The sequence below is a fragment of the Bacillus sp. OV166 genome, assembly GCF_900177675.1.
Lineage (GTDB): Bacteria > Bacillota > Bacilli > Bacillales > Cytobacillaceae > Neobacillus.
Genome location: NZ_FXWM01000001.1, coordinates 5,689,974 through 5,747,644, shown reverse-complemented (window position 1 = coordinate 5,747,644; position 57,671 = coordinate 5,689,974). Strand labels below are relative to the sequence as shown.

48 protein-coding genes (1 of these 48 only partly in view) are annotated in these 57,671 nt (G+C 38.0%); 36 read left to right on the top strand and 12 right to left on the bottom strand.

From position 1 onward, the window contains the following. Positions 1 to 391: the end of a glycosyltransferase family 2 protein gene (locus CCK98_RS28330; RefSeq protein ID WP_179195952.1), read on the top strand. It extends 581 nt beyond the left edge of the window; only the last 391 of its 972 coding nucleotides appear in the window; its start codon lies beyond the left edge, outside the window; its stop codon occupies positions 389 to 391. 857 nt (positions 392 to 1,248) lie between these two features. On the opposite strand, the gene CCK98_RS28315 is transcribed toward CCK98_RS28330, so the two are convergent. The 5 genes from CCK98_RS28315 to CCK98_RS28295 form a co-directional block, all read right to left on the bottom strand. Next, on the bottom strand, positions 1,249 to 1,440 hold the full coding sequence (locus tag CCK98_RS28315; RefSeq protein ID WP_088089648.1) for a hypothetical protein: 192 nt from the start codon (positions 1,438 to 1,440) through the stop codon (positions 1,249 to 1,251). A 70-nt stretch (positions 1,441 to 1,510) separates the two neighbouring features. Continuing rightward, positions 1,511 to 1,762: a hypothetical protein gene (locus CCK98_RS28310; protein WP_088089647.1), complete on the bottom strand. Its 252-nt coding sequence runs from the start codon at positions 1,760 to 1,762 to the stop codon at positions 1,511 to 1,513. A 169-nt stretch (positions 1,763 to 1,931) separates the two neighbouring features. Continuing rightward, the gene (locus CCK98_RS28305; RefSeq protein WP_088089646.1) at positions 1,932 to 3,452 is read right to left on the bottom strand and encodes a DUF6056 family protein; all 1,521 of its coding nucleotides are present in this window, start codon (positions 3,450 to 3,452) and stop codon (positions 1,932 to 1,934) included. Positions 3,453 to 3,501: 49 nt separating this feature from the next. Further along, positions 3,502 to 3,909, bottom strand: a complete 408-nt coding sequence (locus CCK98_RS28300) for a GtrA family protein (RefSeq protein ID WP_088089645.1) — start codon at positions 3,907 to 3,909, stop codon at positions 3,502 to 3,504. A gap of 9 nt (positions 3,910 to 3,918) precedes the next feature. Then, positions 3,919 to 4,854 carry a glycosyltransferase family 2 protein gene (locus CCK98_RS28295; protein ID WP_088089644.1) on the bottom strand — a complete coding sequence of 312 codons (936 nt, stop codon included), beginning with the start codon at positions 4,852 to 4,854 and terminating at the stop codon, positions 3,919 to 3,921. A gap of 362 nt (positions 4,855 to 5,216) precedes the next feature. Between CCK98_RS28295 and CCK98_RS28290 the strand changes: the two genes are divergently transcribed. From CCK98_RS28290 to CCK98_RS28230, 13 genes are all read left to right on the top strand, one after another. Then, a complete protein-coding gene (locus CCK98_RS28290) occupies positions 5,217 to 8,177 on the top strand; it encodes a PA14 domain-containing protein (RefSeq protein WP_088089643.1) in 2,961 nt (986 codons plus the stop codon). A 241-nt stretch (positions 8,178 to 8,418) separates the two neighbouring features. Then, complete coding sequence (locus CCK98_RS28285; RefSeq protein ID WP_088089642.1) at positions 8,419 to 9,132, top strand: 2-C-methyl-D-erythritol 4-phosphate cytidylyltransferase; 714 nt, start codon at positions 8,419 to 8,421, stop codon at positions 9,130 to 9,132. Then, complete coding sequence (locus tag CCK98_RS28280) at positions 9,129 to 10,154, top strand: ribitol-5-phosphate dehydrogenase (protein ID WP_088089641.1); 1,026 nt, start codon at positions 9,129 to 9,131, stop codon at positions 10,152 to 10,154. The genes CCK98_RS28285 and CCK98_RS28280 overlap by 4 nt, the downstream gene beginning before the upstream one ends. Positions 10,155 to 10,176: 22 nt before the next feature. Further along, entirely contained in the window at positions 10,177 to 11,343 is a 1,167-nt protein-coding gene (locus CCK98_RS28275; RefSeq protein ID WP_179195951.1) for a CDP-glycerol glycerophosphotransferase family protein, read from the top strand. Positions 11,344 to 11,373: 30 nt separating this feature from the next. Continuing rightward, positions 11,374 to 12,570, top strand: coding sequence for a CDP-glycerol glycerophosphotransferase family protein (locus tag CCK98_RS28270; RefSeq protein ID WP_088089639.1), 1,197 nt, complete (start codon positions 11,374 to 11,376; stop codon positions 12,568 to 12,570). 126 nt (positions 12,571 to 12,696) lie between these two features. Continuing rightward, entirely contained in the window at positions 12,697 to 15,003 is a 2,307-nt protein-coding gene (locus CCK98_RS28265) for a CDP-glycerol glycerophosphotransferase family protein (RefSeq protein ID WP_088089638.1), read from the top strand. A 168-nt stretch (positions 15,004 to 15,171) separates the two neighbouring features. Further along, the gene (tagD, locus tag CCK98_RS28260; RefSeq protein ID WP_088089637.1) at positions 15,172 to 15,570 is read left to right on the top strand and encodes a glycerol-3-phosphate cytidylyltransferase; all 399 of its coding nucleotides are present in this window, start codon (positions 15,172 to 15,174) and stop codon (positions 15,568 to 15,570) included. Beyond that, positions 15,563 to 16,765 carry a CDP-glycerol glycerophosphotransferase family protein gene (locus CCK98_RS28255; RefSeq protein WP_088089636.1) on the top strand — a complete coding sequence of 401 codons (1,203 nt, stop codon included), beginning with the start codon at positions 15,563 to 15,565 and terminating at the stop codon, positions 16,763 to 16,765. Before tagD ends, CCK98_RS28255 begins: the two co-directional genes overlap by 8 nt. 136 nt (positions 16,766 to 16,901) lie before the next feature. Beyond that, the gene (locus CCK98_RS28250; protein WP_246869604.1) at positions 16,902 to 17,705 is read left to right on the top strand and encodes an ABC transporter permease; all 804 of its coding nucleotides are present in this window, start codon (positions 16,902 to 16,904) and stop codon (positions 17,703 to 17,705) included. 16 nt (positions 17,706 to 17,721) lie between these two features. Beyond that, on the top strand, positions 17,722 to 18,531 hold the full coding sequence (tagH, locus tag CCK98_RS28245; RefSeq protein ID WP_088089635.1) for a teichoic acids export ABC transporter ATP-binding subunit TagH: 810 nt from the start codon (positions 17,722 to 17,724) through the stop codon (positions 18,529 to 18,531). An 86-nt stretch (positions 18,532 to 18,617) separates the two neighbouring features. Continuing rightward, the gene (locus CCK98_RS28240; protein WP_088089634.1) at positions 18,618 to 19,349 is read left to right on the top strand and encodes a WecB/TagA/CpsF family glycosyltransferase; all 732 of its coding nucleotides are present in this window, start codon (positions 18,618 to 18,620) and stop codon (positions 19,347 to 19,349) included. 235 nt (positions 19,350 to 19,584) lie between these two features. After that, entirely contained in the window at positions 19,585 to 20,634 is a 1,050-nt protein-coding gene (locus CCK98_RS28235) for a glycosyltransferase family 4 protein (protein WP_088089633.1), read from the top strand. A gap of 182 nt (positions 20,635 to 20,816) precedes the next feature. Next, positions 20,817 to 21,677: an acyltransferase gene (locus CCK98_RS28230; RefSeq protein WP_088089632.1), complete on the top strand. Its 861-nt coding sequence runs from the start codon at positions 20,817 to 20,819 to the stop codon at positions 21,675 to 21,677. Between the two features lie 255 nt (positions 21,678 to 21,932). Here the strand turns inward: CCK98_RS28230 and CCK98_RS28225 are convergent, their stop codons facing one another. Beyond that, positions 21,933 to 22,943, bottom strand: coding sequence for an LCP family protein (locus CCK98_RS28225; protein ID WP_088089631.1), 1,011 nt, complete (start codon positions 22,941 to 22,943; stop codon positions 21,933 to 21,935). A 146-nt stretch (positions 22,944 to 23,089) separates the two neighbouring features. Beyond that, positions 23,090 to 23,722: a YigZ family protein gene (locus CCK98_RS28220; protein WP_088089630.1), complete on the bottom strand. Its 633-nt coding sequence runs from the start codon at positions 23,720 to 23,722 to the stop codon at positions 23,090 to 23,092. 328 nt (positions 23,723 to 24,050) lie between these two features. Here CCK98_RS28220 and CCK98_RS28215 point away from each other — a divergent pair, with 328 nt between their 5' ends. The 3 genes from CCK98_RS28215 to CCK98_RS28205 all read left to right on the top strand — a co-directional run bounded on the left by CCK98_RS28215 (position 24,051) and on the right by CCK98_RS28205 (position 26,940). Next, positions 24,051 to 25,193 carry a sensor histidine kinase gene (locus tag CCK98_RS28215; RefSeq protein ID WP_088089629.1) on the top strand — a complete coding sequence of 381 codons (1,143 nt, stop codon included), beginning with the start codon at positions 24,051 to 24,053 and terminating at the stop codon, positions 25,191 to 25,193. Between the two features lie 77 nt (positions 25,194 to 25,270). After that, positions 25,271 to 25,954 (top strand): response regulator transcription factor, encoded by a 684-nt coding sequence (locus CCK98_RS28210; protein ID WP_179196042.1) that lies wholly within the window; start codon positions 25,271 to 25,273, stop codon positions 25,952 to 25,954. Between the two features lie 137 nt (positions 25,955 to 26,091). Continuing rightward, on the top strand, positions 26,092 to 26,940 hold the full coding sequence (locus CCK98_RS28205; RefSeq protein WP_088089627.1) for a DegV family protein: 849 nt from the start codon (positions 26,092 to 26,094) through the stop codon (positions 26,938 to 26,940). 214 nt (positions 26,941 to 27,154) lie between these two features. On the opposite strand, the gene CCK98_RS35675 is transcribed toward CCK98_RS28205, so the two are convergent. Further along, positions 27,155 to 27,430: a hypothetical protein gene (locus CCK98_RS35675; RefSeq protein WP_179195677.1), complete on the bottom strand. Its 276-nt coding sequence runs from the start codon at positions 27,428 to 27,430 to the stop codon at positions 27,155 to 27,157. On the opposite strand from CCK98_RS35675, the gene CCK98_RS28200 reads away from it, so the two are divergent. Continuing rightward, a complete protein-coding gene (locus CCK98_RS28200) occupies positions 27,312 to 28,799 on the top strand; it encodes a DEAD/DEAH box helicase (RefSeq protein ID WP_088089626.1) in 1,488 nt (495 codons plus the stop codon). The two genes, CCK98_RS35675 and CCK98_RS28200, sit on opposite strands and share 119 nt — an antisense overlap. 20 nt (positions 28,800 to 28,819) lie before the next feature. After that, positions 28,820 to 29,536, top strand: a complete 717-nt coding sequence (locus tag CCK98_RS28195; RefSeq protein ID WP_088089625.1) for a ComF family protein — start codon at positions 28,820 to 28,822, stop codon at positions 29,534 to 29,536. A 103-nt stretch (positions 29,537 to 29,639) separates the two neighbouring features. On the opposite strand, the gene CCK98_RS28190 is transcribed toward CCK98_RS28195, so the two are convergent. Next, a complete protein-coding gene (locus tag CCK98_RS28190; RefSeq protein ID WP_088089624.1) occupies positions 29,640 to 30,122 on the bottom strand; it encodes a spore coat protein in 483 nt (160 codons plus the stop codon). 274 nt (positions 30,123 to 30,396) lie between these two features. Between CCK98_RS28190 and hpf the strand changes: the two genes are divergently transcribed. Further along, positions 30,397 to 30,945: a ribosome hibernation-promoting factor, HPF/YfiA family gene (gene hpf / locus CCK98_RS28185; protein WP_088089623.1), complete on the top strand. Its 549-nt coding sequence runs from the start codon at positions 30,397 to 30,399 to the stop codon at positions 30,943 to 30,945. Between the two features lie 539 nt (positions 30,946 to 31,484). Here the strand turns inward: hpf and secA are convergent. Further along, positions 31,485 to 33,998: a preprotein translocase subunit SecA gene (gene secA / locus CCK98_RS28180; protein ID WP_088089622.1), complete on the bottom strand. Its 2,514-nt coding sequence runs from the start codon at positions 33,996 to 33,998 to the stop codon at positions 31,485 to 31,487. Between the two features lie 539 nt (positions 33,999 to 34,537). Here secA and CCK98_RS28175 point away from each other — a divergent pair. The 8 genes from CCK98_RS28175 to CCK98_RS28140 all read left to right on the top strand — a co-directional run bounded on the left by CCK98_RS28175 (position 34,538) and on the right by CCK98_RS28140 (position 45,330). Next, complete coding sequence (locus CCK98_RS28175; RefSeq protein WP_088089621.1) at positions 34,538 to 35,917, top strand: NapC/NirT family cytochrome c; 1,380 nt, start codon at positions 34,538 to 34,540, stop codon at positions 35,915 to 35,917. 29 nt (positions 35,918 to 35,946) lie between these two features. Next, complete coding sequence (locus CCK98_RS28170; protein WP_088089620.1) at positions 35,947 to 37,107, top strand: NapC/NirT family cytochrome c; 1,161 nt, start codon at positions 35,947 to 35,949, stop codon at positions 37,105 to 37,107. A gap of 115 nt (positions 37,108 to 37,222) precedes the next feature. Beyond that, a complete protein-coding gene (locus tag CCK98_RS28165) occupies positions 37,223 to 37,933 on the top strand; it encodes a lipopolysaccharide assembly protein LapB (protein WP_088089619.1) in 711 nt (236 codons plus the stop codon). Positions 37,934 to 37,949: 16 nt separating this feature from the next. After that, on the top strand, positions 37,950 to 38,912 hold the full coding sequence (locus tag CCK98_RS28160; RefSeq protein WP_088089618.1) for a 6-bladed beta-propeller: 963 nt from the start codon (positions 37,950 to 37,952) through the stop codon (positions 38,910 to 38,912). 100 nt (positions 38,913 to 39,012) lie between these two features. Further along, entirely contained in the window at positions 39,013 to 40,185 is a 1,173-nt protein-coding gene (locus CCK98_RS28155; protein ID WP_088089617.1) for a cytochrome c3 family protein, read from the top strand. A gap of 295 nt (positions 40,186 to 40,480) precedes the next feature. Continuing rightward, complete coding sequence (locus CCK98_RS28150) at positions 40,481 to 41,725, top strand: cytochrome c3 family protein (protein WP_179195950.1); 1,245 nt, start codon at positions 40,481 to 40,483, stop codon at positions 41,723 to 41,725. Positions 41,726 to 42,059: 334 nt separating this feature from the next. Then, complete coding sequence (locus tag CCK98_RS28145) at positions 42,060 to 43,247, top strand: cytochrome c3 family protein (RefSeq protein WP_179195949.1); 1,188 nt, start codon at positions 42,060 to 42,062, stop codon at positions 43,245 to 43,247. Between the two features lie 223 nt (positions 43,248 to 43,470). Continuing rightward, complete coding sequence (locus CCK98_RS28140; protein WP_179195948.1) at positions 43,471 to 45,330, top strand: cytochrome c3 family protein; 1,860 nt, start codon at positions 43,471 to 43,473, stop codon at positions 45,328 to 45,330. A gap of 37 nt (positions 45,331 to 45,367) precedes the next feature. Here the strand turns inward: CCK98_RS28140 and CCK98_RS28135 are convergent, their stop codons facing one another. Next, complete coding sequence (locus CCK98_RS28135) at positions 45,368 to 47,326, bottom strand: SEC-C metal-binding domain-containing protein (protein ID WP_088089613.1); 1,959 nt, start codon at positions 47,324 to 47,326, stop codon at positions 45,368 to 45,370. 389 nt (positions 47,327 to 47,715) lie between these two features. Here CCK98_RS28135 and prfB point away from each other — a divergent pair. Then, a protein-coding gene (prfB, locus tag CCK98_RS28130) for a peptide chain release factor 2 (protein ID WP_098931046.1) occupies positions 47,716 to 48,817 on the top strand; the annotation gives its coding sequence in 2 pieces (ribosomal slippage) (positions 47,716 to 47,787 and positions 47,789 to 48,817; 1,101 coding nt in all). A gap of 154 nt (positions 48,818 to 48,971) precedes the next feature. Here the strand turns inward: prfB and CCK98_RS28125 are convergent. Further along, on the bottom strand, positions 48,972 to 49,412 hold the full coding sequence (locus tag CCK98_RS28125; RefSeq protein ID WP_088089612.1) for a hypothetical protein: 441 nt from the start codon (positions 49,410 to 49,412) through the stop codon (positions 48,972 to 48,974). A gap of 242 nt (positions 49,413 to 49,654) precedes the next feature. Between CCK98_RS28125 and CCK98_RS28120 the strand changes: the two genes are divergently transcribed. From CCK98_RS28120 to CCK98_RS28090, 7 genes are all read left to right on the top strand, one after another. After that, positions 49,655 to 50,521 carry a YitT family protein gene (locus tag CCK98_RS28120; protein ID WP_088089611.1) on the top strand — a complete coding sequence of 289 codons (867 nt, stop codon included), beginning with the start codon at positions 49,655 to 49,657 and terminating at the stop codon, positions 50,519 to 50,521. A gap of 52 nt (positions 50,522 to 50,573) precedes the next feature. After that, positions 50,574 to 50,918, top strand: coding sequence for a cytochrome c551 (gene cccB / locus CCK98_RS28115; RefSeq protein ID WP_088089610.1), 345 nt, complete (start codon positions 50,574 to 50,576; stop codon positions 50,916 to 50,918). A 250-nt stretch (positions 50,919 to 51,168) separates the two neighbouring features. Continuing rightward, a complete protein-coding gene (ftsE, locus tag CCK98_RS28110) occupies positions 51,169 to 51,855 on the top strand; it encodes a cell division ATP-binding protein FtsE (protein ID WP_088089609.1) in 687 nt (228 codons plus the stop codon). Beyond that, complete coding sequence (gene ftsX / locus CCK98_RS28105) at positions 51,845 to 52,738, top strand: permease-like cell division protein FtsX (RefSeq protein ID WP_088089608.1); 894 nt, start codon at positions 51,845 to 51,847, stop codon at positions 52,736 to 52,738. Before ftsE ends, ftsX begins: the two co-directional genes overlap by 11 nt. A gap of 206 nt (positions 52,739 to 52,944) precedes the next feature. After that, complete coding sequence (locus tag CCK98_RS28100; protein ID WP_088089607.1) at positions 52,945 to 54,231, top strand: murein hydrolase activator EnvC; 1,287 nt, start codon at positions 52,945 to 52,947, stop codon at positions 54,229 to 54,231. A 357-nt stretch (positions 54,232 to 54,588) separates the two neighbouring features. Next, positions 54,589 to 56,043, top strand: a complete 1,455-nt coding sequence (locus CCK98_RS28095; protein ID WP_088089606.1) for a S41 family peptidase — start codon at positions 54,589 to 54,591, stop codon at positions 56,041 to 56,043. Positions 56,044 to 56,213: 170 nt separating this feature from the next. Continuing rightward, positions 56,214 to 57,407, top strand: coding sequence for a PDZ domain-containing protein (locus tag CCK98_RS28090; RefSeq protein ID WP_088089605.1), 1,194 nt, complete (start codon positions 56,214 to 56,216; stop codon positions 57,405 to 57,407). The last annotated feature ends 264 nt before the right edge of the window (positions 57,408 to 57,671 follow it).

Below are 57,671 nucleotides of genomic sequence, written 5' to 3'. Positions count from 1 at the left end.
TATTACCGTACTCGCGGATTATCATTATTACTTCGTTGTATCGCGTGGAAAAGAAAATCTGAGTGTAAAATATTTCCCTGCAAAGCAATTCTTTTTTTCCTTTAATCGTCTCATGGAATTTTTACATGAATGTAACCATGATGACTCATATAAAACAACGTTAAAGATTGCCTTCTTAAACCGATTTCTACATGCCAGCCGTTTACGTGGGCATCTATTAACATCTCGGTTAACACACGAACAAAAAATAGACTGGTTAAGTGAAACGAAAAGATTTATTGACAACCATGTGGATGACAGCTTACTTACTTCTCTAGAACCTCGGTTCCATTACTTTATGGAAGTGGCAAAAGAAAATGACATTCATAAACTGTCATCGGTCAAAATGTAGAAACCTATCCTAGAGATGTGATGAATACGAAAAATATAGAGGTGACCACCATGAGGAAAGTGAAAACAAAACGGGCAAATATAATCACTTATACTAGGCCTTCCATTAAATCTATACCAGCCAATCACTATGAAATATCTGGGCAGGAGCACATTGTTTATCCATGTATAAAAGGGTGGTTTGAGATTAGGCGAGTCGATAAAGATAATCTAAAGTCCGTAGAATTTATAAGGAGAGAAGATATCCGGTACAGTTTGGAAACTAAAATCATCATCCTAAAGGAAAAAGCCAGACGTCTAAAACAGATTAAACTTCTCACTATAAAATACCTTAAAAGAGCACTGTCTTTAGGGGGTCAGAGTATCCACAGAGTTAAAAACATCCTTTTTACGAAAGAAGTATCAAAATAAGGGGAAAACATAGACAGGCTCCCACGGTAAAAACGTGAGAGCCTGGTCGGTTTTAAGGGAAGTATTGAGAATTTCAATCTTGTTCGATGGTTAAAATTAATCCTTTCCACAGTCCTAATTCATGTGGTATATTCTATTTATATATTAAATATTATAAAAATTCTAAAATTTAAAACTATTTTTATTACCTCAAATACATTCTTTATGACTTAATGGTAAATTTTTTTATTAATATTAGGGATGTGGATAGAATGTCTGGGAGCGAAATAGTACTCATTGTTACCTCGTATTTAATTATTGGATGCATACTTATGGCTCTATTCAAGGATAGTAAATGGATATTTAAAGCAACATTTATTTTATTGTGGTTCCCTATTGGCATTTTATTAATGCTTTTTACACAGCTTAGTTTATTTCTAGAAAAGAATTAATAAGAAAGAGTATTTATCACCATTCTTCTGGTTGAAAAAGATGTACGACTGGGTCTAATGGTAATAAGGTGTCATCATCATCCATATCGTCATCAGTTTCAACATCCATATTCCATTCTGGTTTATGATACTCAACACAATCCTCGCAAAATCCATTGATTAGATGGTATGAAACATCTTCCACTCCGCAATCAGTACATCGTGCCATAATTACACCTTCTAATTCAGTTTACTTGTAATATATTTTGTCCTATAAATTCTTTATTCATACTTTAGTACTAATCATTTTTTTTAGTTTGTGAATTCTCCATTGCCCGTAGCATCCAGTCATCAGCCCTTTTTCTTATCCAGTAAAGATCTTCATTTGCTTCTAACAATTTATCCTTAAGCAGCTGGTTATTTTGTATCTTTTCATCAATAATGGATATCAAACATAGTCCCATTTCTCTTACCTTTTCGACGGAAGTATCCTGATCAACAGTTTCAAAAAACTGCTTAATTTTTAGAATGTCAAACATTTGACTACACATATCTTCCACCTCATTTTTAGGAATATGCTATAACTTATTCGAATCTTTTTATTAAATAACTATAGGTTTTAAAAGAAGTGAAAATAAAAAGGGATTACCGTTAATCGGTAATCCCTTTTGAAGTATAAATGTTGTTATTCAGTCCAGTAAATCAAAAATCGTTTTTAGTTTAGTGACCCTTTTTTATCCAATCTGTATAATTAATTATTTTCAAGTCAGTATCAGCTGGGATATGATAAAACCTTTTAAAGGTTTCATATTGGTACCCAGGGATATAAGGAGTGCTAATCCACAAAAATTGCGGATAGGGTAATCTGGTTAATTCGATCACTTTTGCATTTTTATCGACTTGCTGGTGAATATAATGAATTCTTTCGCGATGGACGGTGTTATTCATCGTAAATACATAAACGTAGCAGGTAGCAATTAAGATAGAAATCATAACAAATAATTTATTTAGCTTTTGTAAATGGACGTAATTATTAGTTGTAATATACACACTCATTTCAATGACAAACATTGCAAAAAATGTATAAGAAGCAATAAAGCATCTTGGTCCAAAAGGAGTTACGAAAATTAGTGGTCCAGCTAATACAATTGCGGATAATAGATAAAAAAGCAATTTATTAATTAAGGATTTATTTTTAATAAATAGAATAACGGTTAATAAGATACTTGCATAAAAGATAAGCGAGAAAACAGCTTCAAAACCATTCGGATAAATTTCGAAAAAACTGATATGAAAAGTATCTAATACAAGTGGTTTATAAAAGGGATATAACGTAAAAACAAAAAGTAAAATATTTTGCATGATTTTCTTGAAAATCCCAAGCTTTTCCTTGTACTTAACTATTAGAATAATGCAGAGTAATGAAATAAAAAGATTTAAAATAATATTATTTGAAAAAAGGAAGGGGTACATCTGCTCTGAATATACGTCAGAAATCTTTTGAAAAAATCCCACATCCGTTGATTTTGTGTCAATCGACCTGTATTGATCTTTCCCACTCATTATTTTTGAATAGGCCCCGTTACTAAACATAATTGCTGCACCAATAATGACAGAAATTAAATATGAAATATGTAAATAGTAAAACTTCCTGAATTTAATAAATGAAAAAATAATCACATATAAAGCCATTATTACAACGTAAATAGTTACATGCTCCACAATAAGTTGCGTAGCAATACCTAAAGGAATGACAGCTAGGGTCATCCACATTTTATATTTAGGGGGTTCTGCTTCAAAGATATTTTTTATAATCGCAAGGTAAATTAACACCAAGACAATTGATGTAATATAATTTGAAAAGCCAGCTACCCATGCATATGTCTGACTAATCATATTAACTGGGACAGAAAGAAATAATAATAAACTTAAAATATAATTTAATGCTGGATTTTCTTTTGAACGATATGCTGTAAGGATAACTAACAATGTCGAAAATAAAGCCATTAGAAATATTCTTTTCAAATAAACGCGTGTTAAAAATATCTCAATGATGTTCCCTAAATATCGACCATTATAATCTTTAAACCAATTTTTAAGGCGATCCATCCCATCTGATGTTGCCCAAGTCCAATCATCATGGGTTAAAGGCGTATTATATGCTAGATAAAAATATAAGATAAATATTGCTACAAAAAACAGACTCAGGAAACCACGATGTTTACTACCTTCAAGGCCCATTAATTACCGCACACTCCAATCATGTATGAGAGATTCAATATTATTAAACTTAGGTATTTACTTCTCTTTTTTTAAAGATAAACCATTTACTAAAAACATAATTGGCGATTAACACTACTACATTTGCCCATATTTTCGCCCATGTTCCATTGATCCCCATTCCACTTACCATTACTATCATCACTATTAAATCCATAAAAAACGATAAAAGTCGGAAACCAAAGAAAGAACCCATTTCCATTAAACGGTCTCTTAATGCTGGTGTATGACTTTCAAAAACATAACGTTTGTTTGTTATATAGGCAAATACCACTGCTGCAATCCAAGCGAATGTTGTGGCTACTCGGTAATCAAAATGTAATGGAACGGAGGAAATCCAATACACCACAATATTAACCAAAGTAGTAAAGCCGCCCATTATTAAATACATGATAATGCGATATAGATCTTTATTCATATTATCCCTTTACACTTTCTTATTATTATATTCTTCAACAAAATACAATGGACGATTCTTTGTCTCATTGAAAATACGCCCTAGATACTCTCCGATAATCCCTAAGGATATCAGCTGAATACCACCTAAAAATAGGATAACGACCATGAGAGAAGGGTATCCACTAACATCAGGACCTGAAATAATCGTTTTAATTATGATGAAAATTAAATATATAAACGTACATATCGAAATGATGAACCCCATTATCGTAGACAATCGTAAGGGGAAAGTAGTAAATGAAGTGATTCCCTCTAAAGCTAAATCCACTAGACCCGAATAATTCCACTTAGTCTCTCCTGCAGCACGAGGGGCTGCTTCATATGTAATTTCTTTCTTTTTATATCCTATCCAACTATACATTCCTTTTGTGTACCGTTGGGATTCTCTAAATTCTTTTAATGCATCCACACAACGACGGTCCAATAAACGGAAATCTCCAACATCCTGTAAAATAGGTATACGAGTTGTTTTTTGGAGCAACTCATAATACTTTTTTGAAGTGAATTTTTTTAGCCATGGTTCACCTTCTCGTTTCGTCCGTTTTGCATAGATGTCCTCGTATCCCTCTTCCCAATACTTAATCATTTCTTCAATTAATTCAGGTGGATGCTGTAAGTCTGCATCAATGATGACAACTGCATCCCCTTTAGCGTAATCAAAACCTGCGATCATCGCAGTTTCTTTACCATAATTACGTGATAAATCAACAAAAGAAATCCTAGGATCTGCTTCTCGAAGTGATTTAATCATCTTTAGAGTGTTATCTTTACTTCCGTCATTTATGAATAAGATTTCAAATTGATATTTCGATAAACTTTCCATAAGACCATAGATTCTGTCATATAACTGTGTAATTACTTCTTCTTCGTTATAGGCAGGTACTATTAGTGTTATTAACTTCATCTAATTAACCCTCCAATGCTGTTAAACAATATAATATTCTATAACAGTGAATTTATAATATCGATTACTATAATAGCGGTAATTTAAACTTGTTTGATAAACAATAACAATTTTTTGAAAAATAAATCTGTTGGATAATTAATTATTATTCAAATTATTGGATAAAAAATAAGTGGTAAATATCCCCTTTATGAATCCACTTTTTGGATGTTTCATAGGGATTTACTGCTAATTTCATATTTTATATTCACTTTTCTATTAATATCATAGATAATAACCTATATCTAGACAAAATTTTTATTTAGGGGGGCTAAAAAATCAAATTTCGACAAAAGAATACAACTTTCATCCTATTTCTGCTTGTGTTAATTGGACTATTTTCTACAACAGTCGATTCTACTAAAGCAGATGGAGGTCCTTGGAAAGCTACCTTCTACAGTAAAATCAATTTTTCAGGCCAAGTCATTTCTAAATCCTATACTAATTTAAATTTAAATTGGGGAGCTAAATCTCCTGATACTAAAATCCCGACAGATAATTTTTCTGCTGTCTTTGAAAGACAAGTAACTGTGTCGACACCAGGAAAATATAAGTTGATAGGTAAAGCTGATGATGGAATTCGGATTTATGTAGACGGGAAGAAAAGGATAGATTTCTGGAGTGACGGTGTACATTCTATTAATAACGAAATCTATTTAACCGCAGGCACTCACACACTAAGGGCTCAATATTATGAAAAAAAATGGAGCGCTGCTATAGCAGTCGATTTGGTGAAAATTTCTGAGACTATTGGATCGGATACATGGTCAGCAGAATTTTATCCTTCGGCTGATTTTTCTGGGAATCCAGTAAAGAAAGCCTATCAAAACTTAAACTTGTATTGGGCGGGCGGATCACCCACTTCAAGCATACCATCTGACCATTTTACTGCTGTTTTTAAAAAACAAGTAAAGGTAGCTAAATCTGGCAATTACAGATTAGCAGGCAAGGCAGATGATGGAGTGCGTGTCTACGTCGATGGTACCAAAAAAGTTGATAAGTGGAAGTCGGGAATTAATCCATTTAGTCAAGATGTTTATCTAACAGCTGGTAACCATACTATATTAATAGAATATCTTGAAGACAAATATAGTTCTTCTTTTGCATTTAACATTGAAGAAGTAGTGGATACAATCCCACCAGAAGAAGTCGATACAATCCCAGTTGATAAATGGAGTGCCAGATTTTATCCGTCCAGGGATTTTACAGGGACACCTATAAAGAAAGAATATAATGAATTACAATTTTCTTGGGGTGGCGGTTCACCAGATTCCAAGATCCCAACGGATAATTTCTCAGGTATTTTTGAAAGAAATTATGTTATTGATGAAACAGGGGATTATAAAATCGTAGGAACAGCCGACGATGGAGCAAGAGTTTATGTTGACGGAGTCCGTTATGTGGATAAATGGACAGATGGCGTGAATATCATCGATGCTCCTATTACGTTAAAGCCTGGTACCCATACCGTTAAAGTTGAGTATTTTGATTCAAAATATAGTGCTAAATTAAATTTGAAGCTTGAACCGACTAATCATGAGAATGAACCGATTGATCCTACAAGATGGAAAGCAACTTACTATCCCTCAAAGGATTTTACAGGTACCCCGCTAATAAAAGTTTATGATGAATTACAATTTTCTTGGGGAAATGGCTCGCCAGATCCTATGCTCCCAACTGATGGTTTCTCTGGAACCTTTGAAAAACAATATGTTGTGACGAAACCTGGAAAATATAGATTCATAGGAAAAGCAGATGATGGTGTACGAGTTTATGTAGACGGAGTACTCAATGTCGATAAATGGAAAGATGGCGTGAATATCATCGATGATCCAGTAACTCTAACGACGGGTACCCATACCATTAAGGTTGAGTATTATGATTCTAAATATAGTGCCACGATGAAATTAGATCTCATTGAGGATTTTTGGGAAGCGAAATTCTATCCAAGCAATAATTTGACAGGGACTCCTGTTCAAAAAACGTTTGATGATCTGGATTTTTATTGGAGTGGATCTCCTATAACCAATATCCCAGCAGATAATTTTTCTGCTGTTTTTGAAAAAAAGGTATATATCGCAAAATCAAGTAATTATAAACTTTCAGGTAAAGCTGATGATGGCATACGTATTTATGTTGATGGTTTACGTAAAATGGATAGCTGGAAGGACGGGGTTAATAATTATAGTTCTTCCCCCCAACAATTGCCGGAAGGGATTCACACCATTAAGGTTGAGTATTATGACAGTAAGTATAGTGCCTCATTAGTAGTGAACTTAAGTGAGGTTATTAAGAAAACCACTACTCAATATACCAATTATGATATTTCATTAGGAGAACTTCTTAATAAACAAATTGGTGTATCACAATCTGATAAAAAATATGATGCTTATGTAAGAAGTGATTTATTAAAAGTCAATGCCTCGACTCCGAATGTGGGTGTCGTCAACACAGAAAATACAAATGTTAGAGGTATACCAGTTAATGGCTGGATCCTTGGGAAGTTAGATAAAGATGAAAAAGTGACAATCTACTCCAAAACAAAGCAAAGCGATGGATATTATTGGTATAAGATTAAGTATAATGAAACATGGGTTAATCCAAGTCCAACGGATATTAGCTACTATATTAACCCTACCAATTTTGGAATTGGCACTTCAAGTTATTATCAATTTCTTATGCTTTCCGAAATGGCTGGAGCAGATGCGTACGAAGTGAATCAAAAAATATTGACCAATAAAGGAATTCTTACAGGAAAAGGACAAGTTTTTGTTAACGCAGGTGCACTGTATAACATCAATGAAATTTACTTGATTTCCCACGCGCTGCTTGAAACAGGCAATGGCAGTTCTCCGTTAGCAAAAGGGGTTAAGGTCAAGAAAAAGCTGGATAGTAATGGGAATCCTGTCATTGATCCTGCTACAGGAGAAGAAGAGATTACCGAATTAGCAAGTGATGCAGCCTCCTATGATGCGATCGTTTATAATATGTATGGGGTTGGTGCTTTTGATAAGTGTCCGCTTCATTGTGGAGCAAGAAAGGCGTTTAAAGAGGGCTGGACTACACCCGATAAAGCGATAGTGGGTGGGGCAGAATTTGTTGCCTTGAATTATATTGATAAAGGGCAGGACACGATCTATAAAATGAAATGGAATCCTGCAGCTCCAGGTACAAACCAATATGCAACTGACATTGGCTGGGCTGTGAAACAAACACCTAACATTTTTAATCTTTATAGTTTACTAGATAGCTATACTTTAGTCTTTGATGTCCCTAAATATTAAGTCCTAGAAAATGAAGTGGAAGATTTCTTCCCTTCTTTTTTTTGCAATAAAGACACGGAACTAGAATCTTACCTCGCTTGAAAATGTATTTGAAAGAGTGTATAGTTTTAATTGAGTTTTTGTCAAGAAATTTGTCGTTTTTTGTTAATTAGGATGAAGAATGGTACGGTTAATTATGTATCATTTTAATAATAAAGTTTCTTTAAATTAAGCATGTTAAGTATGATAAGGAGTGTGGACAATGATTTTTGCAGAAATTCTTGCCGGAGGAAAAGGAACAAGAATGGGTAATATTAATATGCCCAAGCAGTTTTTAACTTTAAATAGTAAACCTATCATTATACATACAATTGAAAAGTTTATCCTGAATGATCGTTTTGAGAAGATTCTAGTCGTTACACCGAAAGAATGGGTTAATCATGCTAAAGATATTATTAATAAATATATTGGAAAAGACGCAAGGATTGTTGTGCTTGAAGGTGGAAAAGATCGCAATGAATCCATCATGAGCGGCATCCGCTATATCGAAAAAAACTTTGGGATTAACGATGATGATGTGATTATTACCCATGATTCTGTAAGACCATTTCTAACTCATCGAATTATTGAAGAGAATATTGAAGCGGCCATTAAGTTTGGGGCTGTTGATACAGTGATCGAGGCGATTGATACGATTATCCAATCTGAGGATGGAGAATTTATCTCAAACATCCCTGTAAGGGATACTATGTACCAGGGACAAACGCCACAAAGCTTTAATATCAAGAAATTGGTTACTTATTATAACGCACTAACCGAGGAACAAAAAATGATTCTTACGGATGCATGTAAAATTTGCGCGCTTGCAGGTGAAAAGGTTAAGATTGTCAAGGGTGAATTATTTAATATAAAGGTAACAACCCCATATGATTTGAAGGTAGCTAATGCAATCCTACAAGAGAGGGTTTCACGATGATTAATCAAGTGTATCGCTTAGTGTCGCCACGACAGTTTGAAGTGACTTATAAAGATCGTTCCATTCAGTCCGATAAAATTGTGGTGCGTCCCACTCATCTCTCCATATGTGCGGCTGACCAAAGGTATTACACCGGCACACGTGGAAAAGAAGCAATGGCAAAGAAACTGCCAATGGCGCTGATTCATGAGGGGATTGGTAAAGTGGTTTATGATCCAAATAATGAATTTGCACCTGGTACCCGGGTCGTTATGGTACCAAATACCCCAACTGAAAATGATGAAGTCATTGCAGAAAATTACTTGCGATCGAGTAAATTTCGTTCAAGTGGTTACGACGGATTTATGCAGGACTATGTTTTTCTTCACAGGGATCGGATTGTTCCATTACCAGAAGAAATTGATCCATCGGTTGCGGCTTTTATGGAATTAATCACCATCAGTATGCATGCCTTGGTGCGCTTTGAGGCAAAAGCCCATGCTCGAAAAAATACGTTCGGGGTATGGGGAGATGGGAATTTAGGTTATATAACCACGCTGATTTTAAAGAAACGCTATCCTGATAGCAAGGTGTATATTTTTGGGAAAACAAAATATAAAATGGATCATTTTTCGTTTGTTGATGAAGCGTATCAAATTGATGAAATTCCGGATGATTTACGGATTGATCATGGATTTGAATGTGTTGGCGGGAATGGCAGCCAATCTGCGATTAATCAAATGATTGATTATATTAATCCAGAGGGATCTATTTGTATACTCGGTGTCTCTGAATATCCTGTTGAAATAAACACTAGAATGATTCTAGAAAAAGGTCTTACGATGATTGGCAGCAGTCGAAGTGGACGAACTGATTTTGTCAACACTGTAAATTTCATGGTTGAGCACCCGGAAGTAGTCGAGTATTTTGGCATGCTGATTGGAGAAGTTCACCAAATAAAGAACATCCAAGATATTATTGATGCATTTGAAAAAGACCTGACAAACTCATGGGGAAAAACCATACTCGAATGGAAAATATAAAATAAAAAAGGCAGGCATGGCGATGTATTTACTGAGAATTTTTCCAACAATTATGGTGAAGGGATTCATTCAGATGATCTTTTACCTGTCATGCCTTCTTTTTAAAGTAAATAATGAAAAGGTCACCTTTGCTTCCTATCGGGCTACGGAGATTCAGGGGAATCTCTATTATATTTATAAGGAATTACACGGAAGATATCCCAATTGGACGTGTAATTTTCTTTTTAAAAAGTATAGCAGTTCATTACTAGGCAAATTCCACTATGTCCTACATATGGTTAAAGCGAGTTATCATTTAGCTACATCCCGATATTTTATCATCGATGACTATTATTTCCCCGTTTATGTGATAAAACCTCGACAGGGAACGGATATTATTCAGCTTTGGCATGCAGCAGGTGCATTCAAGAAATTTGGTTTAAGCACCGTAGATAAAGAATTTGGTCCAAGTTCAGATTATTTAAAACATGTTAAGGTTCATTCAAATTATTCTAAAGTATTTGTGAGTTCCTCGGAAGTCATTCCTTTTTATGCTGAAGCCTTCGATATGCCATCCTCAAGGATATTCCCATTAGGTGTACCGAGAACTGATTATTTTTTTAATAAACGTGAGCAGTTAAGATTGATGGGAGAATTACAGAGTGAATTTCCTGAGATTCAGGGGAGAAAGATTATCTTATATGCTCCTACCTTTAGAGGGAAAAGTCATTATCAAGAATCATTTCACTGTCCTATCGATTTTTCAGCTATGAGGGAAACTCTCGGAGATGAATATGTACTACTGATTCATTTACATCCATATATGCGTTCGGAGATCACTATTAAGAAAGAAGATAAAGGTTTTGTCTTTCATGTAAAGGAAAAATTCAACATCGAACAATTACTAGTTCTAGCGGATATTCTTTTAACAGATTATTCATCGGTTATTTTTGATTATAGTTTATTAGTCAGGCCAATTGCTTTTATTGCTGATGACCTTGAAGAGTATATAAGGGAACGAGATTTTTATTTTCCTTTCCTGTCATTTATTCCAGGGCCGTTCTTTCATCAAACTCAAGATCTGATTGAATGGATCCAACAAGATGATTTTGATCTGAAAAAAATTGAACAATTTAGAAATCGTTTTTTTACATACTTTGATGGAAAAACAAGTAAAAGAATCGTAGATAATTTAATTAAAAAAAGCTGATGGTATAAATTTTCCAGTAGGAGATTAATAATGTTAAAAAATAAGATGGAAAACCAAGCGGAAAGTAAAGGAAACAGCTCTCAATATAGTCTTGTTTACCGTTTTTTCCGTAAAGTTATTTTTCGTTTGCTTTACCTATTTTTTTGCCTATTTCCGTTAAATAAAAAAAAAATATTATTTGCATCAGATAGCCGAACCGATTTAAGTGGTAACTTTGAATTTGTTTATCAGGCATTAAAACGAAAAAATGTAAATTACCAATACCATTTTTTTTTAAAAGAGAGTACGCGGGCTTATAAAACCTATTGGGAAATGGTTCGTTTAGCTTTTCATCTGGCAACGGCAAAATTTATTTTGTTGGATGATTTTTATCCGATGGTCTATCCATTAAAAATACGGAAAGGTGCCGATCTTATTCAGTTATGGCATGCAGTCGGTGCGTTTAAAACCTTTGGGTACAGCCGTGTAGGTCTTCCAGGTGGTCCAGACGCTCATTCTTTGAATCACCGCAATTATACGAAGGTAATCGTCAGTTCGAAGAATGTGGCAAAGCATTATGCTGAAGGTTTTGGGATTAGTGAAAATCGGGTCTTTGCAACTGGGATACCAAGAACGGATGTCTTTTTTGATCAAGCTTACCAAGTGAAGGTTAAAGAAGAATTATACAGAAAGTATCCCATTTTATCTGAAAAAAAAGTCATAATGTTTGCACCGACCTTTCGAGGGTCCGGCCAGCAGTCTGCCTATTATCCGAAGGATTATCTTCATTTAGAAAAACTTTATCATGCCTTACATGATGAGTATGTTTTTCTATTTAAAATGCATCCATTTGTAAAAGACTATTGGAAAATCCCTGAAGAATATAAAGATTTTTTCTACGACATTTCACATTATCGGGAAATTAATGATTTATTATTTATCTCAGATCTATTAATAACCGATTACTCCTCTGTTTGCTTTGAGTTTGCATTATTAAATAAACCGATGATTTTCTATTCTCCAGATGTAGAGGAATATATAGCAACACGAGATTTTTATTATAAATATGATTCATTTATCCCTGGCCCATTAGCAAGGACATTAGATGAATTAATTGAAACCATTCAAAATAAAGACTTCAAAATGGAAAAAATCGAGACATTTGTTGATTACTTTTTTGATCATACGGATGGAAAATCAAGCGATCGTGTTGTAGACCAACTCATCGTAGATGCAGATTCTAAATAGAGTGGAATTTTATCCCTATTCTTTTATTTCAATCATAAAAGAGGAAAATGATGTTAATAATAGTTAAAAAAGATGAGCGTTTCAAAAGATGGTGCTTTGTTTTTTTTACAACAGAGGAGATATTATATGAGTAAACTTCAATATATCATTCATCCTGAATTAGAAGATGTGAAGGTAAGTATAATTACCCCAGTTTTTAATGTGGAAGAATATATTACGGAGACATTGGAGTCTCTTGTCAACCAGACGTTAGATCACATTGAAATTATCATGGTTGATGATGGGTCAAGTGACCGAAGTCCAGAAATCATTGAGGAATTTGCAAATAAATACGGAAATATTGTCTTTATTAAACAAGAAAATTCAGGACCAGGGGTAGCGCGGAATAATGGTTTAGAAGTAGCAAGAGGTGAATTTATTAGTTTTGTTGATTCAGATGACCTCTTACCACTAGATGCCTTAGAAACCATGTATAATAGTGGGTTAAAAGAAAAGGCAGATATCGTTTTAGGAACTTCTTTAAGCTTCAATAGTACAGAAACATGGTTTATCGCTAGTCACGTGAATAACGGTGTATACGTTCCAGGTGAAAAGAGCCTCGTCGCCAATCCAGGGTTACTATTCTCACTGGGACCGTGCAATAAGCTTTACCATTCTAAAATCGTTAAAGGAATACGGTTTCCTGCAGATATTCATGTAACCGAGGATCAGCCATTTGTGATTGAAGCCTATATGAAGGCAAATAAAATATATACTGTTGATAAAATCATTTATAAATATCGCTCTAGGGAAGCGGAGGAGAATTTATCCTTATCACAAACTGTGCGCGTGAATTCAGTAAAGGTTTTAACCGATATTTTTAAAAGTTTACGTATTTCTGATCAATTATGGGATAAATATATTTCAAATCAACATACCCGATTTGCTTTAAAGAAAAGTTATTATACCAGAATTATTTCAGCAGACATTTGGCCTGCTATTCGAAGTGCGCTTGTAAGCAAGGACCAAAAAACTCAAGTAGAATCATTTACCATGGTTTTGGAGTGGGTGAAAACTTTAGATTATCATTTATTTAATCAGATTCCGTCATTACATAGAGTTATGACCTATGAAATTGCAGATCGGTATAAACTGGTTAGTCCAGCTGCAAAAAAACTGTATCTACAATGGTTAAAGGTTTGTTTCTCAAAACTGGATCCAGGTTCATTACATGCATTAGAGACTTCGAAAAAACAAAAAGTGTTCATGGCGGTTAAGAAAGCATGGAAAAGAAATAATCTTTCCCCGATATTTTTATATCTAGTAAAAGTTAAATTTAAAAAAATAAAAACCAAGGTGAAAACGGCCCTTGTCCGGCGGGTGGCTTTTCCATTTTTTAGCACGCTGCCTGTACAAAAGAAAATTACGATGGCGACCAACAAATTTCCGAGATTAACGGATTCATTTGAGCATATTTATGATGAATTAATTAATCAGCGCCCAGATTACAAAATTAGAGGTCATTTCAAGAAAAAGCGAAATTTCAGGGATTTCTGTAGACTATATTATGATATCGCGACTTCCCGTTATTTAATCTTAGATGATTATTATCGTCCATTATATAAGCTTCGTGTGCGCAAGCAAACGGAAGTGATTCAAACATGGCATGCAGCTGGTGCTTTTAAGAAATTTGGCCATAGTGCCGTAGGGTATCGTGAAAGTAATTCCACCCAATTTGAACGAAGTGCTCATCAAATTTATACAAAAGCAGTAGTTACAAGTAAAGAAATTATTCCTCACTATGCTGAGGCATTTGAAGTGCCGGAAGAAAATATTTACCCATTAGGATTGCCGCGAACAGATGTCTTTTTTGATAAGGAATTAATGGAATTCGTTCACCAGCGATATCTGGGAACCTATCCACAGCTTAAAAATAAAAAAGTGATTACCTATGCTCCCACGTTTAGAGGTGGTCCAGGTAAGCGGGCGAATTTTAATATTAAATTGGATTTAGTAAAAATGGCTGAAGAACTTTCAGATGAATATGTACTGATATTAAAGCTTCATCCATCTGTTACCAAAAAAGTTCAAATACCAGAGAAAGCAGCAGACTTTGTTATAAATATGAGTTCGAATGAAATAAATAATGTATTAATGAATACGGATATTTTAATTAGTGATTATTCATCTTTAGTTTTTGAATTCTCTTTATTGGAACGACCAATGATTTTCTTTGCATATGACCTTGATGAGTATCTCGAAGATCGTGGTTTTTACTATGAATACTCTGACTTTGTTCCAGGGCCAATTGTAAAAACTACTGACGAGGTTATCAAAACGGTGAAAGAAAACCAGTTTGATTTTAAAAAGATTGAAAGCTTTAAACATCGATTCTTCGATGATCTTGACGGAGAATCTGCAAAAAGATTTGTGGATATACTAATAAAACCATGATAGTAAATATCATGGTTTTATTTTTAAATAGACCGAACGTGAATCCTTTCACTAGTGTTTGAAATAAAAACTAGTGGGATATATAATGGGAAATGGATTGTTTTTCTGCAAGAGTTTTCAGGTGGTGAATAAACGCTGCAATGAAAACTCGGTGAGGAGTTGAAAAGAATGAAAAAGGTATTAACGTACGGGACTTTTGATTTGCTCCATGTTGGTCATATCAATATATTAAGAAAAGCTAAGGAATTAGGAGATTTTCTAATCGTTGGTCTATCGACAGATGAATTTAATATCGAAAAGAATAAAAAAGCCTACTATAGTTATCAGGACCGACAATTAATTCTGAAGTCGATTCGCTATGTTGACCACGTCATTCCGGAATCCTGCTGGGAACAAAAGATCCAGGACGTAATTGACCATGATATTGATGTCTTTGTAATGGGTGATGATTGGAAAGGTCATTTTGATTTTCTAAAAAGGTATTGTGAAGTGGTTTATTTGCCAAGAACTACCGGTATCTCAACCTCCAAAATTAAATCCGATTTAAATTATGTGAAAAATGATTAGAGAAATTGTCATATCCATTTATTTGGTTATATTTAAGTGTTTTTTTATAATTTGTAAGGCATTCCCATTAAAAAATAAGGTCACCTTTCTGGTTTCCTTTGGGGATAATGCCAAATATGTGTACGAGGAAATCCTTCACCAGAATATCCAACAAGAAATTGTCTTTTTATGTAAGGGTTCTTCACTTTCACTTTTTAAGAAATATCCTGCTCTTCCTGTCATTCCATTTGAAACATCATTTATCGATCTTTTGCGTTCCATCTATCACCTCGCTACTTCCAAAAAAATTATTATTGATAACTATTTTGGGGTTTTGGCTTCAACTAATTTTAAAACGGGTGTGGAATGTATCCAGCTTTGGCACGCAGCAGGTGCGATTAAAAAGTTTGGACTGGCGGATGAGTCCAATGTCAATCGTAGTAAAAGGGCTCATAAGCGATTTCTACGAGTTTACAAAAAATTTCATAAGGTTGTTGTTGGGTCAGACAAAATGGCTGATATTTTTAAACAGGTATTTGCCCTAAAGGATCAAAACATTCTTCGAACAGGAATACCGAGAACTGACTTTTTTTTTGATGAGAACAAACATAAGGCAATTATTTCTAAATTATTAGATGAGAATCCTGAATTAACATCCAAAAAGGTGATCTTGTATGCCCCAACATACAGGGAGCATCAATTAGATCAATTTGAATTAAAATTGGATTTAGAAAAAATGTATCAGGAGCTCAGTGATGAATATGTTTTGTTGCTCCGTTTTCATCCTGCGATAAAAAGTTCATTAGAAAACAATGAATTATATTCTAATTTTGTTTATGATTATTCATCCTCACGTTATGATGCTAATGAATTGTTACTTATCACTGACTTGCTGATTACAGATTATTCTTCCATACCATATGAGTTTTCATTATTAAATAAACCCATGATCTTTTTTACTTATGATATTGAACAATACAAAGTGGAAAGAGGATTGTGGGAGGATTTTGAAGAGACCGTTCCAGGTCCGATCACGAAACATACGGATGAAATCATTACGATTATTAAAGATAACTTATTTGATTATCAGAAGGTTACCAGTTTTTCTGACATTTGGAATAAATATTCAAACGGGATATCCAGCCAGAAGCTCGTAGATTACATTTTTAAAGAATCACAAAGCGACTCGTATCAAAGGGATAAGAACTCAAACTAACTACATATGTCTAATTGCGTTAGAATTTATCCTTTTTTTATGGTAAAATGTTATGGTCTTTGAGGGGGAATGATTCATTTTATGAAAAGGTCTTATCTTATATCCCCAATTAAATCGTTTAGGAAGGATCAACACGATGTCAATGTTTAAGGTCATAAGGGAACAGATTAGCAGTTTTTATCTCATCAGAAGATTATCCCTTTTTGAATTAAAAAGTGCAAATAACAGTCATTATTTAGGGATATTATGGGAATTAATCAATCCCATGATTCAAATAGGTATCTATTATTTTGTATTCGGATATGGTATCCGTGGTGGACGTGCAGTAGAGGGGATTCCGTATTTCTATTGGATGCTGGCGGGTATTTTAGTTTGGTTCTTTGTTAACCCAGCAATCTTGGACGCATCAAAGTCGATCTATACGAGGATCGCCTTAATCGCAAAAATGAGCTTTCCGATGAGTGTAATTCCAACCTATGTCATTATATCGAAATTTTATCAGCATCTCATGTTAGTTGGAGTCATTGTGGTTATCTTTCAATTTACAGGCTATCCTATATCGATATATTATTTGTCGTTACCCTATTATATGTTTGCCACCATTATTCTACTGGTAGCTATTTCATTAATTACCTCTACCTTAGCGACGATTGTACGGGATGTACAAATGATTGTCCAAGCTATTGTCAGAATGCTGCTTTATCTGACACCATTATTATGGACGCCTGAAAGACTTCCACATATCGTTCAAAGCGTAATGAAGTTTAATCCATTATACTATATTGCTGAAGGTTATCGCGCTGCTCTGTTAGGGCATAGCTGGTATTTAATTGAACACATTAAATATACCGCCTACTTTTGGGGACTAGTTTTCGTGTTGTTATTTATAGGCTCTGCACTGCACTTGAAATTTCGAAACCGATTTGTAGACTACTTGTAAAGTGGAAGTGGAAAAAATGACTAAAACAGTTATTATTGATAATGTATCAAAGAAATACAAATTGTATAATAGAACATCTGATAAGCTTCTTGACATCATTTTGCCCAATGGCTATGGTGATGATTTCTATGCGTTGCAAAATATAAGTTTCACCGCTGAACAAGGCGATGTGATTGGTTTAATAGGTGTAAATGGCTCCGGAAAATCGACTCTATCCAACATTATTGCAGGCGTAGTTCCACCTACAAATGGAAAGGTCGAAACGATTGGACAAACATCTTTAATTGCGATTGCCTCTGGGTTAAACAATAATTTAACGGGTCGAGAAAATATTGAACTGAAATGTTTAATGCTCGGTTTTAGTAAAAAAGAAATCCGGGAGCTCGAACCTGAAATTATTGATTTCTCCGAACTAGGAAGGTTTATTGATCAGCCTGTAAAAACCTATTCAAGTGGTATGAAATCAAAGCTTGGTTTTGCCATCTCCGTGACTGTGGATCCAGATATATTAATTATCGACGAGGCGCTCTCCGTTGGGGACCAAGCATTTGCAGAAAAATCCAAGAAAAAAATGTACAGCTTTAAAGAGAAAGGGAAAACCATCTTTTTTGTAAGCCATGCGATTGGCCAAATTAAAGATTTTTGCCAAAAAGCTTTATGGTTAGAATTTGGTCAAATCAAAGCATATGGGACGACTGCAGAAGTGGTTCCGCAATATGAAGCGTTTCTCAAAGAATTTAAGGCCATGTCTAAAGAGGAACAGCGAAAGTTTAGAGAAACAGCCTTAGAAAAGCAGAGCAGATTAGTTTTAAATACAGCTAGATAATAAAAAGAGGCTCAAAAATAATTGGCTAGATCCATTTTTTTGAGCCTTTTTTTATAAATATGAAAAAATACAAAAGGATAAAAACCATGCAGAACAACACCGTCGATATATTAGGTATTGATTTTATCAATAAACAATTTAATGAAGTAGCTAACATTCTAAATGAAATGATAAAAAGTAATCGCAAAGCTTTCATTGTCACAGCCAACCCGGAAATTGTCATGTACGCTCATGAACATCCCGACTATAAAAAAATCATTCAATCGGCCGACATGGTGGTTCCTGATGGTTATGGGATTATTCTGGCTTCAAAAATATTAAATACCCCGATTAAGGAGAGGGTCGCAGGTTATGATTTAATGATCCGTCTACTGGAACTTGGGAACGAGAATAAGTTGAAAATTTATCTATTGGGCGGGCGCGAAGAGACCAATCAAAAAGCTGTGGCTAAGATCAACAGTCAATTTCCACATGTTCAAATAGTGGGCAGTCATCATGGCTTTTTTGATTGGGAAAACAATCCGATCACTGCTGAGATTAAAGCCTCAAGCCCCGATTTGATTTTCGTGGCGTTAGGGTTCCCTAAACAAGAACAATGGATTGAAAGAAATCTGGCTCAATTTCCCAAAGGAGTATGTATGGGGGTTGGAGGCAGCATCGATGTTCTCGCGGGAGAGGTCCAGCGTGCTCCTCGTTTCTGGCAAAAAATGAACCTCGAATGGTTTTATCGCTTGATTTCGCAGCCGTCGAGGTGGAGGAGAATGTTAGCCATCCCCCGGTTTTTACTGGAAATCTTCCAATTAAAGTTCACCAAATAAGCGATTATTATAAAATAAATGTAACTTTTTGGAGTAACCAATCGTCTTACATGGTGTTGGATCGTTACTTATAAATCCTAGTAATGCTAGCTAAATAAGAGGGAATTTTCCGACAATTCAACAAAATATACCAAAATAAAAAATGTGTGCTATAATATGTTCGTTGTGTACTTAGAAATATGTGCCTGTTTCTAAAATTTATTAATGGGGCATTATATTCATAGGGAGGGTCTTCATGTTATATCTGACCTTAATATTATGTTTTTTATGCTCCGTATTAATCACTCCAATCGTAAAAAAATTGGCTTTTAAATTAGGAGCAACGGACAGTCCTAATAAGCGTAAGGTACATGTTAAGATTATGCCTCGTTTAGGCGGCCTAGCGATTTATATTAGTTTTCTCTTCGGTCTTTTAATCCTGCATCCAAGCAGTCCCTACCATGCAGCTATTGTTGCTGGTGGTTTAATCATACTAGTTACCGGTATTTTAGATGATATCTTTGAATTATCGGCCAAAATAAAATTTATCTTACAAATTGTTTCTGCCCTGATCGTTGTGATGTGGGGCGGGGTGGAAGTTGAATTTATTAACTTACCGTTTAATGGGACCTTAGAATTTGGTATCTTTAGTATTCCAATTACAGTCATCTGGATTGTTGGCGTTACCAATGCAATCAATTTAATCGATGGACTTGATGGTTTGGCAGCTGGTGTTTCCTCGATCGCCTTTATCACTATTTCCGGGATGGCGATTGTGATGGGAAATGGTTATGTAGTTGCCATGGGGACAATCCTGCTTGCGAGTACGTTAGGCTTTCTACTATATAATTTTCACCCGGCAAAAATTTTTATGGGAGATTCTGGGGCGCTCTTCCTTGGCTACATGATCTCAGTCCTAGCCTTACTCGGTTTTAAAAATGTTGCCTTGATTTCGTTTATTGTTCCAATCATTATTTTAGGTGTTCCGATTTCAGATACTTTTTTTGCTATCATCCGTCGTATTTACAATAAGAAATCATTATCCGCACCAGATAAGTCCCATTTACATCATTGTTTACTAGAATTAGGTTTTACGCATCGAGAAACGGTTCTGTTAATTTATGCTATGAGCGCCATGTTTGGCCTCGCAGCCTTTATTTTTACGATTACAACCGTATGGGGCTCGATCTTAATCATTACCATTATCGTGCTGGCCATTGAATTATTTGTTGAAACGATTGGTTTAATTAATAAGAATTACCGACCGCTTCTCCGAATCATGGGGATATTGAACAAAAATAGATAATAAAAGGGTAAATCACAACACAGGAAGGCGTTGTGATTTACCCTTTTATTGTTTTCTTTTATTTGATATTTATGTGAAAAAGACCCCCAACAATTAGGTTATTGCCAAAAAATAATATAAAATAATATTTGAGAATAATTTGGATTGGACACATTCTTGTTCTAATCGAAAGGGAAAAAAATATGGAAATTATCAATGAAACAAATCAAATAGAGGACTTAAAAGAGAATAACATAATAGGGAACCCTAAACTAACAAATTCAAAAATAATATTTAGGGGAAAGGGAAACGTTCTATATTGTGATAATGACGATGTTCATTTAGTAAATAGTACTATACAATTTAGTGGAAATGAGTCAATTATTTTTCTTTGTAAAAACAGGCATAATTATTTATTCAATGCAACTGTTTACAATAATTGTGTATTATTTTTTGGGAAAGATAATTATTTTAACAGCAGATTAAATATAATTATTTCAGAACAAAAAAATATAATTGTTGGAGAAGATTGTTTAATTTCTTTTGACTGTTGGTTTAGAACAGCTGACCCTCATCTAATTTATGATTCTAACACAAAAAAAAGAATCAACCCAAGTAGAAGCATTTATATTGGCGATCATGTTTGGATTGGTCAACATGCTTTTATTTTAAAAGGGACACAAATTGGTTCAGGAAGCATTATAGGAGGTATGTCGGTAGTTAGCGGAAAGAAAATTGGATCTAATTGTTCATATGCAGGTAATCCAGCAAGAAAAATTAGTGAATCGATTTTTTATTCAAGTGACAGTGTACATTCGTATAGAGAAGAAGAAACACGAAGTCATGAGGTTTTTGAGAGTGATGAATATATTTATTCTTATAATCAGACTGAATTGTTCCCATTTTCTTCTATTGAAAAATCATTAACTGAATTAAAGTTGGTTTCAGAAAAACTTGATTTTATAAAATTGAATTTGCAAATGAATCGAAATAAAAACCGATTTTTTATTGAAAAATCTATGGATAAACAGAGTTTTATCAAAAGGATTAAAAATATGTTTTAAGCATTAAAAGTTTTATAGGAAATTAATGTCGGGATTTGGAGAAAATGCGTCGTAAGCTTATCTAACGAACGGGTGTTAATGTTGAATAACACGATATAAAAAACGCTCAGAGATATTTATGCTCTGAGCGTTTTTCTGGACTAATACTTGTGTTAATAAACTTGTTATTTCGTGTCCATTTCTATTGCGATTTCAGTCATTGGTTGCAATTTTGTTCTTCAAAACTGAACCTGTTAACCTGATCCGGGTTGCTTCTTATTCAACTTTCGTTGCACTTGCTGTATTTGTTCTGTTGAGGTGTGTCTTAAGTGTTGATTTTGTTTCCTCTAAGGCCGTTTCATCAAGTTGATAATAGTAAACACGATCAATATATGAATCAGACCCTTTTAGTGATAGTGATTCAACATCGATTCCACTACCAGCTTGGATATAGCTAATAAACGATTTCATTTGGTCAAACGTTAAGTCTGTTGACATATTCTTTCCAACAGCTTCCATCACATCTGTGTAATTAGAAATAGACTTTATGGATGATCCTTTTGAGAGGATGGCTTTAAAGATCTGCTGCTGGCGCTGTCCTCTTTGAATATCACTATCCATTTTCCTTGTCCGTGCAAACGCAAGTGCTTGTTCACCATCTAATTCTTGTACGCCTTTTTTCAAGGTTATTGCTTTCGCATGGTCCTGGGAATCTTGTTCAGAAAATGTGAATGGAACGTCTACTTTCACACCATCTAGCGCATTAATAACGTCAATAAAGGCGTTAAAATTCATTTTAACATAATAATCGACTGGTACATCAAGCAATTCTTCGACTGTTTCAAGCGTAAGTTTCACGCCGCCATAAGCATGGGCATGAGTAATTTTTGTATAAATATCCTTCTCAGGGATGTGAACATATGAATCACGCGGGATACTCAATAGCTTAATAGATTTTTCTTTCTTATTAAAAGTAGCCAGCATCAAGGCATCTGAACGAGATCTGCCATTCGATTTTCTCTTTTCACTATCATCAACACCAATAAATAGTATCGATGTATTTTCAAGTTTTACATTGGCCTTCGCTTTAGTATCACGTTCAATTGGCTTGTAGGATTTATTCATCACTGATTCAGCCTTATTATACAAAAATCCGCCGTAAGCTGTTGCACCTATTATTAATAAAAGAATGGGCATTACGATCCAAAGCAAGAATCGTTTTCGTCTTAGTCTTTTCTTTACCTTGCCCTTGTTATTATTTTTATACACCTGTCTATTGATAGACATAGATTGCCTCCTAGTAGTTTAAATAGAAAAATGTCAATTTTTGTTGAAAATCTACTCTATTTTATAATATTTATTGAGATTGGTAAAATGAAATTTTCTTTACAATAGTATTACTATTCTCAATAGGCAGGGAGGAAAGAAATTTCCTAGTTATCTGACTCAAGATAGGTAACATCTCCAGCAGTAATATCGGCTTGTCCATTTGTCATTTCAATCATCCATTCTGTGAAAGCCGGTTGGTTCTCTTCTTCGACAAATACTTCAATTTCGACATTCTCCTGGTACTGGATATTTTTAAGGATATAGATGGACGATCGCAATTCATTTTCAATCTTGCCAAGCCAAGAATAATCAATTTTAACATGGCAGACCCGCATTAGCCTTCTTTCGACAATCCCAACCGAATCCAGGCCTTCCGACGCGGCTTTACCATAGGCACGAATTAAACCGCCTGCGCCTAATTTAATCCCGCCAAAAAAGCGGGTAACGACCACCACTGTATCCTTGAGCTTTCTTTTTTTCAAAACTTCTAGGATTGGAACGCCGGCTGTACCACTTGGTTCGCCGTCATCATTGGCTTTCTGAATTTGATCGTGCTCGCCAATAAGATAGGCTGAACAGTTATGCGTGGCATCCCAATATTTTTTCTTCAATGTTTGAATGAATTCTTGGGCTTCCGCTTCGGATTCAGTTCTTTTGATGTGGGCAATAAATCTTGATTTTTGAATAATAATTTCATGTTCACCAGTTTGTTTTACTGTATGGTAACGAGGCAACATATTGCGCACTCCTTCCTTAATTTCATCAGGGTGTAATATAACTTTAATATGGCAGTAAAGTTTCCGTGTTATAATAAAAAAGATAAAAGTAGTGAAAACCTATTTTTATAGACAAAAAGAGATACAACCATTATACTACTTTTTTACTGAAATTAAGGATACAACTTAAGTTCATATTCGCATATTGATAAAATTAAAGGTAAAATATGTTAAAAGGTAGTTTGATGAATTTTTGAAATCCAAAGATAATAAAATATCATTCACTGAAATTAGATTATTGTTAGCTTAGCGTACAGGCGCTTATTGCTTTCTTATCGGAGGAATGTGTATGAAACTTAAGCAGATTAATATGAAATCGATTGATGAAATTCGTGAAGAAATGATTGAAACTGTTACTTGCAGCAAAACCGACATCTTCCAGATAGGCGAGCAATGCCGTCAAGATTACGAAAATATGATCAATGAATTAGACAATATCAAGCAAATGATGAGCAATCTCATAAATGAAGGCGAGAAGCTCGAGAAGCAAGTCCTCGAGGCGCGGAGTATGCTGTCAGAAGTCAGTATGAATTTTAAAAATTACTCTGAAGAAGAGGTCCGAGATGCCTACGAAAAGGCTCATCAACTGCAAATGGATCTTTCGATTAATTGGCAGTACAAAAAGCAGCTTTTGGATAAACGGGCAGATCTCGAAAATCGTCTGGTTGGATTAGAGGAAACGATTGATCGTGCCGACCAGCTTATTTCGCAAATTTCCGTCGTGATGAATTACTTGACGAGTGATTTAAAACAGGTTGGTAAAGTCCTAGAACATGCGAAGGCCAAACAAGATTTTGGCTTAAAGATAATTGAAGCACAGGAAGAGGAACGCAAGCGGCTTTCAAGGGAGATTCACGATGGTCCCGCCCAAATGCTTGCCAATGTCATCATGCGCTCCGACTTAATCGAACGTGTTTATAGGGAAAAGGGCGCGGATGAGGCTTTTTCTGAGGTCAATAGTTTTAAAAAAATGGTCCGATCGGCACTTTATGAGGTCCGGCGAATTATTTATGACCTTCGTCCGATGGCATTGGATGATTTAGGTCTTGTCCCTACCCTCAGAAAATACTTACAAACTATCGAAGAATATCATAACCACTCAAAAATCGAGTTTGTGAATATAGGCCTAGAACGCCGGCTTCCTACTAAGTATGAAGTCGCACTCTTCCGGATGATCCAAGAATCGGTGCAAAATGCACTGAAGCATGCAAATGCCTGTGAAATCAAAGTCCGATTAGAAATAACCAATGCCTCAGTTACCGTCTTGATCAAGGACAATGGGGGCGGTTTTGATATCACGCAAAAGAAACCTGAGTCATTTGGCATGATAGGGATGCGCGAGCGTGTCGACCTGCTTGAAGGCGAAATTACCTTTGATTCAAAAATAGGCAAGGGAACCGCAGTACTCATTCGAGTTCCACTAATTAACTAAAGAACTAATGAACTAATGAACCTACCGCCAATGGAGAAAAATTTCGAAATTAGAAGGATTAGGGGGCGTAACAATTGATTACAAAAATTGTCATTATAGACGATCACCAACTATTTAGAGAAGGCGTTAAGAGAATACTAGAGTTTGAAAAATCGTTCCAAGTTGTTGCTGAAGGCGATGATGGCTGTGAAGCACTAAGATTAGTAGAAGAATTCCAACCCGACGTTGTCATCATGGATATTAACATGCCGCAAAAGAACGGAATCGAAGCAACTCGTGAGTTGGTTGAAAAATATCCGAAAACGAAGATTATTATCTTATCCATACATGATGATGAAAACTATGTGACCCATGCTTTACAGACGGGTGCACAAGGATATCTATTAAAAGAAATGGATGCCGATGCCCTGATTGAAGCAGTGCGTGTTGTGGCGGATGGCGGTTCCTATCTACATCCAAAGGTCACCCATAATTTGGTGAACGAATATCGCAAACTTGCTGCGGGTGTGGCCCGTGGCGGCGGAGGCTATATGCCAACAATGGAAATTCGCCGTCCATTGCATTTATTGACACGACGTGAGTGCGAAGTACTCCAAATGCTTGCCGATGGAAAAAGCAACCGTGGTATCGGCGAAGCTTTATTCATCAGTGAAAAAACAGTCAAAAACCATGTGTCAAACATTTTACAAAAAATGAATGTCAACGACCGTACCCAAGCAGTGGTTGTTGCGATTAAAAATGGCTGGGTAGAAGTAAAGTAAGATTTTAATAGAATAGTAAAGGGCATACTTCACGGTATGCTCTTTTTGTTTTTTGCGATGTAATGCAATTTAGCTCTATTTCATATAAAATAGTAAAATCAATATAGTGGTTATATAGATAAGGATGGTATTTTTTTATGAAGACAGCCGTTGTCACGGATAGTACTGCGTATATCCCAAAGGATGTACGAGATAAATGGAATATACATATGATCCCGTTACATGTCATCTTCGGTAACGAGGTTTACCAGGAAGAAATTGATATATCTTGGAGTCAGTTTTACGATGAAATGAAGACAAAAGCGCTGCAGACTACCTCTCAGCCGCCAATTGGCCAATTTGTCGAGCTATTTGAAAACCTTTCAAAGGATTATGATGCCGTCATCTGTGTTCACCTATCAAGTGGGATCAGCGGCACTTTCCAAGGGGCTAACGCTGCGAGTACCATGGTCGAAGGCTTTGCCGTTTACCCATTTGATTCAGAAATCAGCTGCATGGTTCAAGGCTTTTACGCGATCGAGGCAGCAAAGCTGGCATCCCGAGGCGAGGACGCTGCTTCCATTATGGACCGCTTAGAAGAATTGAAAAAAACGGCTCGTGCCTATTTCATGGTAGACGATTTACAGCACCTACAGCGAGGCGGCCGCCTTTCAAGTGCACAGGCCTTTATCGGGAGCCTCCTCCAGGTCAAACCACTGCTTCATTTTGACAACAAGGTGATTGTTCCGTTTGAAAAGATCCGCACCCGGAAAAAAGCAATGAATCGAATGGTCGATTTGCTAAGTGAGGATGTGTCAGGTGGCAGCGAATATCAAGCCGTCATTATTCATGCCAATCGCGAAGAAGACGCCAAGGAGTGGCGCGATGAACTGGCTGCCAGGTATCCAAACGTTGAATTCTCGATAGGCTACTTCGGTGCAGTGATCGGTACCCACCTCGGCGAAGGATCCATGGGCCTAGGCTGGATGAAAAAATTAGAAAAGTAAGCGAGTTACCATTCCGTCCTTTCGGCCGGAATGGTTTTTAATTTTAAGGGGTTGGTGGGAAATTAGGGGTTTGGCGGAATCATCAGGGGAATCGGTGGAAAAGGTTGTGAATCCCCTAGCAACTATATAAAGACACCAGACCGTCACATATCCACAAAAAATATAAGAATCTTCGACAAATAAGCAGGAATATCTTCTTTTTAGCAGAAATTTTTTAAAAAAGAAAAAGGGGTGACCAATCTAGAATTGAGAAACTTTCTACATCTCCCAACCCGTGATACCACTCAAAAAGCTGTGCATAGATTAATCCTGCAAACAACAGGTAAAACAAAAGATCGTCTCTATTATCTGAATCCAGAGGAGGTGTTCCCATGCGTTTTGTCATAAAAAACAACGTCTTAATTCCAAGCAACACAGCCGTAGACTCACTCCCAATCACACACATCGCCATCATCCCGCAGCCGCAGCTAAATCCAAACTTCCAATACAATCCTGATCTTCAGCAGCTTCTCATAGGCAAACAACACCTCCTAGAAGATTTCCCAATTCCTTTCGAAGAAGTGCAAGCACATTACGAAAATGGCTATGTCACCTACCGTAAAGGAATCGAGTACAACGGAAAAAAGCCCATATGCTCCCGGTGCGGAAATAAGGACCCACAGCATTTTGCATCTTACCCATGCTCACGATGTGGCGAAACCTGTCTCTATTGCCGCCATTGCATCATGATGGGAAGAATTAGCGAATGCACGCCGCTCATTGGCTGGAATGGCCCGGTGCCTGACACCCATCTCCCTGCAAAAATTAAACATTGGCAAGGGACACTCTCACAAGGACAGCAAGAAGCATCAGAGCATGTAATTGTGGCGATTCAACAAAATCAGGAGCATTTAGTTTGGGCCGTTTGCGGGGCAGGGAAAACTGAGGTCCTATTCGCTGGAATTGAAGCCGCACTTGCTGCTAAAAAAAGAATCTGCATTGCCACACCGCGAACGGATGTCGTCTTAGAGCTCACTCCTAGACTAAAAGCCGCCTTCCCGGAAATAAAAGTTGCTTCTCTTTACGGCGGAAGCGAGGACCGTCATCTCTATGCTCCGCTTACGATTGCGACCACCCACCAGCTGCTCCGCTTCTACCATGCCTTTGATGCGATCATTTTAGACGAAGTCGATGCCTTTCCCTATACTGTAGAGGAATCCCTCCAGCACGCCGCCATCCAGGCGCGAAATCGGTCATCGGCCATGATTTACCTGACAGCCACGCCCAATGCAAAATGGCAAAGGGAATGCCGCACAGGAAATCGAGCCTATACTACCATCCCCGCTCGTTTCCATCACCATCCGCTCCCGGTCCCCGACTTTGTATGGTGTGGCAATTGGCAAAAGCAGTTGCAGAAAAATAAATTGCCACCGAATGTCCTCCGCTGGATTTCGACCCGGATTCAAGCAAATAAACAAGCCTTAGTCTTCTTTCCGCATATCCCTTTGATGGAAAAAGCCCTCCCCATCCTGCGCCAATTTGATTCAACTATAGAAGCTGTCCATGCAGAAGACCCTGATCGTAAAGAAAAAGTGCAAAAAATGCGATCCAAAGGAATTACTTTGCTGTTAACGACAACTATTCTTGAGCGAGGAGTAACTTTTCCCAACATTGATGTAGCCGTAGTTGGGGCCGAAGACACTATTTTTTCAGAAAGTGCCCTCGTCCAAATTGCTGGAAGAGCGGGGAGGAGTAAGGATCATCCTGATGGGGTGGTGACCTATTTTCATTATGGAAAAACGGAAGAGATGTTAAAGGCAAGAAAGCAGATCGTCTCGATGAACCGGGAAGGTTTTAAAAGGGGCTTGCTCGATATTTAATATAGAGAGGAGCTATAAAAATGAATATATTCCTCCAAAACCATTGTTTAAACTGCCACGAAGTAATCCTGCCAAGCATCGGCTGGAGAGCCATTTTCTCAGTTGATAAAGAACAGCTTATTTGCCCAGTCTGTGAAGGGAAGTTAGAAAAAATTGAAGGCGAGCAATGCCGAATCTGCAGCAGGCCATTTGGCAACATAGAGATGAAATTTCGTAGAGGTGATTTGTGCCATGATTGTTTCCGATGGGAGGAAGATCCCGAATGGCAGGGATACCTTGAGAAAAACCATTCCCTGTTCCTCTACAATGATTTTTTAAAAGAAGTGATCGCAAAGTTTAAATTTCGCGGTGATTATGTACTGGCGAGAATCTTTTCGGAATTGCTCAGGCAGAAGTTGACCGAGATCGCTCCCGACCTATTTATACCTATTCCCTTAAGTGAAGAGCGGCTATATGAGCGGGGGTTTAACCAGGCAGCCGCCATCCTAGCAGAAGCAGGCTATCACCCCGAAAATGTGCTCAGCCGAATCCATTCAGAAAAGCAATCCAAAAAATCTAGGTCCGAGCGGATTCATCTCTCACAAGTCTTTCAGGTCAACCCTAATGTTGACTTTGCAGGAAAAAAGGTCATCCTGATTGATGATATCTATACAACTGGCTCAACACTACGGCATGCAGCAAAACTTTTAAAAATAGCCGGTGCTACGAGCATTCAATCGCTGACACTTGCTCGTTAGCTTACATGCGCTTCTCCCAATCGGTGCGCTACCAGGCATGGAGTTAAGGCGGGGACCCCAGTCAAGGGACCCGCCCGCCCCTAAAACATTAAAACCCCATCTTTTACGCCTTTTGTGCATTTTCAATGTCATGACCAAGCAACAGACCCAAATCATAAGCAGGATGGTAGCCATGCTTGTGCATATATTTAAAAATATGCTCATGGCCGTGAATAGCAACGAGCAGCTGATCTGTAAATGTCTTTCGTAAAGCAGGTGTCGCCGTTTCCGTAATCGCCACGGAAAGATTCCTCACCAAAGCTTTTGAAAGGCCCAGAATATCACCGGCAAAAAATCCTGCATCCTCTCGCACATCTTCCTCATCCCTCGCTTGATGGCCCGCAGCAGATGGATAAAACTTAAGTAAAGCTCTCAGGTTCCCTTCAAGATCATGAATACACTTTTTATAAAGTTCCTTTAACTCAGTGTCAGTTATTTTCTTCATCGACATTTTCAGTTTCATTTGCCCCACGGATTGAAAAGCAACCATTTCGTGCAATTCCAACGTCTCATGCCAGGCCAGTAATTTTCTATCCTCTTGCTCCATTCTCGAAATACTCCATTTCGCTAAAACATCCATTTAACCTATTCTTTGAGCAATTCGCTGGAAAGTTGTCCCACTAAAGATTACAATAAATTTGAACAAACATTCATTTTAGTAAATATTACCTATCTGTGTCAAAGGCGTACAAAACATTGTCACTAAATTCCCTTTGATTTTGTCAATAAATCGACAAAATTTTTGTTCTGATTTAGCAGGATAATCATAGGGTAAAATAGAAATGTTATTACATAGCCTTAACTAAAGGAGGAATCCACAAATGAAATATAACGTTCGTGGTGAAAACATTGAGGTAACTCCAGCAATTAGAGAGTATGTTGAAAAGAAAATCGCTAAATTGGAACGCTATTTTACTGAAGCACCTGATGCAAAGGTAAATGTGAATCTAAGATTCAATCAAGATAAAACTTCTAAAGTAGAGGTGACCATCCCACTACCGCAACTAGTCCTTCGTGCTGAAGAAACAAATGTTGACATGTATGCTGGGATTGACTTGATTACTGACAAATTAGAGCGCCAAATTCGTAAACACAAAACAAAGGTTAACCGTAAATTCCGTGAAAAAGGCGACTTTCCTGTTACATTTGCAACTACTGAAAACACAGAAGTTCATGAATTAGACGAAGACGAATTAGAACTAGTTCGTACAAAACGCTTCGACCTAAAACCAATGGACAGTGAAGAAGCCATCCTGCAAATGAACATGCTAGGTCATAGCTTCTATGTATTCACAAATGCAGACACACATCGTACCAATGTTGTTTATAAGCGAAGAGACGGCCGCTACGGTTTAATCGAAGCACAATAAGTAAATAAGTGAAAAGCGAACGCTGCTCCTTAACGGGGCAGCGTTTTTTTGAGCTCGGATAGGGACTACGTTCCCGAAAAGAGTAAGGAACAGAGGATTGGGTCACGTAAAAGGTGTCTACGTTCCCGAAAAGAGTAAAGAACAGAGGATTGGGTCACGTAGAAGGTGTCTACGTTCCCGAAAAGAGTAAAGAACAGAGAAACGGGTAACGTAGAGAGGGTCTACGTTCCTGAAAAGAGTAAAGAATAGATAAATAGGTCACATAGAAGAGAAATCACACAAAATCAAGCTACCTTCTCTATATAAACATATAAAAAAGATATCCCCTTGTGGATATCTACAAAAACCAGGCACATATCTACAAAACTATGCATTATTTCTACGAATTTTCAGAAGATATCAACAAATCCCCATCACTTATCAACATATCCACATAATCCATCCCCAAAACAACAAAAATGAGCCAGCGATTACGATCGCTGGCCCTCACTAATTTATAACTTCGAAATTTGAGCCATCAAAGCTATTACAAATTAACGTTATTTCCCTGCCCCGCAGCAGTTCTTATATTTCTTGCCGCTTCCACAAATACATGGATCATTACGGCCCACATCAATTTGCTTCACTTTCGGCTTTTGCTTAACCGGTTCGCCGTCTTCTTTTGGATGAACCGCTTGGCCTTTTGCTACTTCTTGGCGCTCAAGGTTGTTGCGGATCTCCGCTTTCATGATATACATCGCTGCTTCGTCTTCGATCGAATGGATCATCGTCTCGAACATTGCAAAGCCTTCATGCTGATATTCACGAAGCGGATCGATTTGTCCGTATGCACGTAAATGGATTCCTTGACGGAGTTGGTCCATCGCATCAATGTGATCTATCCACTTGGAGTCAACCGCACGCAGCGTAACCACCTTTTCGAATTCGCGCATTTGTTCAGGGAAGAGAAGTTCTTCTTTCTCCTCGTAACGTTCCTTCACTTTTGCAAAAATCGTATCGCGGATTTCCTCTGGGTCTTTCCCCTTAAGGTCATCGGCCGCGATGTCACCTTCATGTAGTAGAGTAGCATTTACATAATCGACAATGGCCTGAAGATTCCATTCTTCTTCATCCTCATGACGAGATGCATGGGCATCTACATTCCGCTCAATGGAGTTCACAATCATCTTCTGAACAATGTCACGAAGGTTTTCAGATTCTAATACTTCATCACGCTGGGTGTAAATGATCTCACGCTGTTGGCGAAGAACATCATCATATTGCAAGAGCTGTTTACGGGCATCAAAGTTGTTACCCTCGACGCGTTTTTGCGCAGATTCCACAGCTCTAGATACCATTTTACTTTGGATAGGCTGAGAATCATCCATGCCAAGGCGTTCCATCATGGATTTCATATTATCAGAACCGAAACGGCGCATCAGTTCATCTTCCATCGATAAGTAGAACTGAGTAATACCAGGGTCCCCTTGACGTCCAGAACGTCCGCGAAGCTGGTTATCGATCCGTCGGCTTTCATGACGTTCCGTCCCAATGACAGCAAGCCCGCCTAGCTCAATTACCCCTTCGCCCAGCTTAATATCCGTACCACGACCGGCCATGTTGGTCGCAATTGTTACTGCGCCTCGATGACCTGCTTCAGCAATGATTTCAGCTTCACGCTCATGGTTTTTCGCGTTCAAGACATTGTGGCGAATTCCCTTTTTCAATAAAAGCTCGGAAATAAGCTCAGAAGTTTCGATAGCTACTGTACCAACGAGGACAGGCTGACCCTGTTTATTGCGCTCAGCAATATCTTCTACTACTGCTCTAAATTTACCACCAATTGAAGAGTAAATTAAATCAGGTCTGTCATCACGGGCAATTGGTCTGTTAGTAGGGATGACGATAACATTCATATTATAAATGTTACGGAATTCTTCCTCTTCCGTCTTCGCGGTACCTGTCATACCGGCCAATTTTTCATACATCCGGAAGTAGTTTTGAAACGTAATCGTTGCCATCGTCATGCTTTCGTTTTGGACTTCGAGACCTTCTTTTGCCTCAATAGCCTGGTGTAAGCCTTCGCTATAACGGCGGCCTTTCATCAATCGACCGGTGAACTGGTCAACGATGACAATTTCGCCATCTTGAACGACATAGTCCACATCAAGGTGCATGCTGGCATTCGCTTTTAAAGCCTGGTTAATATGATGGTTTAAGGTAACGTGCGCCATGTCAAAGAGGTTTTCAATCCCAAAGGCTTTCTCGGCCTTGCTAATCCCTTCTTCCGTCAGCATAACGCCCTTTGTCTTTTCATCATACGTATAATCTGTATCCCTTTTAAGCATACGGACAAAGGCATTGGCTTGAATATAAAGGACAGCGGACTTTGCAGCTGAACCTGAAATAATTAATGGGGTACGGGCTTCGTCAATTAAGATCGAGTCAACTTCGTCAATCACTCCATAAAAAAGCGGGCGTTGTACTTTTTGTTCCTTATATAGGACCATGTTATCACGCAAATAATCGAAACCAAATTCATTATTTGTTCCATATGTAATATCCGCGGCATAGGCTGCCTGTTTTTCATCCTTATCCATACTATTTAAATTTAAGCCGACCGTTAAGCCTAAAAATTGATACAATTCACCCATTTCATCGGCGTCACGGCTTGCTAAGTATTCATTGACCGTAACCACATGAACACCTTTACCAGAAAGAGCATTCAAATAAACGGGCATGGTCGCGGTTAACGTTTTACCTTCACCAGTCTTCATCTCGGAAATGTTCCCTTCGTGGAGAGAAATACCCCCCATTAACTGAACATGATACGGATATAAACCAAGTACACGGCGGGCGCCTTCACGGACAACGGCAAACGCTTCAACGAGCAAATCATCGAGTGTTTCCCCGTTTTGATAGCGGGCCTTGAACTCCTCTGTTTTTTCCCGCAGCTGGTCATCTGTCAGTCTTTCTGTTTCCGTCGCCAATGCGTCAATTTTCGTTGCAAGCTTGTCTAACCGCTTCAGCTCACGCTTGTTCAGATCAAATACTTTATTTAAAATCCCCATCATATGATGAACGCTCCTTTATATCGAGACTAATACACTCTTTTTTAAAAAATCCTAGTCAAAAATATTCGATAATTTCCCTTTTAATCTTACCACTTCCTCAATACAGTGACAACAATGTAAGAGGGAAGCAAGATTCGTACAATCTACTATAATTAATCAACTAATGTCAAACTTCTAAGCTGGCCTTTTGTTATGTTCGATTTATCGTCAAATATGACAGACTAATGGCAACTGTTGAGAATACATTTCAACCAGATAGGCTATCTTTAAATGCTTAAGTATTTTTGTATAAACGACATAAAAATTGCATAAAAACACATCGTTGTACAGATTAAACAATACGTATGTAGTGTTAATGTAACCCTTTGATAACAACGTTCAAATGGTGTTATTGGTATAAATTTACCGCTTGATTTCATTGAATAATTATTCACAAATTGTACATTGGAATATACTCTTACAATGTTAGATACTACCTTTAGAGCGGTTAATATGGAAAATATATAGAGAAAGAATCCAAAATGGGAAGGGTGAGTTAAGTGGCCATTTGGGGGAAAAAAAATAAAGATAAAGATCCCGAAAGTAGAGAAGATAGAAAAAAAGCTGGCCTGATTCGCGGATTATGGCGAAAGTTTCGAGGGATTGACTGGAAGAATCCAGTGAACAGGTGGAAATTACTGTTTGTTTCCCTTGTGGGCTGTATCGTTGTTTTTGGTGGAGGATACGGGGTCCTTACCATGACAAACTCGCCGACATTCTGTGCGAGCTGTCACGAAATGGCACCAGAATATTCAACGTTTACTGCCAGTGCCCACAATCAGATATCTTGTGTACAGTGTCATATCAAGCCAGGTTTCACCAACATGATTACCCACAAAATGAAATCGGTAAAAGAAGTTTATTACCATGTAACAGGTGTACCTGAACAAATTGTTCAAACCGAAGAAGAAGCTGTTTCAAACGAAAACTGTTTACAATGTCACTCGAAAAATCGTCTTGTAACAGCCTCTGGTGACTTAAAAGTTAACCATAAAGGCCATATCGAAAAAGATATCCCTTGTATTACCTGTCACGCTGGTGTTGTTCACGCTAAGATGGCAACTCGCGGCATCAACGTGGAAGAAGTTCGCGGCGAATGGACAAAGGAATCTGCCGAAAAATTGATGGAAAAGAAATATCTAAGACCTAACATGGGAACATGTATTGACTGTCATGACAAAGTAAATAATGGCGAAAAGCCTTGGAAAGATGCTGCTTATAATGTTCCAGTGAATCCGGAAGAAGTTGAGAAAAAACTCGAAGAAAAAGATAAAGAAGCAACGAAAGAGAGAGCAACAGAGTCAACAACAGAAGGCGAAAATACTAAAGAAGTAGCTGCAGCACACGATAAAAAGACTCAAGATATCATTCTACAAGCAATTGGTAAGCAAAAGACAGATGTTAAGATTTCAATGGAATGTGCAACATGTCACAAGCAAACTGACATTCCTAAAACACATAAAAATGTTGATTGGGGCAATAATCACGGCATCACTGCTGTTCAACAGCTAGATAAGTGTGTGAATTGTCACCAAGATTCAAAATGGGCAAGGGAAATACCGAAAGAAGACATCGTCTCAATACTTAAAATGGGCAATCAAAAAGTTAAGTACACACCAAACGTGACACTTGCAAAAGAACAAGCACGTACTAATAAATTCTGTAGTGCCTGTCATTCTGATCGTCCAGAAAGTCATGGCGATAGCGATCATTGGTTGACTTCCCATGCATCCAAAGCAAAAACAAATGATATGAAAGCAGAATGTTTCGTCTGCCATGATCGTGAAAAACCAAAAGCTGAAACAACCGAAGCCAAAGCACCTACAGATGTTTATTGCCAATACTGTCACAGAACTGGCTTTAAAGATGATAAGAAATAAGAGGAAAATGTTCAAGAGGAGGGAAAACAATGGATGAAGAATACAAAGATCAGACCTCCCCTCCACGGACTCGCTACAAAGTATATAAATATTTAACAGTAGCACTGCTATTTATTGTCGTCTTTTTCTCATTGGGACTAATAGGAGTAGAAACTACCTCAAGTTCGAGTTTCTGCTCCTCATGCCACGAGATGAAGCCGGAGTTTTATACGTGGAAGGCGTCCACACATAGCGAAGTGGAATGCGTTAAGTGTCATATAGGCTCAGGTACCGAAGAATATGCTAAAGCGAAGGCAAACGGACTTATGCAGTTGTATAAGAAAGCAACACAAACTTATACAGCTCCTATTCGAATGCCAAAGGAAATACCTGATAGTGCGTGTGAGTCCTGTCATGATGTTTCAAAACGTGAAGTTACTGCATCTGGGGACATTATCATCCCCCATGATAAACATAAAAACAAAGATATTGAATGTATTCAATGTCATAACGGTATTGCTCATGGCAAAATTGCCGACCGAAAAATGACTTTTCAAAACGATTACGAAAAATGGGATAGTAAAACTGGCACATCAGCAATGGGGGATTTTAAATTCACCCGTCCAGATATGGACACATGTATTGATTGTCATAAGGCTCGGAAAGTAACAACCGAATGTTCAGCGTGTCATACAACGGGGATGGTTCCAAAAAGCCATAAAAAAGCGGATTTTAAAACCAAAACACATGGTAAGCAAGCTGCAGAGAATTTAAAGAAGTGTAACCAGTGTCATAGTGACATGTCAAAAGAACCTTTAGTTGGTTATGATGATCTATCAGTAATAGAGAGTTTCCTTAATAATGATCAAGTCCAGGCAAAACAAAAGAACCATTACAACTACGCAAAAGAGAATACTTTTTGCGCGGACTGCCATAACAAACGCCCGACAAGCCATGACAGTAATTTCTACAACAATCACGGTGCAATTGCAAACAAAAATCAAGCTTCATGTCAAGCCTGTCATGAGGTGAAAAAGTCGAGCGCATCTAGTAGAAATCAAGTAACTTGCTCTTCTTGTCATCCAAGCAAACATAGTCAAAAGACAAGTTGGAAGGAAACTCATCCGATTTCGTTAGAAGGAGTTACGAAGCCTTCAGCGAAATGCTACACCTGCCATGCTAAAGTGAGTTGTGAAAAGTGTCATAAGTAAGTATGTAATATTTTATAAATACCTTTGATTTGGAGCTATATAGGGTTCTTCACATTTCGAACAAGTCTATCAGAGGTTATTCAGAAAATACAAATGAAATTCGAGGTGGATATTAATGGAAGCTAGAGAGCTGCCGATCAATCCAGAACCGGAAAAGAATGAAAGAACGAACTTGAAGAAGGAGAAGAAAAAGTATTTTACTAAATTACAAGCTATACTGCTTCTTATCGCTACTTTACTAGTAAGTGTAGGTGGAGGCTATTATATAAGCGATAAATTTTTATGGTCTAACGCAGGTAAAGAAAGGATCGAGGAGCAACTCGATTATTATAAAGGATTAGTAGATGCAGAACCGAATAATCCTGAGCACCGAGTAAATTTAGGTTACACCTATTTTGTAAAAGGTGATAACAGTAATGCAATTAAGCAGATGAAAGTGGCGACAGACCTCGATAGTAAATACTTTGGTGCCTATTTCAACCTTGGTCTTGTCTATATTGATGAAGAAAGATACAACGATGCTTTAAAGCAGGCACAAAAAGCGGTTGAGTTGGGACCTCGTAATTTTAAAGCTCATTTATTGTCGGGGATGGTATATCGTGATTTGAAAATGTATGACGAGGCTACAAAATCTCTAAAAGAAGCCCTTAAGTTAATGCCAACAAACACAGATATCATTACCGAAATTGGCCGAGTGGAAGAAGATCAAGGAAACAAAAAAGAAGCAGAGAAATTCTTCAAAGAGGCTTTAAACTATGACCCGCTATATAAACCTGCATCTGAAGGCTTGGAGAGAATCGCTGCAAAGGACAAAGACAACAAATAGAAGGAGCTGACCACCATTGAAAAAAAGAACTGTTTATATATTGATGAGTAGCATTGTCGCACTTTCCGTTGCCTTTTTTGCAGCCATCTATTTCTTAAATTTAGAATCGACAATAAAACCGATTGTTGCAAAAGTGGATCCAAGCGGACCGCCAGTGTATACGAATTCATTATACGGGGAGTTTAACAAACCTCTTAACAAACCAATGGATGTAACAAAAATTGGGGAATTCGTTTATGTAAGTGATACAAATAACAAACAAGTTCAAGTATTCGACCAATCTGGCACTTCCGTTTTTAAATTTGGAAAAGAAGGTACAAAAGAAGGTGAATTTAAATTCCCATATGGAATAGCTGGAGATAAGGATGGCAACATTTATGTGGCTGACTTGTACAATGGCAACATTTCTATTTTTGATTCAAAAGGCAAGTTCCTAAAATACTTTAACAATAAAGAAAAAGCCATTCAATCACCTGGCGGACTACGCATTTTCGATGAGAAGCTCTACGTTACCGATATTAAAGCAAACAAATTGTTTGTATTTAATCTAGATGGTAAGAAATTAATGGAAATTGGCGGCCCTGGTGCTGACGAAGGAAAATTCATCGCACCGAACGCTGTAACAGTAGATAACGATAATAAGATATATGTTACAGATTCAGGGAATAATAGAGTAGAAGTTTTCAATAAAGACGGTAAATTCATCAAAATTATTAATGGTTCAAAAGATGGGAAAGGCGATCCAACTCTTCTTAATCCTAGAGGAGTAGGGGTCGATTCAAAAGGTAATGTTTATGTGGTAAACAATCTCTCACATAATATTTATGCTTTTGATAAAGATGGAAATCAAGTATTTGAATTAGGTGGAATGGGAACTGATAATGACAAACTTTATCTTCCAAATGGTCTGTTTATCGATGATAGAGATACTTTGTTCGTGACAGACACAATTAATCAGAGAGTATCAGTTTTCTATTAATCGCCTTGTAATTTAAGGAGGTGATTCTGAAAAGCTCGCTGCTTTAACAAGTTACCTTAAATTAGAGAAAAAAGAGAGATTTACTTGGGAGGTTTTAAAAATGAGTAAGATAAGATTGGGTTTATCAACCGTGTTCATGCTTATATTATTAGGCTTGTTCAGCGCGGTTACCTTTGCAGAGGATGGAGTACCTCCAACCCCAAGTAACCCGGCACCTGGAGTTCATGTAGGTGATGTGGATAACGCAGGTAATCAAAGTACACACAGAACACATGGTAACTTCCAAAATAACACCAACTCTTGTGCAAACTGCCATAGTACGCATAATGGGGAAAACGAAAAGCTGTTAATGAAGGAAGGCGAATACGATCTTTGTATGTCCTGTCATGACGGAACAATGGGCTTTTATGATGTGACAAAATCAAGCGGAGCAGGAACTTTTGATGATTCACACTTAAGTTCTTCTATGCATAACGTTGATTCATCTATCCAAATCGGAAGTGCTCCAGGTAAATTTGCTAGTAAAACAGGTGATACTAAAGAATTAGAATGTTCTAGCTGTCATAATCCACACGGTTCTGCTAATGATAGATTATTAAATGAAACTGTTGCTGGTAAAGCATATGCTACATCTTTAGTTAATGGTGTACAAACACCTGCTCCAGCTGGTACAAAAACAATCGCTCTTGATTTACAAGAAGATCCTGCTTATGCAGCCATTAACGCCCTTACAGGTACTGGCGGATTAAAAATTACCAAATCAAACGGTCCTAAAGGATTAGCTAGTTACAATGGTGTTAACGATAAAATCTACTATTCTCAATTCTGTGGCGCTTGTCACGACGATTACTTTGCAAAGAGAAATGAAGGTTCTAACTCTAATCCATACCCTGGTAAACCCAGTACAGGATCACCTAACACTTCAACACACACGCATGATACCTACACACATACAACTAATAGCTATAAACAAGGAAGAAGTTGTGCTGCTTGTCACTATGCACACGGTACCGATGCTACAGTTATGATGGATGCATTAGGAAATAAAGTTGCTGATTATACGAAGGCTGTTGCAGACGGAGGAAAAGGCTGGTCTCAAGAAAAAGCTGAAGCATACATGAAAGATGTAAGTGTTAAAGGTTCTTCTTTAAAGAAATTTACAAATAACGCTGTATGTTTTGCTTGCCACGGACCTAGCATTGCAAAAGGTCAAATAGATTCAAAATACTTAGATGGATCAGGCGAAATGTATGGCAAACAATATATTAAATAGGAATTAAGCGGAATTAAAGAACAAGCTTAGAATAAGGTAGCGATAAATAGATTGCTGCCTTATTTTAAGTAGTGAATAACATAGTTTTTAATAAAAATAGAATGAAAGCAGGAAATAACCAATTTCCTCCCGACTGGTGTGTTTTCTGATGATATAAGATCTTTTTTGGAACTAGAGTCATTTATATTAAATGCTCCTTTAAGGGGGTGGTGGATAAATAAATAGGATAAGTTCTACCTCATAAAAAAGAGAAAAAGAGAGAAAAACAGAAAGATTTATGGGAGGTTTATTAGAAATGAGTAAGTTAAAAATTAGTTTGTCTGCATTGCTTATGCTTGTTTTAGTGAGCATGTTCGGCGCTTTTGCCTCTGCAGAAACATTCACACCTACTTCTACAAACCCAGCACCTGGTATTCATTCAGCAGACGTTGATAACCTTGGTAACAAAAGCACACACAGGACACATGGTAATTTCCAAAACAATACGAACGCTTGTGCAAACTGCCACAGTACGCACAACGGGGAAGATGATATGTTGTTAATGAAGAGTGGCGAATATGAACTCTGTATGTCATGCCATGATGGAACAATGGGTTTCTATAACGTCAAAGAAGGTAGCGGCGCTGGAACTTTTAATGAATCACACGAAAGTGCTTCTATGCACAATGTAGATTCAGGATTAGCAATTGGTGAAGCTCCTGGAGCAGTGGTTAATACATCTACAGAAGTATTAGAATGCTCTAGCTGTCATAACCCCCACGGTTCTGCCAATGACCGCTTATTAAATGAAACAGTATTGGGTAAAGCATATTCTTATAATGTTTCTGGGAAGATGGGTACATCACATGGACCAAGCTTTTCTAAAACAACTGCAATTCCTGTGGGACAACAGGCAATTAATCTTGTTTTAAAAGAAGACCCTGCGTATGCTGCAATCAACTCACAAACAGGTGTAGGATTTAAAGTATATAAATCAATGGGTCCTGATGGAGCACGAGACAGAATGAACTATAGTAACTTCTGTTCCGTGTGTCACGACGATTACTTAGCGTCAAGAACCGCTGGTAAAACATCTAAAACAGGATATACACATACAACCAACAGCCATAAGGGTGGTAGAAACTGTGCTTCATGTCACTATGCACACGGTACAGATATCACTACATTGCAAGACTCTTCAGGAAGAACTATAGCAGACTTGCAAAAGACACCAGAAAATGGCGGCTTAGGATTTACTGAGAGAAAAGCAAAAGATTACATGAAGAATATAAGTGCAAAGTCTGCACTTAAGAAATTCACTAACATGTCTGTATGTTTCTCTTGTCACGCAGGAGAAGGCGAAAGCTTAGGTGGTCCAAATGCAACAGGCAAAAATACTGCTGGTGCACCTGATACCCCACTTTATATGTATACTGCTCCAGATGGTTCACAACCTGGATGGGATGGTACAACTAATTGGAGAACATCAACCTACGATCCTGCGTTTGCAGAGGAGCTTCAACACGTTATTAAGCAATATGATGCAAAATATGGTAATTAAGAACTAGTTTTGATGACAAGGGTACAAAATCACTTTTGTTCCCTTGTTTTAAACCTTGTATTGAAATTAAAAATAATATATTAAACTTCTTAATGATTTAATTAAATTGAATAAGAACAGAAAACGACCAGTCATACCTCCAAATGGTTTGTTTTTTGATAAATATAAACATTTTTATCTAACCGCTACTGTTCACAAAAAAATAGATATGAAGATTATCGTTCCTTTAAGGGGGTGGTGAATAAAAGAAAGAATAGATCGTTTTCAAGCACATAGAAAAAGGAAAAAGAGAGAGAAAAAACAAACAGAAAGATCTATGGGAGGTTTATTAGAAATGAGGAAGTTAAAAATCAGCTTGTCTGCACTATTAATGCTTCTTTTGGTAAGCATGTTTGGCGCTATTGCCTCTGCAGAAACATTTACACCAACTTCTACAAACCCGGCACCAACTATTCATGTTGGGGATATTGACAACTCTGGAAATCAAAATACACACAAAACACATGGTAACTTCCAAAACAACACTAACTCTTGTGCTAACTGCCACAGCACGCATAATGGGGAAGACGATATGTTGTTAATGAAGAGCGGTGAAAAAGAACTTTGTATGTCATGCCATGATGGTACAATGGGCTTCTATAATGTTACAAAAGCTAGTGAAGCAGGTGTAATCGACTCTCACGAGCTAAGTGCTTCCATGCATGATGTCGATTCAAATTTAGTAGTAGGATCAGCTCCTGGAGCATTAAACAATAAATCTACAGCTACTTTTGAATGCTCAAGCTGTCATAATCCACACGGATCTGCAAATGATCGTTTATTAAATGAAACTGTAGCTGGGAAGCAATATGGTAACAACTATAATGTTACTATCGTTGGATATACTGAAACGATTACAAAATTGAATCAAGTTCCAGTGGGACAAAAAGCAATTAAGCTGAATTTAGTAGAAGATCCTGCATATGCAGACATCAACAATAGCACTACTCTTTCTGGATTAAAAATCTACAAATCTAATGGTATCTATAATAAACCAGCTGATGGATTAACCCAAGCACAAGTTTATGATTACAAATTGAATTACTCTGAATTCTGTGCAAGTTGCCATGACGACTACTTAAAAAATAGAGAAAATGGTCCAAGAGCCGATCGTGTACACTATACACATACAACAAACAGTACTAAGCAAGGTAGAAGCTGTACTGCATGTCACTTTGCTCACGGTACTGATATTACCACATTAAGAGACACTGCCGGTAAAACAATTGCAGATTTAGAAAAACCAATTGTTGACGGCGGAAAAGGCTGGACTGACGCTCAAGCTAAGGCTTACATGAAAGAAGTAAGTAAAAAAGGTTCATCTTTAAAGAGATTCACTAACATGGCTGTATGTTGGGCTTGTCACCAATCTACACACCAAATTGCCAATACACCTGGAACCACAAATTATCCAAATACTACTGATTATAAAAACTACTTAGTTCCTGGTGGAGATTACTCAGGTAAATCACTGATTAAGTAATAATAAAAAAGCTAACAAGTAGCCTCACTATTTGTTAGCTTGAACTAATTTTCATATTAAACAAGGTGACAATATCACTATTGTTACCTTGTTTTTATTATTGCACCCGTGCTTATTAATTGTCAAAAATATTTAACTTAAAGCCGATAATTAATGTTAATTCAGTTGATATAATAGATTATAGTTTAGTACCTAAATTCGTGAAAAGTAAAGGATGAATAGCATGAAAAGGAAGAACTACAACCGAAAGCTAATCTCATACTTTGTTATTTGGAGCGTTGTTCTTAGTTCCCTCCTTTTTAGTTCTCCTGATAACATTGTGGTATCAGCATCGGCTGTTCCAGAAATTCAGATGCTAACTCCGGATGCAGGGGCGGTGTTAAATGCTCCAGTGGTTGAATTTACAGGAAGCATTTCTGATGATCTAACTACTCCTGATAAACTCTCAGTAAAGGTTTTTGAACAGCTAGAGTCCTCTCAGCAGCCTATTGATATTACAGATGAAGGAAAGCTTACACTAACACCTAAGGAAAACGGTGCAGATTTCTCTTATTCAAGGGATTTTAGTGAAGGAGTTCATACGATAACATTTGTTGTCACTGATGAGGAGGGAGTAAGCGCTAAGGAAGAACGATCCTTTACTGTTAAGTTGGATGGTACTGTCATGACTGAAGATATTCCTGAAACAGCTGATAATGGGGCCGGAAATCCAGTAACTTCTACTGAAGAAAAGGGTACGATTCAAGAAACCACCCCAACATCCACCGAAGTAACTGTTTCATCGCAGCCAGCCAATGATGAGGTAAGGACAAGGCCATATATGGCCAAGATGTATCTTATTCCAAAAGATGCTGCCGATAAGTATGAGCCTGAAAAGGCTGTACCTAGCAGTTTTCTTCCAGTGGAGGATATGACTCGAGTACCCTTGAATTATGTGATATTAGTAGATGTAAGGAGTACTGAGATATTAACTAAATCACAACCATTGTTAACGTCTTTTGGGGACATAAAAGGATCCGAAGACTTAATAACAACAACTGTATTAACCGAAAATCTCAAATCCTATGTTTATACATTTACACCTGATCAAAACTTTAAACCTAGCACAAGCTATTATGTATATCTGAACCCGAAATTCTCAAGTGAAACAGGGAATGTCATTATTCCAAGATTCCTAAAATTCACTACAGTTAGTGATTATAAAAATACTGCATATCAGGTGAACCGAGTAGACGATGAAACGATCGATAACGACAATATCCATGGTCCGTTTTCGGTTGTTACAAGTGCTTGCTCCTTCTGCCATAGCACGCATAACGGAACAGATGAATTCCTTGGAAAGGGTTCTAATGAAAATGAATTGTGTATGGCATGTCACGATGGAACGGGTTCACCAAAGATCGAGGACAATGCTGCGCATAGTAAACATTATAAGGATTCCAGTGTTTCCTGTTCTAGCTGTCATGATCCACATAACCCAGGGACGAAAGAAAATCCCAACAGTATGCACCCTAGTCTGGGAACTGATCCTTTCTTTAATTACAAAAAGGCAAGTACAGCTGCCGGGGTTGAAAGCGACTACTCATTATGTTTTAACTGTCACACAGCAGGAAAGGCTAAAGATATTAAAAAGTATTACGCTGACGGAACCCTTAAAAGCCAATCAGGGCATAATATTCAAGCTCAAACTGAAAGCGGCATTTCGTTAAATGGACAGCTTCCGTGTGCCGAGTGTCACGAAACACACGGAGCAAGTAATATTAAGATGCTAAGACCAGAGTTAGGAAATATTAAGTTGGGGCAAAAACCTGAGAGCGATCAACTTGATGATAATTGGTTTAATAAAACTACTGTAGAGTGGGATGCTGACGCACAACGTAAATTCTGTCTATCCTGCCATAATGGCCAAACAGATCTTTATGGTAAAAAAGGTAATGCGATCTACGATAAAGAAACGGGCGATCCTGTTAATTCAGAAAATGATGGTCATGACAGGGAAAGTATAAAAACATGCTCAGAATGTCATAGCGATAGCAAATCCTTTATGGATACTGCACATGCACCTAAAAGAATTACACCATAAAAAACGAGCGGGGGCCTCTCCGCTCGTTTTTTCTATTTTACTTAACGCTTTTCAACCACTCTTTTAACCCATCAATCTTCTTCCATAAATGCAAATGCATATCTGCATAAACAATTGCTTCATTTTCATCACCAAACCCGTAATAGTCAGGTGGATAGGCGGGCAGGCGTTTTTTGCCTGATAAATAGCTAATCACATACTTATTATCTTTTTTTGCTTCCTTCAGCAGTTTCGCGGCCTTCGCAGTAAAGCCTCTTTCTTGGATCTCAAGCAACAACTTATTGTATGAAGTTTGGGCTGACTCCTCTTCATATTGGTAGAGCAAGTCACTAGCTTTCTTAGTGTCTCCCGCATCTAGGTAGGCTACAAACAACGAGTAACGAACGCCTTGGTTATCCATTGGATTGAGTTCTAGCAATTCTTCATATTGGAGGATGGCCTCGTTTATTTTTCCGATCAGAGACAAGGCCTCTGCGTAATGTAGTTTCGCACGCATGAAGGGTCTTGTTTCAATTAACCCCCAGAAGTACCCTTTGTTCTCCTTGAAAAACGCTTTACCAAGTTCTCGTTCGCCCGCCTGGATGCCTCTTTCATAGAGCAAGATGGCTTCTTCAAGACTTTTTGTTTTTTCAGCAAGGATGACATAGGCATCCGAACAATTAGGGTTCAGCGTTATTGCTTCTTCTGCCAGCTTATAACGCTGCTGGCCGTCCGATTGATAGGCGTCGTAAATTAAATTTCTAGCCCGCTCTTCATCCCGCTTTGAAACTTTACGAACTGGGCTTTTAGTTTTTTTAGATGAAGTATCGACAAGTGTCAGTGTTTGAACAGATGAATCCCGAATCGCTTCTGCTTTCCTTGATTCTTCAGCCGCGGGCGCGCTTTTTCTTGGGAAATCAATAACAGGTGCCTTTTCAAAAGGCGGCAGTAGCGGCGCTTCATCTACCCCATAGACCATTCCAATCAACTCGGCAATTTCCGGATGTAATACCGTTTCCAACTCTGTGAATATGGAGGAAACAGATCCAGTAGAAACACTATACAGCTTGGCGAGCTCCTTTTGCGTATACGTTTTTTCCAACGGTGCAATCGTTGACACTAGGTAATGGAGGGCGGCAACATACAGATTCGGATTTTGGATTCGCTTTTGCCTTTTCTGGCAAAAACTCAGCCAGAGAATAACCCCCGTGTCGACTATGGATGCTGGTACATCAAGAGATTCCAACTGTTGCTTAAAGATTTCGGCGACTTCTTTATAGATTGGTGCCGGCCAATCCATTTCATCGATTTCCAAAAAACTGCCGACCATCGGAAGTTCGCTCAAAACCTCCAGGAAAAAGTCAGTCAAGTATTCCTGGGGTGAGTCGTAATCTGCTTCGATACTGCTATCCTCAATGTATGAAAAAGCATCTTCAGGTTTTAGGTCTGGTAAATCAAAGGGAGATGGAAAGAAGACATAATTTTGGTCATAGGGAACCAAGATTCCTACGAAGAAGGAACCTTCTTCAACCGTGATAGGCACATTCGCAATGATTGCTTCAAATTCTTCAGAGGTAAAGCCGTCCTCCACCGTTACTCTATTATTCTCAACGGCAAGGACTTTTCCAGCAATCGTTCGAGCTTCCGTCCATGTTTGTAAAATCTTTCTTAATTTAGGCCGTTTAATTTTCCCAATCTCAGCCGCAATAAACTTCTCGATAATGGTTTCCCCATCATCTAATCCCTCAAAAAGAGTAAACCAAATGGCATGAATCAACTCATAAAATTCTCGTTCCTGTTCATTATCGATTTCAATCATTTCTTCAAGGACTTCGAAATCCTCTTGTATTTCTGGCCCGAAGTGATAGTAAACATAATGGAGGATATGCTTTTGCAGGACGTCGATTTCACTATCAATCATATCGGTAATCGATACGGCTTCATTAGCCCCGCAGCACTTTTTATACTTTTTCCCACTTCCGCATGGACAAGGACCATTCCGGTTTATTTTCTCCAACTCATTCCGCTCCTTTGATTACCCTATTTATTTATCCAGCGCACTAATTGCATGATGTAGTATGTTCATTCATATTAAAAGGTGAATTATGTATAAAATAGCTGAAATAAAGTGGATTTCATCCACTTTCCACTTAATTTAATAGTAACATTTTTGACAGTCAGAAATATAAAAATACTAATGAAATTTGATTGAAATGATATTTTATGTCTTGGATGATCCAAATAAAGATTTTTCGATCATTCCTTAACAACAGGTTTGTGCTTTTTTAAGACCAAACTTTGAATTTTATACGGTTATCACGCTATAATGGTTAAGGAACTGACAATTGATTTTCGGTATAAAATACAATACAGGTCATATTTTTAATTTTTATAGAGGTGAAGAAAATGGAATTAGCAGAAATTCGTAATGAACTTGAAAGAACAGCTAAGAAATTAGCGGACTTTAGGGGGTCTCTTTGACCTTGAAAATAAGGAAGCGAGAATTGCTGAGCTAGATGATGAGATGCTGCATCCTGACTTTTGGAATGATCAGCAAGCAGCTCAGACCGTCATTAGTGAAGCAAACGGTTTGAAGGACCAGGTCCATGAATTTTACAAGCTTAATGAGAGCTTTGAAAATTTGGAATTAACTTATGAGCTTGTCAAAGAAGAAAATGATGAAGAATTGCGGACCGAGTTGGAAGATGAGCTCGGGCAGCTTACAGGGCGCTTGAGTCAATTTGAACTGCAGCTTCTCTTGAGTGAGGAGTATGATAAAAATAATGCGATTTTGGAGCTTCACCCAGGTGCTGGCGGAACAGAATCACAGGACTGGGGCTCGATGCTCTTGCGGATGTATACCCGTTGGGCTGAGAAAAAGGGCTTTAAGGTCGAGACACTCGATTACTTGCCTGGGGATGAAGCTGGGATTAAGAGTGTTACGCTTGCGATCAAAGGTCATAATGCCTATGGCTACCTGAAGGCGGAAAAAGGGGTTCACCGTCTGGTAAGGATTTCCCCATTTGATTCCTCAGGCCGTCGCCATACTTCGTTCGTTTCCTGTGAAGTGATGCCTGAGTTAAATGATGACATTCAAATAGAAGTTCGGACAGAAGATTTAAAAATTGATACGTATCGTGCGACTGGAGCGGGTGGACAGCATATCAACACCACGGATTCCGCCGTCCGGATTACCCACGTGCCAACGAATGTTGTCGTCACCTGCCAATCAGAGCGCTCGCAGATTAAAAACCGTGATGCGGCAATGAAAATGCTGAAATCTAAGTTATATCAATTGGAAATTGAGCGACAAGAACAAGAGCTTCTGGAAATTCGTGGCGAACAGAAGGAGATCGGCTGGGGAAGTCAAATCCGTTCTTACGTCTTCCATCCGTATTCGATGGTGAAAGACCACCGGACCAGTGCCGAGAGCGGAAATGTTCAAGCTGTGATGGACGGGGATTTGGATCAGTTTATTGATGCGTATCTAAGGTCAAGGATTTCGTAACACGGGAATTTTTTAAACAAGTATTTGAAATAAATGTATCAAGCCTTTGCTGACCCATTCGGCAAAGGCTTATTTTTTGGGATATTTGCCGATCATGGTGGGGTTGTGTGATCGTTACTTTGTGGTTTAAGTGGATTTACCTAAAATTTTGAATCTACACTTCTGCAGAAAGCATTTTAAACATTTTATCATGATGTTCCAATTTGTTATCGATGTGTCTGAAATAACTCCTAAATTCCGTGGCATTATTTTTAACCGTATCCTCGAGTGAGTGAATACTTGCTTCTACTTTATCTAACCGTTGTTTCACACCAATGAATTCATTATCCATAGCATCAAAACGCTGATCCATAGCATTAAAACGTTGATCCATAGCATCAAAACGTTGATCCATAGCATTAAATCGCTGATCCATGGTGTCTAACCTAAGTTCAATTTTATCGAAACGTTCATCCATAGCATCAAGTCTAAGTTCAATTTTATCGAACCGGTCATCCATGGCATCAAATCGCTTATCAATTACGGTAAAGCGTTGATCAATTTTATCAAACTGTTGATTCATTTGTTCCATCATTTGTCGTAACAACTGCTCCATCGGGTACCCCTCCTTTTCAACATATTATAACATTTATTGATAATGTTTTAGCAAAACAAATGACAGCGTATTCAATCATAAATTCCTTATCAAAACCCCGTTATTAGCAAATACTAATAAAAATTTTAACCCTTTAACACGTCAACTTAATGCCATTTACACCAAAATTTGCCCGTGCTATACTCACTCTCGGTTGATAGAAATTATAACTGAAGAATCAATTTTTTGAGGAGAATAGATTTATGAATATTTTAAGTAATCTTACACTAACCTATCCAAAAATGAGAATGGCGATAGATTATCTATTTGTTCTGATTGGGGCGGCGATTATTGGTCTGGCATTTAACGTTTTTCTACTACCGAACCAAGTGGCTTCTGGTGGAGTTAGCGGCATCAGTACGATTCTAAAAACGGTCTTGGGCTGGGAACCAGCCTATGTACAGTGGGCATTTAATATACCCTTGTTCATTGCTGGTATCGTGTTTTTAGGGAAGCAATTTGGCGTCAAAACGCTAGTGGGAACGATTTTTTTACCGTTCATTGTTTTTTTTACCAAAAATTTAGAGCCATGGACAAATGATGCTCTACTCGGGGCTTTGTTTGGGGGAATTGGCGTAGGGCTCGGTTTGGGGATTGTTTTTAGGGGAAAGGCATCCACCGGCGGGACCGACCTCGCCGCGCAGATTATTAATAAATATACAGGTTTTACACTGGGCCGTTGTGTCGTCCTAATCGATGGATTAATCGTGCTCACTGCTGCCATCGTGTTTGATATCGAAAAGGGATTGTATGCATTGATAGCCCTTTATGTGACTAGCAAAACGATTGACCTTGTTCAGGTTGGCTTTGGAAGATCAAAAATGGCAATGATCATTACAAGTAAACAAGAAGAAGTTCGTGCAGGAATTTTGAATAAAATTGACCGTGGTGTGACAAAACTATCAGCATATGGTGGATTTACGGACCATGAACGGCCAGTTCTGATGTGTGTTGTCGACCAAACGGAGTTCACAAAATTGAAACAATTGGTCAAAGCCCTTGATCCATCTGCGTTTGTGGTCGTTATGGATGCCGCAGAAGTGTTGGGAGAGGGTTTCAAACGGGCATAGGATTGGTATAATAGTGCATTGATGGTAATATTTTCAGAAGGGGGTACAGGTAATGAAGAAAAAGCTACTTACATTGTTAATGGGAACAGCATTAGTTATGGGACTTGCAGCCTGCGGAGGCGGCAATAACGACAAGGGAACGGACAAGGGAACGGACAAGGGAACGGACACTGTTACCAGTGATGCCGGAGCAAAGATTTTCGATCAAAAATGTTCTGGCTGTCATGGGGGCGATCTTACGGGTGGTATGGGACCAAACTTAACAAAGGTTGGCTCAAAGTACTCTAAGGACGAAATTTTAGGTATATTAAAAAATGGTAAAGGTCAAATGCCGGCAAACGTAGTTACCGGCGATGACGCGAACCAAGTTGCTGAATGGCTAGCAGCTAAAAAATAAAGGTTACAAAAACGTTCTATTTGAAAAGATAGAGCGTTTTTTTTTGCCCATAACGCAAACTTTGTCGGGTTTTGTAATTCTTTGAAAAGAAACTGTAATATTTTTACCGCTTTTTTTAGCAATTTATGATGTTATAATAGGATTATGCGAAATTATGCACATATTTTTTGTTATCCTAGTCCATTTTGCAAATAAATAAAGATTATTGTCGAATCACAATTCGAGAAGTCTTTAAATAAAGGTGATAAAAATGATAGAACTACAAGATGTATATAAAAAGTACCCGAATGGGGTTTCTGCCATAAATGGGATAGACGTCCGGATAAACCAGGGCGAATTTGTCTATGTTGTCGGACCAAGTGGTGCTGGAAAATCGACATTCATTAAAATGATGTATCGTGAGGAAGTTCCTACTTCAGGGACCATCACAATGAATGGTGTCAACCTCGCAAAATTAAAGATGAAAAAGGTACCCATTTTCCGTCGGAATCTTGGCGTTGTCTTTCAGGATTTCAAGCTGTTACCACGGTTAACAGTCTATGAAAATGTAGCTTTTGCCTTAGAGGTTATTGAAGCGCAGCCGAAAGTCATAAAAAAAAGAGTGATGGAAGTTCTCGATCTTGTAAATTTAAAGCATAAGATAAAAATGCTGCCAACTGAGCTTTCTGGTGGTGAGCAACAGCGTGTTTCTATTGCCCGCTCTATTGTCAATTCACCGAAAGTGGTCATTGCGGATGAGCCTACTGGAAACCTTGACCCGGAAACATCATGGGAAATCATGAAAATTTTTGAAGAAATTAATGCACGAGGAACCACGATTGTTATGGCAACACATAACCGCGAGATTGTTAATACATTGCAGCATCGTGTTATTGCCATTGAGGGTGGAAAAATAGTACGTGATGATGAAAGAGGTGAATACGGTTATGAAAATTAGAACAATTGGCCGTCACGCTCGAGATAGTTTTAAAAATATAAGCAGAAATGGCTGGATGACTTTTGCATCCGTTAGTGCTGTTACCGTTACCTTGATTTTAGTTGGTGTCTTTTTCGTTATTATGATGAATCTTAACAGAGTAGCACAAACCATTGAAGATGATGTGCAAATTCGCGTTCACATCGATGTTGCTGCAACCCCAAAAGATCAGCAAACCTTAAAAAGTGAGATTGAAAGAATGCCTGAAGTGAAAAGTGTAACATTCTCCTCTAAAAAGAATGAACTAGATAATTTAGTAAGCAGTCTTGGTGAGGAAGGCAAGTCCTTTAAACTTTTTGAACAAGATAATCCCTTAAACGATGTATTTATCGTAAAAACGAAAAAACCAACAGATACGATGGAAGTTGCGAATCAAATCAAACAATCCAATTTTGTTGCCAAGGTAAAGTATGGCCAGGGCAAGGTTGAAAAGTTATTTAAGTTTATTAAAGCGAGCCGCAACGTCGGGGTTGTTTTAATCATCGGCTTATTCTTTACAGCCATTTTCTTAATCTCTAATACAATTAAAATTACGATTATTGCAAGACGGAGAGAAATTAAGATTATGAGATTAGTAGGAGCAACGAATACGTTTATTCGCTGGCCGTTCTTTTTGGAAGGATTATGGCTTGGTTTTCTTGGGTCCATTCTGCCCATTATCCTGATTGCGATTGCCTACTATCGTGCCTATGATTACATTGGCCCTAAGCTTGAGGGGACTTTTATCAAAATCTTGCCGTTTGATCCGTTTGTCTATCAGGTTTCTGGCATTTTGATTTTAATGGGCGCATTAATCGGCGTTTGGGGCAGTTTGATGTCCGTAAGAAAATTCTTAAAGGTTTAACTAGATAAGTGAGAGCACCCATTTAGTGCATTTGATTAGATCAGGAAGGGCAGTCTTCATGTCCTTCCTTATTTATTATGAACGATCAGATTACTAGAATAAACGCATGAGAACCATCTAAAGTTTCGTACACAACAATATTCGTTCACACAAAGATAAAGAACGATTTAACCTGTACATAGAGAGAATGGGAGGAAAAATCGGAAATGAAGAAATCAGTAATTACTATTGCCGTTGCAACGACGGTCGGGCTGGGAACAATTTTTGGCGGAGTAACAGTTAAAACAGAGGCCGAATCGATTTCCGGATTGAAAGGTGAACAAACTAAAATTCAGGACCAACGTTCCAATATAAAAGCAGATATAAATTCAGCAAACGATAAGATTAAAACATTACAAAGTCAGCAGGCAGATGTTAAGAGTGAAAAGAAACGTCTTGACTTTGCGATTGATGATACAACTGACAAAATAAATGATAAAACTGAGAAGATCAAAAATACGAAAGCCGAAGTGGCTAAGCTCCAAGCTGAAACAAAAATCATCAAGGAGCGAATTCAAAAGCGAAATGTGCTTTTGAAGGAACGGGCGCGCAGCTACCAAGAGAATGGTGGAATGGTTAGTTATTTGGATGTGTTAATGGGATCCACCAGCTTTAATGATTTCATTGACCGTGCCAACGCAGTAGCAACCATCGTACAGGCGGACCAGGATATTTTAGAACAGCATGAGGCGGACAAAAAGGAACTTCTCGAGAAACAAACGAGAGTAGAAACGAACCTTGCTAGCCTCCAGAAGATGCTTGTAGACTTAAAAAATATGAACCAGCAATTAAGTGCACAAAAGAAAGAAAAAGAAAAACTATTAGCTAGCCTGAAAGATCAGGAAGAAGAAGCTCATGAGGGTATGCTGGATATGCAGGAGAGAGAGCAAATCCTTGCGGCTCAAGAGGCAGCCATTAAAAGGTCAATCCAAAATGAGCGAGAGCGTCAGGCAAGAGAAGCGGCTCAAGCTAAAAGTAATCAATCTAAGGGTGGAAGCAGTGATTCTTCGTCTGCACCAAGTGGAAGCAGTGCATCATCATCTGCACCAAAGGTTTCAAGTGGCAGCTTCACAAGACCAGCACCTGGGGTAATTACTTCGGGCTTTGGGGGTCGCGGTGGATCATTCCACTATGGTTTTGACATCGCAAAACCGGGCGATAATGTACCAATAGTCGCTGCTGCAGATGGGGAAGTATATGTTTCACATTACTCAACAACTTATGGCAACGTAGTTTATATTTTGCATAACATAAATGGTCAAACGTATACCACCGTTTACGCACATATGAGAAGAAGTTTGGTGGGAGCAGGTGCAACCGTGAAAAAAGGACAACAAATCGGTGTTATGGGTAACACTGGTGATTCCAGAGGTCAGCACTTACACTTTGAACTATACAAAGGGCGTTGGCAATATCATGCGGCAATCAATCCATCGGGCATTGTGCCACTATAATAATGGAATGGGAGAAGTTCTTACTTCTTCCATTTTTTTATTTGAAAGGAAATTATAAAATTATTTATTATGGATTACTTGAAATAGTTCTCTGAATCCAGCTCCAGCGCCCAGCTGCTAGTGGACTTCGCTCTCCGCCCTACGATAAGTCAAGCACGAATGCGCTAACGCTCTCCGTGTTTCCTTTATCTCAGTTGGAGCGCTCCAGTCCATACGCAGCTAAACGGGCGCTTGCGCTTTTTTTTCTGTAATCATAACTCGTCCACTCCTAACATATAAGTTAATAATCGGGCAGGAATTTGGAGCCTTGTTATAAAAATAGATAGGACATGCATTTTTAACTCGAGGAGGATTGAAATGAATCGTAGATGGATTGCCCTGTTGATGACGGGTTCGCTTCTGACAGGAGCGGGGGGCACATATGCAGGAATGCAGTTATTAGATCATAACATCGGGAACAAGAAGCTTGAGTTAGCGCATTCACCAAAAGATAATCAAATAATTTCCGAAGAAAATACAGCTGATCTTGAAAAAGTAGAGCAGGCCTATGACCTTATTTTAAGCAGGTATGTTGAAAAAGTGGATCAGGATAAATTAGTAGAGGGCGCGATCCAAGGGATGCTTTCTGTCTTAAAGGATCCGTATTCCGTCTATATGGACAAGGAAACAGCCCAACAATTCACACAAACTTTGGAATCCTCATTCGAAGGGATTGGAGCCGAAGTTGGAATGGTTGATGGGAAAATAGTGATCGTCTCACCATTTAAAAATTCCCCGGCTGAAAAAGCAGGCATCAAGCCGAATGATCAAATATTAAAGGTGAATGGAAAAAGTGTGGAAGGACTTGACTTGAATAAAGCAACGCTAAAAATCCGCGGTAAAAAAGGCACAACGGTTCAATTAATGATTGCGAGAAAAGGGTTAAAAGATCCACTAGCCATTGATGTCACACGTGATGAAATTCCACTTGAGACCGTACATGCTTCCATTAAGAAGCAGGATGGCAAAAAGATTGGCTATATTGAATTAACCTCCTTCTCTGAGGATACGGCCGCTGATTTTGAAAAGGAATTATCGGCCCTCGAAAACGATGATATTAAAGGGTTAATTATTGATGTACGTGGAAACCCTGGTGGCCTTCTGGATAGTGTCGGTGAGATTTTAAAAGAATTTGTACCAAAGGATAAGCCGTACGTCCAAATCCAACAGCGGGACGGTAAGAAAAAACGTTACTTCTCGACGCTATCGAAGAAAAAGGAGTATCCAGTGCTTGTGCTTGTCAACAAAGGCAGTGCCTCCGCATCGGAAATTCTCGCAGGTTCACTGCAAGAGGCGGTAGGTTACCAGCTCATCGGGGAAACAACGTTTGGAAAAGGCACTGTTCAACAAGCTGTCCCAATGGGGGATGGCAGCAATATCAAGTTAACGTTATTTAAATGGCTGACCCCAGATGGAAATTGGATCCATAAAAAAGGAATCCAGCCAGATGTGGCCGTTAAGCAACCGGCCATATTCGCCACCCATCCCATTCAAGTAGAAAAACCACTGGAAGAAGATATGAACAATGAGCAGGTTAAGAATGCTCAAGAAGTGTTGGCTGGTTTAGGATTTGCCCCTGGTCGGACGGATGGATACTTCAGCAAGGAAACGACCATAGCCGTAAAAGGCTTCCAACTCCATGTTAACATGAATCCGACAGGAAAAATCGGCCCCAAAACAGCTGCTAAACTTGAAGAAGCTTCGATTGTTGAAATGAAAAAAGAGAAAAACGATCTCCAGCTGCAAACGGCATTGAGATTAATTACCAAATAGGAAAGCAGGGGCTTTAGCCTCTGTTTTTCTTTTTGGGTAGTAACTGTTACAACATTTTTGCCGTTTTCTAAAAACTAGCAATATGTTTTATGGTTCTAATTTGGTAAAATAATCTTTAAGAGATTTTTTTATGATAAATTACTAGAATTAATAGAGGCAGGTGGCAGGAAATGGTGGAAACATGGCTTGTGGAACTTCTAAAAGGGACAGGCAAGTTATTTCTTCATCCTGTTTTATACTATCTTGTTTTCCTAACAGGGATTTTAGGCGTTACAAGAGTGAAGCGTGAGCGAAAAAACTTTCATATTCGGGCACATGATGCCTATTTTGAACTCCGCCAGTTATTTCCGCAGGGAGTACTGATCGGACTGGTTCTTTCTATTATTATTGTCGCAGCTGGCATCGCCGTTCCATTTGCAACAATTCTACTGATTGCTGTCTTTACGTTTTTGTGGTCACTGACTACAAATGTTCGATGGATATCGCCTGCATATACAATTGGGGCTGCCTTTTTCGCGATTATATTGATTGCAGAAAATAATTGGTCAATCCCGCTCTTTACGAAGTCCTTTCTATCACTGGGTGACAAGGTTTATCCTTCTGTTGTCGTTGTGCTAGGACTGATGTTAATTGCAGAAGGAATCCTAATTTTTAAAAATGGCGGAAAAGGGACCTCACCTAAACTTGCCAAAAGCAAACGCGGTCAAAACGTAGGATTGCATGAAGGAAAGCGCCTCTGGATGCTTCCATTGTTCTTACTTATACCAGGTAATGCACTGCAACTTCCATTCGATTGGTGGCCAGTCTTTCATCTGGGATCACAAGAGTACTCACTAATGCTGGTGCCATTTGCGATTGGCTTTCATCAGAAAGTCAAAGGGATGCTGCCCAAAGTTGCTATTCAGCTTCATGGACGCCGGGTAATCGTCCTTGGGGTTTTCGTTACATTACTTTCTGTCGCTGGCTATTGGTTACCGCTCAGTTCGATCGTGGTAGCGGCTCTGGCTGTCCTTGGCCGTGAATTGATTACATTAATGACAATGATGAAGGATGATAATCTCCCTTTTTATTTTTCAAAAAAAAATCAAGGCTTGATGATTATTGGTGTCATTCCCGAGTCACCTGCAAGTAAAATGGGTCTGCAGGTTGGTGAAATCATCTCAAAAGCAAATGGAGTGCTGGTTCGTGATGAAAAGGTGTTCTACGAAGCCCTGCAAAAAAACCGTGCGCACTGTAAGCTAGAGGTTCTCGATACCAATGGAGAGATTCGCTTACTCCAACGTGCCCTTTACGAAGGTGACCACCACGAACTGGGCATCCTCTTTGTTCAGGACGAGCGCAAGTATGATGAGAAAATAGGATAACGATGGTGCCTGACACCAAATTCAAAAAACCACTTAGCCAAAAATTGCTAAGTGGTTTTTTACGTTCTTTATTGGGTAATCTAATTGCATAAAAAACAAATAAGATTATTTCATTGACAATATGTATTTTATATTATAAAATTACTTTGAATTAGAGATATATTAATTGATAATAATCCAATTCGAGATTACTCTGTAATATTGAGTAGGATAATATCCTGCCTATAAGTGTTTTGTTTATTCATGAACACTACGTAACTCTTT

Excerpts from the sequence above, each read along its gene's own strand:
- CCK98_RS28315 (WP_088089648.1), bottom strand. The coding sequence starts at position 1,440 with ATGGCACGATGTACTGATTGCGGAGTGGAAGATGTTTCATACCATCTA.
- CCK98_RS28310 (WP_088089647.1), bottom strand. The coding sequence starts at position 1,762 with ATGTGTAGTCAAATGTTTGACATTCTAAAAATTAAGCAGTTTTTTGAA.
- CCK98_RS28305 (WP_088089646.1), bottom strand. The coding sequence starts at position 3,452 with ATGGGCCTTGAAGGTAGTAAACATCGTGGTTTCCTGAGTCTGTTTTTT.
- CCK98_RS28300 (WP_088089645.1), bottom strand. The coding sequence starts at position 3,909 with ATGAATAAAGATCTATATCGCATTATCATGTATTTAATAATGGGCGGC.
- CCK98_RS28295 (WP_088089644.1), bottom strand. The coding sequence starts at position 4,854 with ATGAAGTTAATAACACTAATAGTACCTGCCTATAACGAAGAAGAAGTA.
- CCK98_RS28285 (WP_088089642.1), top strand. The coding sequence starts at position 8,419 with ATGATTTTTGCAGAAATTCTTGCCGGAGGAAAAGGAACAAGAATGGGT.
- CCK98_RS28280 (WP_088089641.1), top strand. The coding sequence starts at position 9,129 with ATGATTAATCAAGTGTATCGCTTAGTGTCGCCACGACAGTTTGAAGTG.
- CCK98_RS28275 (WP_179195951.1), top strand. The coding sequence starts at position 10,177 with ATGTATTTACTGAGAATTTTTCCAACAATTATGGTGAAGGGATTCATT.
- CCK98_RS28270 (WP_088089639.1), top strand. The coding sequence starts at position 11,374 with ATGTTAAAAAATAAGATGGAAAACCAAGCGGAAAGTAAAGGAAACAGC.
- CCK98_RS28265 (WP_088089638.1), top strand. The coding sequence starts at position 12,697 with ATGAGTAAACTTCAATATATCATTCATCCTGAATTAGAAGATGTGAAG.
- tagD (WP_088089637.1), top strand. The coding sequence starts at position 15,172 with ATGAAAAAGGTATTAACGTACGGGACTTTTGATTTGCTCCATGTTGGT.
- CCK98_RS28255 (WP_088089636.1), top strand. The coding sequence starts at position 15,563 with ATGATTAGAGAAATTGTCATATCCATTTATTTGGTTATATTTAAGTGT.
- CCK98_RS28250 (WP_246869604.1), top strand. The coding sequence starts at position 16,902 with ATGTCAATGTTTAAGGTCATAAGGGAACAGATTAGCAGTTTTTATCTC.
- tagH (WP_088089635.1), top strand. The coding sequence starts at position 17,722 with ATGACTAAAACAGTTATTATTGATAATGTATCAAAGAAATACAAATTG.
- CCK98_RS28240 (WP_088089634.1), top strand. The coding sequence starts at position 18,618 with ATGCAGAACAACACCGTCGATATATTAGGTATTGATTTTATCAATAAA.
- CCK98_RS28235 (WP_088089633.1), top strand. The coding sequence starts at position 19,585 with ATGTTATATCTGACCTTAATATTATGTTTTTTATGCTCCGTATTAATC.
- CCK98_RS28230 (WP_088089632.1), top strand. The coding sequence starts at position 20,817 with ATGGAAATTATCAATGAAACAAATCAAATAGAGGACTTAAAAGAGAAT.
- CCK98_RS28225 (WP_088089631.1), bottom strand. The coding sequence starts at position 22,943 with ATGTCTATCAATAGACAGGTGTATAAAAATAATAACAAGGGCAAGGTA.
- CCK98_RS28220 (WP_088089630.1), bottom strand. The coding sequence starts at position 23,722 with ATGTTGCCTCGTTACCATACAGTAAAACAAACTGGTGAACATGAAATT.
- CCK98_RS28215 (WP_088089629.1), top strand. The coding sequence starts at position 24,051 with ATGAAACTTAAGCAGATTAATATGAAATCGATTGATGAAATTCGTGAA.
- CCK98_RS28205 (WP_088089627.1), top strand. The coding sequence starts at position 26,092 with ATGAAGACAGCCGTTGTCACGGATAGTACTGCGTATATCCCAAAGGAT.
- CCK98_RS28200 (WP_088089626.1), top strand. The coding sequence starts at position 27,312 with ATGCGTTTTGTCATAAAAAACAACGTCTTAATTCCAAGCAACACAGCC.
- CCK98_RS28195 (WP_088089625.1), top strand. The coding sequence starts at position 28,820 with ATGAATATATTCCTCCAAAACCATTGTTTAAACTGCCACGAAGTAATC.
- CCK98_RS28190 (WP_088089624.1), bottom strand. The coding sequence starts at position 30,122 with ATGGAGCAAGAGGATAGAAAATTACTGGCCTGGCATGAGACGTTGGAA.
- hpf (WP_088089623.1), top strand. The coding sequence starts at position 30,397 with ATGAAATATAACGTTCGTGGTGAAAACATTGAGGTAACTCCAGCAATT.
- secA (WP_088089622.1), bottom strand. The coding sequence starts at position 33,998 with ATGATGGGGATTTTAAATAAAGTATTTGATCTGAACAAGCGTGAGCTG.
- CCK98_RS28170 (WP_088089620.1), top strand. The coding sequence starts at position 35,947 with ATGGATGAAGAATACAAAGATCAGACCTCCCCTCCACGGACTCGCTAC.
- CCK98_RS28165 (WP_088089619.1), top strand. The coding sequence starts at position 37,223 with ATGGAAGCTAGAGAGCTGCCGATCAATCCAGAACCGGAAAAGAATGAA.
- CCK98_RS28155 (WP_088089617.1), top strand. The coding sequence starts at position 39,013 with ATGAGTAAGATAAGATTGGGTTTATCAACCGTGTTCATGCTTATATTA.
- CCK98_RS28150 (WP_179195950.1), top strand. The coding sequence starts at position 40,481 with ATGAGTAAGTTAAAAATTAGTTTGTCTGCATTGCTTATGCTTGTTTTA.
- CCK98_RS28145 (WP_179195949.1), top strand. The coding sequence starts at position 42,060 with ATGAGGAAGTTAAAAATCAGCTTGTCTGCACTATTAATGCTTCTTTTG.
- CCK98_RS28140 (WP_179195948.1), top strand. The coding sequence starts at position 43,471 with ATGAAAAGGAAGAACTACAACCGAAAGCTAATCTCATACTTTGTTATT.
- CCK98_RS28125 (WP_088089612.1), bottom strand. The coding sequence starts at position 49,412 with ATGGAGCAGTTGTTACGACAAATGATGGAACAAATGAATCAACAGTTT.
- CCK98_RS28120 (WP_088089611.1), top strand. The coding sequence starts at position 49,655 with ATGAATATTTTAAGTAATCTTACACTAACCTATCCAAAAATGAGAATG.
- cccB (WP_088089610.1), top strand. The coding sequence starts at position 50,574 with ATGAAGAAAAAGCTACTTACATTGTTAATGGGAACAGCATTAGTTATG.
- ftsE (WP_088089609.1), top strand. The coding sequence starts at position 51,169 with ATGATAGAACTACAAGATGTATATAAAAAGTACCCGAATGGGGTTTCT.
- ftsX (WP_088089608.1), top strand. The coding sequence starts at position 51,845 with ATGAAAATTAGAACAATTGGCCGTCACGCTCGAGATAGTTTTAAAAAT.
- CCK98_RS28100 (WP_088089607.1), top strand. The coding sequence starts at position 52,945 with ATGAAGAAATCAGTAATTACTATTGCCGTTGCAACGACGGTCGGGCTG.
- CCK98_RS28095 (WP_088089606.1), top strand. The coding sequence starts at position 54,589 with ATGAATCGTAGATGGATTGCCCTGTTGATGACGGGTTCGCTTCTGACA.
- CCK98_RS28090 (WP_088089605.1), top strand. The coding sequence starts at position 56,214 with ATGGTGGAAACATGGCTTGTGGAACTTCTAAAAGGGACAGGCAAGTTA.